Source organism: Desulfosporosinus meridiei DSM 13257 (assembly GCF_000231385.2).
Taxonomy (GTDB): Bacteria; Bacillota; Desulfitobacteriia; order Desulfitobacteriales; family Desulfitobacteriaceae; genus Desulfosporosinus; species Desulfosporosinus meridiei.
On sequence record NC_018515.1, the window covers coordinates 4,053,520 to 4,111,190 of the forward strand.

63 protein-coding genes and 1 other RNA gene (2 of these 64 only partly in view) are annotated in these 57,671 nt (G+C 43.0%); 5 read left to right on the forward strand and 59 right to left on the reverse strand.

Features of this window, described 5'->3' with window-relative positions; genetic code table 11:
- From DESMER_RS18715 to flgM, 47 genes are all read right to left on the reverse strand, one after another.
- A protein-coding gene (locus DESMER_RS18715) for a flagellar hook-basal body protein (RefSeq protein ID WP_014904633.1) crosses the window boundary here: on the reverse strand, positions 1-675 show its 5' portion. 63 nt of this gene lie to the left of the window's left edge; 675 of the gene's 738 nt are visible here — the first part of the coding sequence; its start codon is at positions 673-675; its stop codon lies off the left edge, out of view.
- A 12-nt stretch (positions 676-687) separates the two neighbouring features.
- Complete coding sequence (flgB, locus tag DESMER_RS18720) at positions 688-1,092, reverse strand: flagellar basal body rod protein FlgB (RefSeq protein ID WP_014904634.1); 405 nt, start codon at positions 1,090-1,092, stop codon at positions 688-690.
- A 4-nt stretch (positions 1,093-1,096) separates the two neighbouring features.
- The gene (locus tag DESMER_RS18725) at positions 1,097-1,894 is read right to left on the reverse strand and encodes a flagellar hook-basal body protein (protein ID WP_014904635.1); all 798 of its coding nucleotides are present in this window, start codon (positions 1,892-1,894) and stop codon (positions 1,097-1,099) included.
- Between the two features lie 37 nt (positions 1,895-1,931).
- Positions 1,932-3,320: a flagellar hook protein FlgE gene (locus DESMER_RS18730; RefSeq protein WP_014904636.1), complete on the reverse strand. Its 1,389-nt coding sequence runs from the start codon at positions 3,318-3,320 to the stop codon at positions 1,932-1,934.
- 57 nt (positions 3,321-3,377) lie between these two features.
- Entirely contained in the window at positions 3,378-4,031 is a 654-nt protein-coding gene (locus DESMER_RS18735) for a flagellar hook capping FlgD N-terminal domain-containing protein (RefSeq protein WP_014904637.1), read from the reverse strand.
- Positions 4,032-4,040: 9 nt separating this feature from the next.
- Entirely contained in the window at positions 4,041-5,708 is a 1,668-nt protein-coding gene (locus tag DESMER_RS22665; RefSeq protein WP_014904638.1) for a flagellar hook-length control protein FliK, read from the reverse strand.
- 75 nt (positions 5,709-5,783) lie between these two features.
- The gene (locus DESMER_RS18745; RefSeq protein ID WP_014904639.1) at positions 5,784-6,536 is read right to left on the reverse strand and encodes a FliA/WhiG family RNA polymerase sigma factor; all 753 of its coding nucleotides are present in this window, start codon (positions 6,534-6,536) and stop codon (positions 5,784-5,786) included.
- Between the two features lie 144 nt (positions 6,537-6,680).
- The gene (locus DESMER_RS18750; RefSeq protein ID WP_014904640.1) at positions 6,681-7,100 is read right to left on the reverse strand and encodes a hypothetical protein; all 420 of its coding nucleotides are present in this window, start codon (positions 7,098-7,100) and stop codon (positions 6,681-6,683) included.
- Complete coding sequence (locus DESMER_RS18755; protein ID WP_014904641.1) at positions 7,100-7,582, reverse strand: chemotaxis protein CheD; 483 nt, start codon at positions 7,580-7,582, stop codon at positions 7,100-7,102. Before DESMER_RS18755 ends, DESMER_RS18750 begins: the two co-directional genes overlap by 1 nt.
- Positions 7,579-8,175 (reverse strand): chemotaxis protein CheC, encoded by a 597-nt coding sequence (locus DESMER_RS18760; protein WP_014904642.1) that lies wholly within the window; start codon positions 8,173-8,175, stop codon positions 7,579-7,581. Before DESMER_RS18760 ends, DESMER_RS18755 begins: the two co-directional genes overlap by 4 nt.
- Positions 8,176-8,820, reverse strand: coding sequence for a flagellar brake protein (locus tag DESMER_RS18765; protein ID WP_014904643.1), 645 nt, complete (start codon positions 8,818-8,820; stop codon positions 8,176-8,178).
- Between the two features lie 88 nt (positions 8,821-8,908).
- Complete coding sequence (locus DESMER_RS18770; RefSeq protein ID WP_014904644.1) at positions 8,909-9,772, reverse strand: MinD/ParA family protein; 864 nt, start codon at positions 9,770-9,772, stop codon at positions 8,909-8,911.
- Positions 9,765-10,934 (reverse strand): flagellar biosynthesis GTPase FlhF, encoded by a 1,170-nt coding sequence (gene flhF, locus DESMER_RS18775; RefSeq protein WP_014904645.1) that lies wholly within the window; start codon positions 10,932-10,934, stop codon positions 9,765-9,767. The genes DESMER_RS18770 and flhF overlap by 8 nt, the downstream gene beginning before the upstream one ends.
- Positions 10,924-12,993 carry a flagellar biosynthesis protein FlhA gene (gene flhA, locus DESMER_RS18780; protein ID WP_014904646.1) on the reverse strand — a complete coding sequence of 690 codons (2,070 nt, stop codon included), beginning with the start codon at positions 12,991-12,993 and terminating at the stop codon, positions 10,924-10,926. The genes flhF and flhA overlap by 11 nt, the downstream gene beginning before the upstream one ends.
- A gap of 108 nt (positions 12,994-13,101) precedes the next feature.
- Entirely contained in the window at positions 13,102-14,160 is a 1,059-nt protein-coding gene (flhB, locus tag DESMER_RS18785) for a flagellar biosynthesis protein FlhB (RefSeq protein WP_014904647.1), read from the reverse strand.
- Positions 14,157-14,936: a flagellar biosynthetic protein FliR gene (gene fliR / locus DESMER_RS18790; protein WP_014904648.1), complete on the reverse strand. Its 780-nt coding sequence runs from the start codon at positions 14,934-14,936 to the stop codon at positions 14,157-14,159. The genes flhB and fliR overlap by 4 nt, the downstream gene beginning before the upstream one ends.
- A 157-nt stretch (positions 14,937-15,093) precedes the next feature.
- A complete protein-coding gene (fliQ, locus tag DESMER_RS18795) occupies positions 15,094-15,366 on the reverse strand; it encodes a flagellar biosynthesis protein FliQ (protein ID WP_014904649.1) in 273 nt (90 codons plus the stop codon).
- Positions 15,367-15,384: 18 nt separating this feature from the next.
- Positions 15,385-16,149: a flagellar type III secretion system pore protein FliP gene (gene fliP / locus DESMER_RS18800; protein WP_014904650.1), complete on the reverse strand. Its 765-nt coding sequence runs from the start codon at positions 16,147-16,149 to the stop codon at positions 15,385-15,387.
- Complete coding sequence (locus DESMER_RS18805) at positions 16,149-16,619, reverse strand: FliO/MopB family protein (RefSeq protein ID WP_014904651.1); 471 nt, start codon at positions 16,617-16,619, stop codon at positions 16,149-16,151. Before DESMER_RS18805 ends, fliP begins: the two co-directional genes overlap by 1 nt.
- A 1-nt stretch (position 16,620) precedes the next feature.
- The gene (locus tag DESMER_RS18810; protein WP_014904652.1) at positions 16,621-16,983 is read right to left on the reverse strand and encodes a response regulator; all 363 of its coding nucleotides are present in this window, start codon (positions 16,981-16,983) and stop codon (positions 16,621-16,623) included.
- A gap of 47 nt (positions 16,984-17,030) precedes the next feature.
- Positions 17,031-18,296, reverse strand: coding sequence for a flagellar motor switch phosphatase FliY (gene fliY / locus DESMER_RS18815; protein WP_014904653.1), 1,266 nt, complete (start codon positions 18,294-18,296; stop codon positions 17,031-17,033).
- The gene (gene fliM / locus DESMER_RS18820) at positions 18,289-19,284 is read right to left on the reverse strand and encodes a flagellar motor switch protein FliM (RefSeq protein WP_014904654.1); all 996 of its coding nucleotides are present in this window, start codon (positions 19,282-19,284) and stop codon (positions 18,289-18,291) included. The genes fliY and fliM overlap by 8 nt, the downstream gene beginning before the upstream one ends.
- A 154-nt stretch (positions 19,285-19,438) precedes the next feature.
- A complete protein-coding gene (locus DESMER_RS18825; RefSeq protein ID WP_014904655.1) occupies positions 19,439-19,873 on the reverse strand; it encodes a flagellar basal body-associated FliL family protein in 435 nt (144 codons plus the stop codon).
- Between the two features lie 4 nt (positions 19,874-19,877).
- A complete protein-coding gene (locus DESMER_RS18830; protein WP_034598437.1) occupies positions 19,878-20,081 on the reverse strand; it encodes a flagellar FlbD family protein in 204 nt (67 codons plus the stop codon).
- Between the two features lie 42 nt (positions 20,082-20,123).
- Positions 20,124-20,582, reverse strand: coding sequence for a flagellar export protein FliJ (locus tag DESMER_RS18835; protein ID WP_014904657.1), 459 nt, complete (start codon positions 20,580-20,582; stop codon positions 20,124-20,126).
- Between the two features lie 29 nt (positions 20,583-20,611).
- On the reverse strand, positions 20,612-21,913 hold the full coding sequence (gene fliI, locus DESMER_RS18840; protein WP_014904658.1) for a flagellar protein export ATPase FliI: 1,302 nt from the start codon (positions 21,911-21,913) through the stop codon (positions 20,612-20,614).
- Complete coding sequence (locus DESMER_RS18845; RefSeq protein WP_014904659.1) at positions 21,888-22,736, reverse strand: FliH/SctL family protein; 849 nt, start codon at positions 22,734-22,736, stop codon at positions 21,888-21,890. Before DESMER_RS18845 ends, fliI begins: the two co-directional genes overlap by 26 nt.
- The gene (fliG, locus tag DESMER_RS18850) at positions 22,720-23,724 is read right to left on the reverse strand and encodes a flagellar motor switch protein FliG (protein ID WP_014904660.1); all 1,005 of its coding nucleotides are present in this window, start codon (positions 23,722-23,724) and stop codon (positions 22,720-22,722) included. The genes DESMER_RS18845 and fliG overlap by 17 nt, the downstream gene beginning before the upstream one ends.
- A complete protein-coding gene (gene fliF, locus DESMER_RS18855) occupies positions 23,725-25,320 on the reverse strand; it encodes a flagellar basal-body MS-ring/collar protein FliF (RefSeq protein ID WP_014904661.1) in 1,596 nt (531 codons plus the stop codon).
- Between the two features lie 319 nt (positions 25,321-25,639).
- Positions 25,640-25,975, reverse strand: coding sequence for a flagellar hook-basal body complex protein FliE (gene fliE, locus DESMER_RS18860; RefSeq protein ID WP_014904663.1), 336 nt, complete (start codon positions 25,973-25,975; stop codon positions 25,640-25,642).
- Between the two features lie 5 nt (positions 25,976-25,980).
- Positions 25,981-26,475 (reverse strand): flagellar basal body rod protein FlgC, encoded by a 495-nt coding sequence (gene flgC / locus DESMER_RS18865; RefSeq protein WP_014904664.1) that lies wholly within the window; start codon positions 26,473-26,475, stop codon positions 25,981-25,983.
- A gap of 4 nt (positions 26,476-26,479) precedes the next feature.
- Entirely contained in the window at positions 26,480-27,679 is a 1,200-nt protein-coding gene (locus tag DESMER_RS18870) for a protein-glutamate methylesterase/protein-glutamine glutaminase (RefSeq protein ID WP_042334784.1), read from the reverse strand.
- Complete coding sequence (locus DESMER_RS18875; protein ID WP_014904666.1) at positions 27,666-28,112, reverse strand: chemotaxis protein CheW; 447 nt, start codon at positions 28,110-28,112, stop codon at positions 27,666-27,668. Before DESMER_RS18875 ends, DESMER_RS18870 begins: the two co-directional genes overlap by 14 nt.
- Positions 28,113-28,286: 174 nt before the next feature.
- Positions 28,287-30,476: a chemotaxis protein CheA gene (locus tag DESMER_RS18880; RefSeq protein ID WP_014904667.1), complete on the reverse strand. Its 2,190-nt coding sequence runs from the start codon at positions 30,474-30,476 to the stop codon at positions 28,287-28,289.
- A gap of 469 nt (positions 30,477-30,945) precedes the next feature.
- Positions 30,946-31,317, reverse strand: coding sequence for a flagellar protein FlaG (locus DESMER_RS18885; RefSeq protein WP_014904668.1), 372 nt, complete (start codon positions 31,315-31,317; stop codon positions 30,946-30,948).
- Positions 31,318-31,338: 21 nt separating this feature from the next.
- On the reverse strand, positions 31,339-31,671 hold the full coding sequence (locus DESMER_RS18890; protein ID WP_014904669.1) for a hypothetical protein: 333 nt from the start codon (positions 31,669-31,671) through the stop codon (positions 31,339-31,341).
- On the reverse strand, positions 31,671-32,063 hold the full coding sequence (gene fliS, locus DESMER_RS18895) for a flagellar export chaperone FliS (RefSeq protein WP_042333994.1): 393 nt from the start codon (positions 32,061-32,063) through the stop codon (positions 31,671-31,673). Before fliS ends, DESMER_RS18890 begins: the two co-directional genes overlap by 1 nt.
- Positions 32,064-32,107: 44 nt before the next feature.
- A complete protein-coding gene (gene fliD / locus DESMER_RS18900; protein WP_014904671.1) occupies positions 32,108-33,733 on the reverse strand; it encodes a flagellar filament capping protein FliD in 1,626 nt (541 codons plus the stop codon).
- A 31-nt stretch (positions 33,734-33,764) separates the two neighbouring features.
- A complete protein-coding gene (locus tag DESMER_RS18905; RefSeq protein ID WP_014904672.1) occupies positions 33,765-34,163 on the reverse strand; it encodes a flagellar protein FlaG in 399 nt (132 codons plus the stop codon).
- A gap of 289 nt (positions 34,164-34,452) precedes the next feature.
- Positions 34,453-36,924 (reverse strand): flagellin N-terminal helical domain-containing protein, encoded by a 2,472-nt coding sequence (locus tag DESMER_RS24970; protein ID WP_014904673.1) that lies wholly within the window; start codon positions 36,922-36,924, stop codon positions 34,453-34,455.
- A gap of 417 nt (positions 36,925-37,341) precedes the next feature.
- On the reverse strand, positions 37,342-37,575 hold the full coding sequence (csrA, locus tag DESMER_RS18920) for a carbon storage regulator CsrA (protein ID WP_014904674.1): 234 nt from the start codon (positions 37,573-37,575) through the stop codon (positions 37,342-37,344).
- 1 nt (position 37,576) lies between these two features.
- On the reverse strand, positions 37,577-38,035 hold the full coding sequence (fliW, locus tag DESMER_RS18925) for a flagellar assembly protein FliW (RefSeq protein WP_014904675.1): 459 nt from the start codon (positions 38,033-38,035) through the stop codon (positions 37,577-37,579).
- Positions 38,036-38,122: 87 nt separating this feature from the next.
- On the reverse strand, positions 38,123-38,671 hold the full coding sequence (locus tag DESMER_RS18930) for a DUF6470 family protein (protein WP_014904676.1): 549 nt from the start codon (positions 38,669-38,671) through the stop codon (positions 38,123-38,125).
- Positions 38,672-38,699: 28 nt separating this feature from the next.
- Positions 38,700-39,608 carry a flagellar hook-associated protein FlgL gene (gene flgL, locus DESMER_RS18935; protein WP_014904677.1) on the reverse strand — a complete coding sequence of 303 codons (909 nt, stop codon included), beginning with the start codon at positions 39,606-39,608 and terminating at the stop codon, positions 38,700-38,702.
- 14 nt (positions 39,609-39,622) lie between these two features.
- The gene (gene flgK / locus DESMER_RS18940; protein WP_014904678.1) at positions 39,623-41,407 is read right to left on the reverse strand and encodes a flagellar hook-associated protein FlgK; all 1,785 of its coding nucleotides are present in this window, start codon (positions 41,405-41,407) and stop codon (positions 39,623-39,625) included.
- A 4-nt stretch (positions 41,408-41,411) separates the two neighbouring features.
- Positions 41,412-41,894, reverse strand: coding sequence for a flagellar protein FlgN (locus tag DESMER_RS18945; protein ID WP_014904679.1), 483 nt, complete (start codon positions 41,892-41,894; stop codon positions 41,412-41,414).
- A gap of 28 nt (positions 41,895-41,922) precedes the next feature.
- Positions 41,923-42,201: a flagellar biosynthesis anti-sigma factor FlgM gene (flgM, locus tag DESMER_RS18950; RefSeq protein ID WP_014904680.1), complete on the reverse strand. Its 279-nt coding sequence runs from the start codon at positions 42,199-42,201 to the stop codon at positions 41,923-41,925.
- Between the two features lie 474 nt (positions 42,202-42,675).
- Here flgM and DESMER_RS18955 point away from each other — a divergent pair, with 474 nt between their 5' ends.
- On the forward strand, positions 42,676-43,491 hold the full coding sequence (locus tag DESMER_RS18955; RefSeq protein ID WP_014904681.1) for a flagellar motor protein: 816 nt from the start codon (positions 42,676-42,678) through the stop codon (positions 43,489-43,491).
- The gene (locus DESMER_RS18960; protein WP_014904682.1) at positions 43,488-44,345 is read left to right on the forward strand and encodes a flagellar motor protein MotB; all 858 of its coding nucleotides are present in this window, start codon (positions 43,488-43,490) and stop codon (positions 44,343-44,345) included. Before DESMER_RS18955 ends, DESMER_RS18960 begins: the two co-directional genes overlap by 4 nt.
- Positions 44,346-44,555: 210 nt before the next feature.
- On the opposite strand, the gene DESMER_RS18965 is transcribed toward DESMER_RS18960, so the two are convergent.
- Positions 44,556-45,590 (reverse strand): M28 family metallopeptidase, encoded by a 1,035-nt coding sequence (locus tag DESMER_RS18965; RefSeq protein WP_014904683.1) that lies wholly within the window; start codon positions 45,588-45,590, stop codon positions 44,556-44,558.
- A 31-nt stretch (positions 45,591-45,621) separates the two neighbouring features.
- On the opposite strand from DESMER_RS18965, the gene DESMER_RS18970 reads away from it, so the two are divergent.
- Positions 45,622-46,059 carry a YaaR family protein gene (locus DESMER_RS18970; RefSeq protein ID WP_014904684.1) on the forward strand — a complete coding sequence of 146 codons (438 nt, stop codon included), beginning with the start codon at positions 45,622-45,624 and terminating at the stop codon, positions 46,057-46,059.
- 82 nt (positions 46,060-46,141) lie between these two features.
- On the forward strand, positions 46,142-46,930 hold the full coding sequence (locus tag DESMER_RS18975; protein ID WP_014904685.1) for a CheR family methyltransferase: 789 nt from the start codon (positions 46,142-46,144) through the stop codon (positions 46,928-46,930).
- Between the two features lie 102 nt (positions 46,931-47,032).
- Here the strand turns inward: DESMER_RS18975 and DESMER_RS18980 are convergent, their stop codons facing one another.
- The 6 genes from DESMER_RS18980 to DESMER_RS19005 all read right to left on the reverse strand — a co-directional run bounded on the left by DESMER_RS18980 (position 47,033) and on the right by DESMER_RS19005 (position 52,353).
- On the reverse strand, positions 47,033-48,403 hold the full coding sequence (locus tag DESMER_RS18980) for a methyl-accepting chemotaxis protein (protein ID WP_014904686.1): 1,371 nt from the start codon (positions 48,401-48,403) through the stop codon (positions 47,033-47,035).
- A gap of 4 nt (positions 48,404-48,407) precedes the next feature.
- On the reverse strand, positions 48,408-48,962 hold the full coding sequence (locus DESMER_RS18985; RefSeq protein ID WP_014904687.1) for a CHASE4 domain-containing protein: 555 nt from the start codon (positions 48,960-48,962) through the stop codon (positions 48,408-48,410).
- 337 nt (positions 48,963-49,299) lie between these two features.
- A complete protein-coding gene (locus DESMER_RS18990; RefSeq protein WP_042333998.1) occupies positions 49,300-49,494 on the reverse strand; it encodes a hypothetical protein in 195 nt (64 codons plus the stop codon).
- Between the two features lie 204 nt (positions 49,495-49,698).
- On the reverse strand, positions 49,699-50,085 hold the full coding sequence (locus DESMER_RS18995) for an EamA family transporter (RefSeq protein ID WP_014904689.1): 387 nt from the start codon (positions 50,083-50,085) through the stop codon (positions 49,699-49,701).
- Positions 50,086-50,347: 262 nt separating this feature from the next.
- Positions 50,348-51,088, reverse strand: coding sequence for an acyl-CoA dehydratase activase (locus DESMER_RS19000; protein WP_014904690.1), 741 nt, complete (start codon positions 51,086-51,088; stop codon positions 50,348-50,350).
- The gene (locus tag DESMER_RS19005; protein WP_014904691.1) at positions 51,085-52,353 is read right to left on the reverse strand and encodes a double-cubane-cluster-containing anaerobic reductase; all 1,269 of its coding nucleotides are present in this window, start codon (positions 52,351-52,353) and stop codon (positions 51,085-51,087) included. Before DESMER_RS19005 ends, DESMER_RS19000 begins: the two co-directional genes overlap by 4 nt.
- Before the next feature lie 243 nt (positions 52,354-52,596).
- Here DESMER_RS19005 and DESMER_RS19010 point away from each other — a divergent pair, with 243 nt between their 5' ends.
- The gene (locus tag DESMER_RS19010; RefSeq protein ID WP_014904692.1) at positions 52,597-52,923 is read left to right on the forward strand and encodes an SCP2 sterol-binding domain-containing protein; all 327 of its coding nucleotides are present in this window, start codon (positions 52,597-52,599) and stop codon (positions 52,921-52,923) included.
- 261 nt (positions 52,924-53,184) lie between these two features.
- Here DESMER_RS19010 and rnpB read toward each other — a convergent pair.
- The 5 genes from rnpB to DESMER_RS19025 all read right to left on the reverse strand — a co-directional run.
- An RNA gene (rnpB, locus tag DESMER_RS22745) (RNase P RNA component class A) lies at positions 53,185-53,564 on the reverse strand.
- 55 nt (positions 53,565-53,619) lie between these two features.
- On the reverse strand, positions 53,620-53,775 hold the full coding sequence (locus DESMER_RS24070; RefSeq protein WP_014904693.1) for a hypothetical protein: 156 nt from the start codon (positions 53,773-53,775) through the stop codon (positions 53,620-53,622).
- A 242-nt stretch (positions 53,776-54,017) separates the two neighbouring features.
- Positions 54,018-54,860 (reverse strand): Nif3-like dinuclear metal center hexameric protein, encoded by an 843-nt coding sequence (locus DESMER_RS19015; protein ID WP_014904694.1) that lies wholly within the window; start codon positions 54,858-54,860, stop codon positions 54,018-54,020.
- Positions 54,851-55,648, reverse strand: a complete 798-nt coding sequence (locus tag DESMER_RS19020; protein ID WP_014904695.1) for a tRNA (adenine(22)-N(1))-methyltransferase — start codon at positions 55,646-55,648, stop codon at positions 54,851-54,853. The genes DESMER_RS19015 and DESMER_RS19020 overlap by 10 nt, the downstream gene beginning before the upstream one ends.
- 476 nt (positions 55,649-56,124) lie before the next feature.
- Positions 56,125-57,671 carry the 3' portion of a thiamine pyrophosphate-binding protein gene (locus DESMER_RS19025; RefSeq protein ID WP_014904696.1) on the reverse strand. Its footprint extends 130 nt past the window's final position, so only the last 1,547 of its 1,677 coding nucleotides appear in the window; the start codon falls outside the window, past its right edge; it ends in the stop codon at positions 56,125-56,127.

Below are 57,671 nucleotides of genomic sequence, written 5' to 3' on the forward strand. Positions count from 1 at the left end.
TTGATTGGCTTCATATGCTTTCATCACTGACATCATATTTACCAATTGTCCGGAAAGATTTACGTTAGATCTTTCAATTGCACCCTGTTGAACTTGAGCCCCAACTGCTGCTTGAACCCCTTCAGTTGCATTATATAGGGATTGGCCTTCCCGTTGTAAGGCGTCTTCAGGAATCTCAACAATACGCAAATGATTAACCTCTTGGCCTTGATCAAAAATGACACCCTCAGAGCTAACGCTGAAATCCAAGCTCAATGGCCCTATTGGACCTTCTTCTCCTTGAACAGTAAAGCCCTCTGCCGTTCTAAGCATACCTTCGCTATCCAACTGGAAATGCCCATTACGAGTATATCGATCTCCGTCCGGAGTCTGGACTACGAAGTATCCTAATGTCTTAAGGGCTAAGTCCGTCTTAGCATCCGTAACATCCAGCGATCCTTGAACATTGGATCTGGTTACTTGGTCGACTCCAAGACCTGTCCCCATTCCACCAAGGGCTACAGAAGTATTATCTCCCCCGATACGATAAATCTGTTTCGAGGGAAAAGAAATATTACTGGCAAGCTGTTCTTTAAAGCCGGCAGTCTTTATGTTGACAACATTATCTCCGATAACTTCGCTTTGCGTTTGCGCGGCTATCATTCCTGTAGCTGAAGTATATAATCCACGTATCATTTGTATCCCCCTTTATCCCTTAATAACCATTCTCATCAAGCCTAATTGTGATGAGATAGCTCGAGTAAGGGAGTTATAATACAAGCCATTTTCAGCAACATTAGCCATCTCTCGATCGATGTCCACATTATTTCCATCATTGCGCAAGGAAGTGGTTCGATCTGTGACAATCCCTAATGCATCAATTTCAGCCGATATACTGCTTAGGTGTTTAGGGGAGGTCTGCTTCATTTGTAAGACCGAACTCTCTTCACCCAAGGCAGCACCAAGAGCCATTTGAAAATTAACATCTGATCGTTTGAAGTTGGGAGTATCAATATTGGCAACATTATTAGACAGAACTTGTTGCCTCAATGATGAGGCATCAAGTCCAGTCTGCAAAACATTTAGTACGGGTCTGTCTAACCAACCTGCCATGACCTTACCTCCTCAAGGAATTAGCAATCCCCCACATTTTATCTCCGTCCTGAACTAGTCTGGCATTCGCTTGATAAGCCCTTTGAGCCTGAATGAGATCAGTCATAGAGGCTGCAATGTCTACATTTGATTGTTCCAGAGAATGACTTCGAACAACCCCTAAAACCTGATTACCGACCAAAGGGCTTCCCGGTTGTCCAGTCAGCGGTTCGCCAGAGTTTTCTGAGGGAATAAAAAGGTTGTTATCTGCTCTCAGTAAACCCCCGGGATTTTGGAAGCCAACGAGGGTAATTTGACCAAATGTCATAGCCTCCCCGTCAATAACTCCGGTTATCTCCCCGTTCTCAGCTACCACTAATTCAGATGCACCTTCAGGGATCATAATTGCCGGTTGAACCACATTTCCTTGCATATCAGCAAGCTGTCTGTCTGCATCTAGCTGAAATGCTCCTACTCGTGTATAGCTGGTTTCCCCATTCGGATTCTGAACCTGAAAGAAACCCGATCCGTCTATTCCTAAATCCCAGACACGATCGGTATTACTCAAATTTCCTTGTTGAAGGTTTATGCTGCTGGAGCCATAAAGCACTCCAGCACCTACATCGAAGGCAGCGACTGCATTGCCGTTTTGTTGTTCGGGTACAGCATTTCCTGATCGCACCTCGGTGGATAATGCCTCAACAAAAGCCATTTGACTTGCTTTATACCCCTGAGTATTAGCATTTGCTAAGTTGTTTCCGATAGTATCTATCGCAGTTTGCTGGGCCAGAAGTCCAGACATTGCAGTCCCTACTAGGCGCATTAGGCAAACCTCCGTCTCATTAATATCAGTCTAGCTCTTAACGTTTGAGATTTATAAGTTCTTCTAAGAGTGTGTCTGAAACAGTGATTACTCGGGAATTAGCTTGGAAGCCGCGTTGGGTTACAATCATATCTGTAAATTCGGTCGAAAGGTCGACATTAGACATTTCGACAGTATTAGAGACAATACTTGCTCGGCCATCTTCGCCAGCCGCACCAATGCTGGCAGCACCGGAGTTGTTAGAAGTGGAAAAGAAATTACCGCCAATATTCGCTAGGCCTGCTTCGTTGGCAAAAGAGGCTACAGCAATTTGAGCTATTTTATGGGTCACTGAGTCTACTCCATTGCTATATACCCCGGTAATTACTCCACTTTGGTCGATACTGTAATCTGTTAGTGTATGCGCTTTATTGGTAAAATCATAACTAATAAGGCCAGCACCATCAGCATCAGTTGGAGTAACCCCATCCTCTTGATTGACCCCAAGCGTAATTTGATATTTTCCGTTGAGGTATTTTACGACATACTCCCCATTGCCAGGGGTATCAGAAGTCGATAAGGTATACTTAAGATCATCTAAATAAACATTTGCTCCTGCTTGAGGCGGATAGTCTACAGTTATCTGCGTCGCACTATCCACAGTTATATTCGTATTGTTAGTGCCCGAACCCGCAGGATCAATATAGTGGATCGTTGCTAAAGAGGAAGCTGAATCAAAGTTCGAAGCAAATGTTAAAATTCCACTACTTGGATCATATGAAAATTGACCTTCCGCTGGGGTAGAACCTATCGGAACCCTTGTCATCCCATCAATAGTCAGATTTTCTGCATTAGTAATACCAAAATCATACTCTGGGTGGTTAGCAGCATCCAGGTCTGCCACAGGGACTGGCCCATCTTCTGACTCCCGTATCGGGAAAAATGAATCTGTTGCCAATTTATCTCCAAGTTTAAACCTAATATCTGATGCCGCCCCCCATACAACTGGGGTTGTATCATCCGCACCCCAGCTATACCCTTGAACCTTGGCTCCAGTTGCGGGATCAATAAGAGTTCCTGCACTATCTTGCCCGAATCCACCGGCCCGAGTATATACCTGCTGTCCGTTATTATTCAAGACAAAGAATCCGGACCCTTGCAACATCATATCTGTGGCGTTCCCTGTTGATTGCGAACTTCCTTGAGTCATAATTTGGTCGATAGAGCCCAGCATTACTCCTAATCCGACTTGCACAGTGTTTGTTCCGCCTTGGTTCGCAGTGGGGGCAGAAGCCCCTTTCAAGTTCTGGCTTAGCATTGTTGAAAAGGATACTCTACTCCGCTTATAGCCGGTTGTATTTACGTTAGAAATGTTATTTCCGATAACATCCATTTTGACCTGGTGGTTTTTTAACCCCGAAATGGCTGAATATAATGAACGCATCATAAGATGTTTTTCCTCCTCATTGGTGGTTTTTCTGCATCATGCAGGTTTCTTATAGACTTAAATTATTTCAGTATCGGTGTTATCATCTGTATTGATAACATCTTCATTATCATTACTTGTATCTGTTTCTGTTTCTGTGGCTGTGTCCGGATCAGTATTTGTATCCGATACCGTATCCAGCTCTAGGTCTGTTTCATCCTCTGTATTTTCTACTGGCTCCTCAACATTCGGAGCAACTACAGGAGTAGGCTCCTTAATAAGTGTCAGCAGCCCCAATTCGATATCCTTCAAAGATCCATCAGCCTTGCGAACCTGAAGCTTTGGATCTCCATCAAGCCACTTTACTGCTTCGACAGTACCCTCTATAACGGTGACTCCGTCAACATCTACTCCGCTTACCCATTTACCAATCATCGCCGCTCCTTGGGTAAGGGCTGACTGTTGGGAAAAAAAGCTCATACTCTTGGACAAGGTTTCCATTGAAGTGGCAATATTGTTCATCTGCTCTAAGGAACTGAAGGAGGCCAATTGGGCAATAGACTCTTTGTTATCTACAGGATTCAAAGGATCCTGATTTTGTAGCTGAGCAACCAATAACTTGAGAAAATCGTCCTTTCCCAGCGAATCATTTGTTACGATTCCTTGGCTTCCATTTGTATTTGTACCGCTGGGTGAAGAGGTTTTGTAAGTTGTCCCATTAACGTTACTCATAGCAGCCTCCTATGCTGTGACATTTATCCGATTATCTCCAACGCTATTATTGAAGACTGCATCTTGTTTCTCATCTTCAGAGAGTGGTTCATTCTGGTGAAATGTTCTTCTGGCCTCATCGCCCTGCTGTTGTTGTTGTCGTTCTCCGTTGTGACCCATTTCCAACGAGCCACAGTTCACACCTTGGTTTACTAAGTTGTGGCGCAGATCAGAAAGCTGATTCTGGAGAAGTTGCCCTGTAGCCGCTTCATTAGCGTGTACCTGTAAATGTACTTGCCCGCCTTCCCAGCGCAAAAGTATACGAACCTTTCCTAATTCCTCCGGATGGAGTTGAATATCTAATTCTTTCAGAGTGTGTTGGTTACTCATGACTTGCTCACGAACTACGCCTGAGATCTGTTCCCATAGTGGTAATCCGGCTGTTTTAACGTCAGAAGAAGTAAAAGAGACAATATTCGTAGGTGACCCAACTCCTAAGCTCGAAGATTGAGTTTGATCATCTTGTATGCCAGATACGTCGGTTTTAGAGCGATTTGCTTTATTAATCTCTTCACTTAGAGAGTTGAAATTCTGCAAAAGTCCTCGCTTCAAAAAACTGGTTCCTTCTGATCTTTGTTGAGTATTCGTTGAAAAAGTCCCATCTTTACGTGTAAGTAGAGTGCCTTCATGGTTTTCTGCCAAACCCATCAGATTACTTAGTTGTCCTTCGTTGGAATTCTTAGGGACTTTTTCTCCTCGAACCCTGTCCATTAACAATGGGAAAAGAGTTGCCAGAAGCGTAGCAGTCTTTGCGTTTAGTTCAGTGCCATTGTTATCACCACTGCTGTCAGCAAAGCTTTCAAGCAATTGGTTTATGTTATTTCGTCCTACGTTATTTTGGGAGTTCGAGGTATTGACATTATCTGACTCTTGAGTAATCTCATCAGACATGATCAATCCTTGAAGAAGCTTTGCTATTTCCAAGTTAAGGTTTTCTGCTTTAGCCGATTTAGGCACTGTCGAATTGACTAGACTATTAGTTAATTCTCCATCCTTCTCTAGTGCTGTCGTCCAACCTTGAATGAGCTTAGCCAATTCTTGAATTTCGTTGTTTCTAGTGGTTTGTACTTCTGAGGCACTCTCCTGTGGAGTGACGTCAGTTATCGTTCCAGATAGTGCTGCTAAGAGATCGTTTATTACCTGTCTATATTTATCCAATTCCGCATTTCCGAGGTTACCCCCCTGAGCGTATTGCGCCGACATCCGTTTCAACACAATACTCTCATCCGAGTTAAGTGATATTAGATTCATCAAATCAGCTTCAGCTAATGATGAATTGACAATTCCCTGACTCGTAATTTCTCCGGAATTGGCTTCCTTGCCTGCCGGAAGATCACTCTGAAACATGGGCAGTGATTGAAATAACCAGGCAAAGTTCCCATATCCGAGCATCCCCGTCCCATTTGATTCTTCTAAGCTCTGAATAGGGTCTCCTCCACCCTGCGCTTTTTCGCTATCCTGTCCTTCTTTAGAGTTCTGCCCTTTCGGATCTGAATTTGGTTGGATTAAATCGCCAAGAAATGATGCAAAGAGTGCTGCAGCATTTGCTGAGCTTTGTGAGCTAACTTTTCCTTCCGAGGGGTTTTCAACTTTAATTCTGCCCTTGAAGGAATCCGAAAGGACATTTATGTTTGACACCAGCCATCACCTCCCAATAAGACTCTAAGTCTTATATCGTCAAAATCTTGTTAAAACATTAGGATGATCCCTTATTTAAAACAAATTCTTCTTTTGTCGACTAAGTCTTCCTCTGAGCCTTAAGATCGCCTGAGAATGAAGCTGAGATATTCTGGATTCAGAAAGTTTCATAATTGCAGCAATTTCTTTCAGAGTTAATTCTTCCTGATAGTATAAGGCGACGACTAACTTTTCCTTTTCTGGCAATTTATCAATAGCAACAGCAAGAATCTGCTTTTGTTCGTCTTTCTCAACCGCTTGATAAGCATCTTGGGCCTCTGTATCTACAAGCAGATTCAGAGGTGTGCCACTGCTATCTCCATCATTATCCACGGTTGTTTCATCAAAGGAGGTCAAGGTTAAGATTTGTGCTTGAGCCAAGATGTTTTCAACTTCGACGACCTCTACTTGCAGCAAATCTGCGACTTCCTCCGCTGTAACCGCCCTGCCCAACCGATATTCTAACTCAGCAAAAGCGTCTTGAACTTTTTTTACCCTCTGTCTTGCCGAATGGGGAACCCAATCCATAGTTCGGAGTCCATCAATCATCGCACCCCGGATACGAATTGTGGCATAAGTTTCAAATTTAAACCCTCGCGCTGCTTCAAATCGTTCCAAGGCATCGAGTAAACCAAAAACACCATAACCAATGATATCATCCTCGTCGACATGAGGGGGCAGGGAAATTGCTAAACGCCCTGCAATTCGTTTAACTAACGGCAAATATCTCTCAATATGCTCTTGTTTCCAAGGCACTCGTGAAGCGGTTTCATAGGCATTCGGTATCAAATCTTACTCACCCCCAAAATCGTTGTTCAAGGTTCGTAGTTCGTGGTTCGAACCTCGTAATCCCCATTTACGGTTTTTTTCAAAAGTAGCCGCGGATATCTAGTCGTTGCCCTTCGAACACGAATATCAAATATCGAATTACGATTAATCCCAACCCATTCGTTTTACAATTTCAGCTTGACGCTCGCTATCCGGAAGCCCAGAACTTAGCTTACGGTCAACCTGCCCAGGAAATGCCGCCTCTTGTCCCGATGGAGCTTGAATCTCATCATCTCCAACTGGAGCTTGAATCTCATCATCTCCAACTGAGAAATCAATATTTGCCCCACGACCGTTATCAGGATCAATTTCGCCCTCTTCAGGTTTCTGAGGAGCAGTTCTTTCGAACAAAGTAAGTGTTCCTGTCATCAATAAGTACATAACCCCAAAGGAAATTGCTGCCCGAATCATTAAATCAAAGAGCTTAATCTCATTAAGCCAGCTTAGGACTAAGACAATAATCATAATACCTATAGAGAGGCGCATAGACCAAACTTGGTATAGTTCTCTGTTCTGGAGGTTCATTAAACCACCTTTTCTCCATGATTAATCGTTCTGATATGCAAGTCTCCTGTCCCCACATTAAAATGAATCGTGCGACCAAAACTTCCGCCCACATCCGCTACCAAAAGAGGAATTCCATGCCTCTTAAGTTCCTGCTCAACTGCCTCAGCATTGCGATCCCCAATCTTAAGAACCGGTGGCTTTCCCGGAAATGAAAACATCTGGGCACCACCAGCCATTTTAGCCCGCAGACGAGACTTACTGGCTCCCATACTCATAATATCTCTAACTAATAACTCCAGTGCTGTATCCGCATATTTTGCAGGGTTGCCCCCCAGGCTTCCATTAGCCGTTGGCAGCATAATATGAGCCATCCCACCAACTTTTAGTATCGGATCATGAACGCAGATTCCGATACAAGATCCTAATCCAGCGGTTAATAATAGAATCGGAGCAACAGCCGTTTTAAAATCAGCCATCCCAACAGTAATTACATCATTCATACTCCCATGGCCCCCAACAATTTCTTCAATGACCCTTCTTCAGGTAAAAAGATAAATTGCCCTTCGATTTTAGGAATTCCCGTAAGCTGTGTATCAATAAATAAGACCGTATCATCAAGTACCCCTTCTTCGAGGAAAATCGCATCTAAACTAGCACCGATCATGTCCACTGCCAAAGCAGGTACCGAAGGTTGAAGAGGGATTCCTGAAAATTGGGTTAAGGCCATAATAAAAGAACTCACTAAGATATTTCCCACTTCTTTTAAAGCCGATTGGGCCATTTCTCCCATATAAAGATCCATCGGTTCGTTGGTTCCAAATAATAACTGCACCACGATTTCTGCGCTTTCTACCGGAAAGAAAAATACTGCTTTTCCGGGAGCATCTCCCTCAACTTTAACGTAGATCACTGCCTGAGGATCATCCAACTGTCCAACAATCGCAGAAAGTTCCTCAAAACGAACCGCCCAAACTTCAGGTACGGACATGTCAATACGGCGTTGCAAAAGGGTTGATAATGCTGTCGCTGCATGGGCAGATCCTATGTTTCCGATTTCACGTAAAGCGTCCAATTGGAATTGTGTAATCTTCATTTACACCAAACCTTTCTTACGCATTGCCCTTTGAATATCAAAGACGCAGCGAATAATCTTATCTCGTTCACGTTCTGAGATTTCATGAAATTCTACTGAAATACTATATTTTTTAGTATCTTCGATCCTGACAACCCGACAGACACGAACCGGTGTCTGGATCTCCCCATTGGGTAAAGAAAATTGCGCATAGAGCAATGCTCTGTTTTCTACAAGTTCTTTTGTAGAAAACCGCATTCCTCCGCCACTTAAATCAAGCATTATGGCTTTGTAAAGATCACTTAACCCCTCTCGTGTCACCATTCTAAAGAAAACAGGGAAAGAGGCTGGGACTCTGACAAAATGTCGCCGCTGAACTTTTTCTACAGTGTCGGGCAATACCAAAACCAATATTGGAACCGGCACTGCAATCCTTTGCATAATATTTCCTTCAAAGGAATAGACAGCTGTTTCATCACAAAAGGTTATCTTTACTTTAGTACCCTCGCGTACAGGAACCAACTCGCCATGTTCAAAGGGAACTCCTACAGAAAGGAGTCTTTCACCTACTTCTTCAATTTTTGAGCGGTAATTCCCTTGATACTCCCCTTCTAATACGGCAAGTTCTACCGCCAGTCCGTGTAAAAGCTTCTTTTTATATGACAAGTCGTCACCCCCTTTTCGTAGTTCGAGGTTCGTAGTTCGAATATGACTTAATTAATGGTTCACATCTTTGTCTGTAGAGAGGACTAATTTAAAATGATCTTAACAACTTACTCAAAAACCCTCTTACCCCTCCGGCTTGACGAGGTGGATGGACATATATCCCGGCAACTTTACCGGCAATCCACTGAATGCACTTATAGGCTGCGCTGTCTGGATAACTAATTCCCAGAGGATCCTGCTGCATAACTGAACGACCTACAAAGGAATCATCGTAGACATATCCTAAATAGTTTAGAGAGCCATCTAAAAATTTCTGAACAGCAGTTTCCAGACGTTTGTACGTTGCCAAGGCATCTGCTTCTGAGCGCACTTTGTTAACGACTAAGTGAATTGGAACATCGCCGGCTTCCACTCGTAAAGATTTCAGCAAACCATAAGCATCTGTTAAGGCCGTCGGTTCCGGGGTTGTTACCAAAATCACATCATCAGCGGCCTGTAAAAAGTTAATAACGATGTGACCTAACCCCGCTCCTGTATCAATAATCAGCAGATCTGTCATCTTTTCTAAACGCCCTAGATTGGCAATGACATTTCTTAATTTATCCCTTTCTAAATCAGCTAACTTCTGCACCCCAGATCCTCCGGGTATTATCCCAATCCCGCGATGACCAATCAGCAATATCTCTTCTATAGTTTTTTCCCCAGATAACAAATGTTCGATTGTATAACGGGCTGATAGACCAAAGGCTATATCCACATTAGCAAGACCTAAATCTCCATCCAGGATAACAACACGTTGCCCATATTCAGCTAAGGCGAGGGCTAAATTAACAGTAAAACTAGTTTTACCGACCCCACCCTTGCCACTTGTTACAGCAATCACTCTCATTTTGCTTTTTTGGGTATTTTCACGAGATGCCAGATCTCGCAATGCACTAGCCTGATCATGCATGAGGCATTTCCTCCCCAATTATATAGCGCGCCAAACGCTGAGGGGTCGCTGCCTCTATGTCATCAGGGACATTCTGTCCATTGGTTAGATAGGCAGTTGGAAGTGTCGTCTGCCCTATCAAATTTAGGATTGATCCCGCACTGCCTGTCTCATCCAATTTGGTAAAAATCAAATGTGTGGTCAAATCTTCAAATCGCTTATAGATCCGATACTGATCCGCCGATTGAGTGCTGGCACTCATAACAAGCATAGTAAAGTCAGGCTGGGCTTCATCTAAGAAAGAACGCAGTTCTGACATATGCAATTCATGGTGTGGGCTCCGCCCAGCAGTATCGATAAATATTAGTTCTTTATCTGAATGAAGTTGTAAGGCCTCACTTAAGCCTGAGGGAGTCATGACAACTTCGACAGGTACACCAATAATTTCTCCAAAGGTTTTCAGTTGTTCCACAGCTGCAACCCGATAAGTATCAGCAGTAATTAAAGCCACCCTACGTTTGTCCACAATACTGAAACCTGCCGCAAGTTTACCGATGGTCGTTGTTTTTCCTACCCCAGTAGGCCCAATCAAGGCTACTATCCTTGGCTTCTCAATCCCAGGTTGAATAAGCCCAATCTGTCCGCACAGTTGACAGACATTGGTTTCCAGGCGGGCGTAAACCTTGGCATCATCAGCCCATTCTTCTGAGGACAAAGTATGTTGGACGTGACTAACCAAACGCTTCACAAGGCTCTCGCTTATCCCTCGCCCTCGTAAATGATCTACCCATCTCTGAAGAGCAGAGGGCCAATCACTTTTTTCCTCTTTTAAGTCCGTTCGTTCTTTCATTTGCTTATTCATTTGCTCCAGCAAAAGACGCATAGACTTAATTTCAGCTTGTAGATCTTGAGATTGTTCTTTTGTATCAAGAACTTGTCTGGGCAAAGGCGGTTTTACTGCTTCGGCTTCATGCCCAAAGTTTGAGGTTGGAGTTTTCTGGGCAATAACCGGTGCTTCTTCTATAGCAGCAGTAATCTCCACTTTCTTTTTGCCAAACAGGCCAAAGAACCCTCCATCGTTAAATTCACGGGTCTGAAGGATAACTGCATCAGATCCTAATTCCCTTTTTACTTTTCCCATGGTTTCCGACACATTATCTCCTACAAATCGTCTAACTCGCACGATCCATCCCCACCATTCCTACAGCTTGTACTTGTACTCCTTGGACCAATTCATTATATGAAAGCACCATGAGTTGCGGAAGCTGTCGCTCTGTGACCCTCTTTAAATTTATCCTTACCAGCGGAGCGCAGACAATCACAGGAGTTAAGCCTTTGAGAACGACCTTCTCTACCTCGCGAGTAAGATTTTGCATGAGTACATGCAAAATCTTGGGGTCAAGGGCTAAATAAGTCCCATAATCTGAAGGTTGAATGCTATCTAAAATTTGCTGCTCAATCTGTGGATCCAAGGTCATTACCGGTAAGCTTTTATCCTTCCCAAGTAGCGGTTGCAAAATTTGCCGAGCCAAGCCCTGCCTGACATGTTCTGTTAAGCGATCTATGTCCTTTGTACCTTGGGCATAATCTGAGAGGGTTTCAAGGATAGAAACCATATCCCGGATAGAGACTCTTTCTCGAAGCAAATTGGCAAGAACCTTTTGAACCTGGCCCAGACTGAGCAAGTCTGGAATCAATTCATCGACTACAGCCGGTGCTAATTCCTTAGCATGATCGATGAGAGTTTTAACATCCTGACGGCTGAGGATTTCCCAGGCTTGAGTTTTAATCACTTCCGTGATATGGGTTGCCAAGACAGTAGGTGCATCAACAACCATCCAGCCATTAAGCTCTGCTTGCTCACGGTACATGGAGTTAATCCATTTAGCATCAAGTCCAAAGGCTGGTTCTTTTGTCGGAGTACCCGGGATCCCTTCGTCATCAAAGCCTCCGCTCATAGCCATGTAATGATCTGCCAAAATCTCTCCCGAGGCGATTTCAGCCCCTCTAATTTTAATGACATATTGATTGGGCTGTAAATTCATATTATCTCGAACCCTGATTACGGGAACTATGAAACCCAATTCACTGGCAATCTGGCGGCGGATCAGAACAATTCGATCCAGCAGGTCACCGCCTTGTTGGACATCAACCAAAGCGATAAGGGCATAACCTAATTCCAGTTCCATATGATCAACCTGCAAAAGGTTTAAGACATTCTCCGGTTTCTTGCTCTCTTCAATTTCCGTCTCCCGGGCTGCCGCCGATTCCTCAACCACAGATACCTTAGAGTTTCTCTGCAGCATCACTCCCACACCAATCAACGCTGCAGACACCATAAATAATGGAGGTCTGGGCAAGCCTAGTAATGCCAGCATACTTAGCACTCCGGCTGTAATGAATAAGGCCTTTGGTTTTGTAAACAATTGTTTGAACAAATCGCTCCCTAGGTTACTTTCTGAGGCAGCCCTGGTAACTACTAAACCGGTAGCTGTAGAAATCAGGAGGGCTGGAATCTGTGAAACAAGTCCTTCACCAATCGTCAACAAAGTGTATTTATGAAGTGCTTCCAACATGGGCATATCTTGCACCAAAACTCCGGTAACGAAACCCCCGATAATATTAATAAATAAAATAATGATTGCAGCAATAGCGTCCCCTTTAACAAACTTGGTGGAACCATCCATTGCACCATAAAAGTCCGCTTCCTGTTGAATCCCTTTACGCCGGTCACGAGCCTGCAGTTCATTGATCATCCCAGCATTCAGGTCTGCATCAATAGACATTTGTTTTCCGGGCATAGCATCTAAGGTAAAGCGGGCTGCCACTTCCGAGACACGTTCGGCACCTTTGGTAATAACTATAAATTGGACAAGAACCAAAATAATGAAGATGATAAAACCAACAACAGCATCCCCACGGATGACGAATTCACCAAACTGCTGAATAATTTCACCGGCATGGCCGTCCAAGAGAATGAGACGAGTCGCCGAGATATTCAAAGATAATCGAAACAAAGTCAACGTCAGCAATAGGGAAGGTAGTGAAGAAAACTCTAAGGGATCCTGAGCGAAAATCGCCAGCATTAGGGTCAGAACTGAGGCAGTAATATTTAAGGTAATCAGTATGTCTAACAGCACCGACGGCAAAGGAACAACCATCATGACCACGATACTTACCAGGCCCAAAGCCGCAATAACATCTGTATTATCTAAAATCCGCTTCTTAACACTCGTAGCCATGATCCTTCCTCCTTTCTCCCAAATGAACCATCAAGCCAAACCCTCATACCCACTTCTGGAAGCTTTAGTGAAGGTACAATTTCATTCCATTCATGTCCCCAAATTGATTCATGCCCCGGACGCCCTCTTTTTCTTCTTCAAGCGATACACAAATGCCAAAACCTCAGCAACGGCCTTATAAAGATCCGCCGGTATGCCCTGTCCGATCTCAACCTGTGCATACAGAGCACGGGCCAGCGGCTTGTTTTCCATAATCACAATCCCATATTCCTTGGCCAATTCCCTCATTTTCAGGGCAACCTGGTCTTGACCTTTGGCCACCACAAAAGGGGCACTCTGTACTTTAGCATCGTAACGAAGGGCAACAGCAAAGTGAGTTGGGTTAGTAACCACCACATCTGCTTGTTTCATATCCTGCATCATCCGGCTCATGGCCATTGCTCGTTGACGTTTCTTTAGCTCACTTTTCAACTCTGGGTTTCCTTCAGTCTGTTTATACTCCTGCTTCAAGTCTTCGTGAGACATGCGTAAGTTTTTTTCATATTCCCAGCGTTGATAGATGTAATCAAAGGCTGCAATCCCTAAAAAAGATAAGGATATTTTCCAGGCAAGTTCCATTAAGGCTTCGCCCAAAAATACAGCCCCTTGTCCTACACTGAGTTGCTGCAGAGCAGGATAGATATGAAGTCGATCACGAACACTGGCATATAGGAAATAACCAATCAGAAGCACCTTCATCAGCGATTTCACCAGTTCAACCCAGGCTTTGATACCGAACATCCTTTTTGCACCACTAATCAGACTTAGACGAGAGATTTGAGGCTTCATCGACTCAAAGGTAAAAAGCACCCCAACTTGGATATAGTTTGAGAACAAAGCAATCACAAGTCCTGTGCCAAAAATCGGTGCCATGATCTGAATACCTAACCAAAGAATGTTTAGCATTAAGCTTGCCACAGAACCTTCGGTCCATTCTGATGATAGACCCAGTACATAGGGAAATAAATGCTCCATGCGAAGAAGCATGGATGGAATCCAAAACTTAAGAAGAGCTACGAGACCGACAAGCATTAAGGCAGAAATAACTTCCTGGCTCTTAAAAACCTGTCCCTTTTTCCTCGCTTCCTCTTTGCGCCTTGGCGTGGCGGGATGTTTCTTTTCACTCACTGCTTCCACCCCTGGTAAAGTTTTAGAACCCAAGACATATTTATATTAAACAAATTAGCAACTGCTTCTCCAAAAAAGGGCAGTGAAAGAAATAAAATTAAAAGTCCGAATACAATTTTTACTGGGAAAATGACTGAAAAAATGTTTAATTGCGGTACAGTCCTCGATAAAAGTCCCACCCCAACATCTGAGACCAAGAGTGCTCCAAAAATTGGCATTCCAAGTTGAACCGCTAAGGAAAAAACTTGACCGATAATCTGAGCATAAAAGAGATAATTACTTGGCAGATTTGTAGGGTTAATAGGAATATAGGCATAGCTCTTGACCATAGCGGCAATTAAATAGTGGTGTGAATTAGTTGAAAGTAAAAGCATGGTCGCCAAAATCATTTGAAAGTTACCCATCATAGGGCTTTGTACTCCATAGACCGGATCAATCGCTGCCCCCATGGTAAAGCCCATTTGAAAATCAATTAACTGCCCTGCCCCTTGTAAAATTGCTGTTAGTAAATAAATTAAAAAACCAATGACTAATCCAACCAAAACTTCTTTAATAACCACCGCAACATAAGGAAACAACTCATTAGGAATTGATGGATTAGCAGCGTGTATGAGCGGATAAAGAATCAGAGTGATGCTTGCAGCCAGCCCCAATCTCACCAACCCAGGGACACCTCTGGCCCCAAAGACGGGAGCTAACATGATCATGCCAGCCCAGCGAGATAAGATCAGTATGAATAAGGACAAATTCCATTGGAGCAACTGGGCCAGACTCAAATTTTTCACCCCCAACTCGATATTCGTGGTTCGATGTTCGCAGTTCGAAGTCAGAGGTAAGTTAGAGATCGGTGATTGTGATTGAAGATCAGAGGTTCGAAGGTTCTTAGTATCGTTGGTTATTAACTAAGAACTAATTTAATCATGAACCACGAGTTCACATACCTCCGAAGGCTGCCAGTTGAGTGAGTAAATTCGTAGTGTAGACAGTTAAAACAGAAAGCATCCAGGGGCCCAATAAGAGCATTACTGCTGCTACTGCGATCACTTTAGGTATGAAGGAAAGTGTTTGCTCCTGAATTTGGGTCATAGATTGAAAGATGCTGACCAGAAGACCCACTAATAAGGCAACTCCCAGAATTGGGCCTCCCACAAGAAGTACCGCTCCCACCGCTTCTCTTGCCATATACAGCACCTGGTTTTGGCTCACTGTTTTTCCCCCTTTCTACTATTTAAAGCTGTTTACTAAAGACTCAACCACCAAATGCCAGCCATCTACTAAGACAAAGAGAAGTAGTTTAAACGGCAGAGAAATCATCATCGGAGGAAGCATCATCATACCGATTGACATTAAGGTACTGGACACAATCATATCGATAACAATAAAGGGAATAAATATGGCAAAACCCATTTGAAAAGCTGTTTTCAGTTCGCTGATCACAAAGGCAGGTATGAGAACATAAGTGGGAACTTCCCTATAGGTTTTTGGTCGCTCCATCTTAGAGAGACCTACAAAAAGTTCTAAATCCTTTTCCCGTGTCTGCTTAAACATAAACATCCTCAAAGGCTCTTCCGCCCTATCGATAGCTTCACTCTGAGTGATCTGATTCTGCATATAGGGCTGTACAGCATTGGTATTAATCTGGTTCCAAGTGGGGGCCATGATAAAGAAAGAGAGAAAAAGCGACAAACCCACCAGTACTTGGTTCGGAGGCAATTGCTGAGTTCCTAAGGCGTTTCTCACAAATGACAACACAATAATAATCCGGGTAAAAGAAGTCATCATCATAAGAATGGCCGGAGCTAAGGAAAGGACGGTTAGAAGCATCAGAATCTGTAAAGAGGTACCTGTTTGTTCCGGTGCTGAAGTTCCCAAATCTAAGGATAAGCCTGCAGCCCAGGCGATTTTGGGATTAGACAACACTCCCAGACCTATCAGGCCAAGAGATAGACCTAATGTGAATAGCTTAATTTTCCGGCCTGAAGAAGACACTATTTTTCGACCTCCTCAAGCAAGCGTTCCAATTCATCAGAGAATGGATCTTTTGATCGTGACCTTCTTTTCCAAAGGCTGTGAACCGTTTGAAACCACCCTTCCACTCTTTCAGTAGGACGTGTGGCAATCTCTTCGAGAATCTCAGCAGCAACCTGTGGATCATTGATTTCACTGATTTTGACCAAGTGGTGATCTGAGCCTCCGAGAACTTGGAGCTGACCGGCAATTTCTACGAGATACAAGCTTTGTTGTCCACTTAACATCTGTCGATCCAGAACCCTGGCCCAGGGAGCACTCATGGTTCGCAGGTTAGCCTTATTAAGACGCCTAAGAATCCATAGAGATACAAACAAAATAACTAGAAAAACCATTAACGTTCCCAGAAGCCCCCACCACGAGAAAACAGACGGTGTAACCGCCGGAGCGGTTCCACTCGAAGGAAGCAGTTGGTCTTCGTTAAAGGGCATATTATTTCAACGCCTTCGTAACAGCCTCGACAACCCGTTCCCCTTGAAAAGGCTTAACAACGAAGTCTTTAGCTCCTGATTGAATCGCTTCAATAACCATGGATTGCTGCCCCATTGCACTGCACATAATAATCCGTGCCCTGGCATCAAATTTACGAATTTCTTTAACTGCTTGAAGCCCATCCATTTCCGGCATTGTGATATCCATAATCGTGAGGTTCGGTTGCAGTTCCTTATACTTTTCTACTGCGACAGCCCCATTTTCAGCCTCACCAACTACGTTAAACCCATTCTTCAGTAAAATGTCCTTAAGCATCATTCTCATAAATGCAGCATCGTCAACGATCATAATTGTAGAACTCATTAACATTTCCTCCTTTATCTTTTCAATGCTCACTTTTATAAGTGGCACTATCTTAGAGAATTCATCCGTTCTAACGGATGTACAATGTCCGTAATTCTTATCCCAAAGGTCTCATTAATCACAACTACCTCGCATTTGGCTATTAACTTACCATTAACAATCATATCCACAGGCTCACCTGCTAAGCGATCCAGCTCTATGACTGATCCAGGTCCCATATCAAGGATTTCCTTAATGGTTTTTTTCGCTTTCCCCAATTCAACACTTATCTGCAAGGGCACATCTAAAATTAAACTTAGATTATCAGGGTGGGGCATGGGCGAACCTGGCTGAAGCGGTGCAAATTGAGCGGGTTGAACAGGCGTCTGAACTCTCGGTTGGTTACTATACTGACCATTAGGCTGACCACCCATCCCATAGGCGGGATAATCATTAGGTGCCGGATATGGTGACGTATCATAGACGGGAGTTTGATAGACTGGCGGTGGAGATGCCTGAAGATTATCATAAGCAGTCGGTGCAGGAGTTGGTGCCGGTTGAGAAGTGGCAGCAGACTCTGCGGTTGAAGCCGTGGAACTGCCCCCCCCCATTGCCCCCATCAACTTATCGACCATACCTTTGGCTACACTGACAGGAATCACTTGAACAAGAGTACTGTCAATAACATCTTCCACAACCATTCGGAAAGAAATCCGAACTAGAGGTTCTTCAAGAGGCAGGAAGTCATGAATGACATCTTTGCCATCCAGCATATCGTTAAGGACTAAATTCGGCGGAGTAATATCTACCATGGCATTAAACATAGTTGACATTGAAGTTGCCGCAGAACCCATCATTTGGTTCATTGCCTCGGAAATACCGCTTATTTGAAGTTCTGAAAGCTCGGGGGAAGGATTTTTCCCGTCCCCTCCCATCATCAGGTCAACAATTACTGCCCCATCCCGTTGAGAAAGAATCAAGAGATTCGAACCCTCAATTCCAACTTTATATTTGACATCACATATTACGGAAGGGATCGGATAATCCTGACGAATCTGTTCTGAGGTCGTCAAATCTACTTTCGGAGTTGTAATATCAACCTTTTTGCCTAAGAGCTGGGATAATGTGGTGGCTGCGGTACCCATGGAAATATTGGCGATTTCGCCCAGAGTATCTTGTTCCATCTCATTAAGAAAGTCAAATGCTGCCGAAGCAGGTGCTGATGTCGTTATAGGTATTACCGGTTCTGATTCAGCCGGTGTATCTAGGTCTGGTTCTAAGGTTCCCCGTAACAGCGCGTCAATCTCTTCTTGGGTGAGAGATCCACTACCCATCTTGTTCCCCTCCTTCCTCAATAATTTCTGTAATCTGAACAGCCAGATGTTCTCCGTTTAAACCGGGAAGAGACTTAAATTTCATGAAATCTCCCACATAGATTGGCAACGGATCCTTTACGGATTGATTCAATGGTATGACATCCCCCTTAGCCAGCTCCAACAGATCTCTGACTAAAATCTCTGAATGACCCAGGAAAGCGACCATATCCACCTTCGCCCATTCAATTTTTTTGCGGATCGCTTGTACTTGTTCGGGAGACGTAACTTTAGCCTCTGTAGAAAAGAGGAAAAAAGTGCTTAATTTATCTAAGATAGGTTCCAGAACGAGATAGGGCATACAGATATTAATCATCCCTATTGCCTCACCAATCTTAACCTCTAGAGTAATCAGTACAACCATTTCATTGGGAGCAACAATTTGAGTGAACTGAGGATTTGACTCCATGGACAAAAACTGTGGTTTTAGCTCGTATACTTCTGCCCATGCCTCTTCAGTGATATTAATCATCTGAACTAATCGATTTTCAATAATTGTCTTTTCTATCTCCGTTAGGTCTCGATTCTTCTCAGTTCCTTCCCCTTGTCCCCCTAAAAGGCGATCCACCACCGCAAAGGTGAGGGATGGGCTAAGCTCTAATAATAGCGTACCTTCTAAAGGACTTAAAGAATACAAAGCTAAACAAGTGGGATTAGGCAAGGATCGAATAAACTCATCATAAGTGATTTGCTCAATTGATATAACTGAACTCTCAACAACCGAATGTAAGTTCCCAGAAAAGAAAGTTGTAAGCCCTCTGCAAAAATTCTCATGAATATTGTGCAGGGAGTGAATCTGATCTTTGGAAAACTTATTCGGACGCTTAAAATCATACACTCGAATCCTTTTTTGGGTCTTAGTTGTCTTCATTTCCTCAACGTCGACTTGTCCATCGGACAGCGCATTGAGCAAAGCATCAATTTCAGCTTGGGACAAGACGTCTCCCATCAAATCCCCCCCTTCAATTTGATTTTCAATATTCGCTAGTCATGGTTTGAATTATATTCTCAGAAATGTGGTAAAACCACATACTCTTTTGATAATTAGCCACAATAATTCCGGTATTCGCGTTTTTTCCACCGACGAACATCGTCGAACCACGTTATTGGTAGACCAAGGATAAAAACAGCACATCCGTTACATGATTTTCAGCAACCTCATTCAGCTTTTCCACTAAATCTTCACGTAACTTTTCTCGACCTGTGGAATTTTGTACATCAGCAAGAGTTTTATTCGCTAAAACAGTATTGACCCGGTCTTTTAAGAATGCGTCTTCCTCTTTTAACGTCTCTGCTACCTTATCATCAGTCACTTGGACGGTTATTGAAGCTTTTAGAAAGCCTCCGCCTTGCAAGTTCACTGTAAACTCCCCAATGGGAAGCAACGGTCCGGTCTTTTTAATTTCCTTAACATGGGCCTTAGAACTTTCTTCCGAAGTCCCCAAGAAAAACTTTTGAACTCCGAGAGTTCCTCCGGTTCCAAGACCCACTCCTATGAACAAGGAAATGATCACAAAAATTAAGGATTTTCGGTTCATAATCTTATTGCTCCTCCACTTTATAAGTCTGATAACAACGTCTGCGGAATTCGGCAATACGTTCGATGAGAACTTCGATTGCCTCTGATACCACGTATTTATTTCCTCCCGTTAAGGTTATGACCGTATCCGGGGTTTCTTCCATTAGTTCAATTAGGTCGGGATTCAAAGCAAATTGTTTTCCATTTAAACGAGTAACATAAATCATAACTTCATCCCTTCCGATCATCATAAATCATAACTTCTTTAACTAGACAAGTTCACTGATAGCTTTTCTGCCAAGCCAGTGAAGGACTTGTCCAGTCTCATCTAGTATCTTTTGTTCCTTTTGCAACTCAGCTTCTCGAAAGGCGGTTGCTTGTTTCTCTTTGAGACGCTCGTACTTTTCCACTTCACGATGTGCTTCTAATAAATAATTCCGGGATTTCTCTAGGATAATTTCTTGTTCTCGCTGCCTTGCTTCACATTGACGAAGCTTCCGTTTTTGTTCCAATGCATAGACCTGGCAAATTCCCAGTTCTTCCGGGCGGTGCCGCCCGGCCTCCCGCTGGCCTTCTTGGGCTTCGTGATAACATGTTTGTTGATTCTTAAAGGCTTGAACATAGTTCTGCCAACGCTGGAGCTCCGAAGCGTACTCTTGTTGGGCTGATTCAAAGACCTGTTGAGCTATTTGAAGGCTTGCATCTAAGCGAAACCGAAATCGCGCCATTGCTTTCACTCCTTGATCCGGTACTCACCCTAACTAAAAATCCCTTGCAATTGTTTAAGCATCTCTGGATAGGTAACATATTCGTCGACCATTTGCCGTGAAAAACCTTGAATACGATCCATATGAGCAATGGCTGCATCAATCTTAGGATTACTTCCCGGAGTATATGCCCCAATGTCAATTAAATCCTTAGCATCACGATAGATAGCGATATATTCACGAACCTGTCCGGCTAAAGTTTTTTGGTCAGGGCTGACAACATCATTCATAACCCGACTAACGGATTGCAAAATGTCAATTGCCGGAAACATGTTCTGCATAGCTAATTCTCTCGTTAGAACAATATGTCCATCCAGAATACCTCGCACCGAGTCGGCGATAGGCTCATTATGGTCATCTCCATCCACTAGCACCGTGTAAATCCCGGTGATACTTCCTACCTCCGCCATGCCCGCCCTTTCCAGCAGCTTTGGCAAAAGTGCAAAGACAGAAGGTGGGTATCCGCGAGTCGCCGGGGGTTCTCCCACCGTCAGGCCTACTTCCCGTTGAGCCATAGCAAATCGAGTCACCGAGTCCATCATCAGGAGAACGTTTTTTCCTTGATCCCTGAAATACTCTGCAACAGCAGTAGCAGTTAGGGCTGCCTTTAAACGCACTAAGGCTGGCTGATCTGATGTAGCTACAATAATTACAGATCGGGCTAAGCCTTCCGGACCTAAATCCTTCTCAATAAAATCTCGTAATTCTCGACCTCGCTCGCCGATCAGGGCAATAACATTGATATCCGCAACAGTATTTCTAGCCATCATCCCCAGCAGAGTACTTTTCCCTACACCTGACCCGGCGAAAATACCCATCCTCTGCCCTCGGCCGATTGTCAGGATTCCGTCAATCGTTCTAACCCCAACACTTAATGGGTCTTGAATTCGAGGACGCAGGATAGCACTTGGTGGTTTATTCTGCAGCGGGTATGCTGTTATCGTCTGAAGCGGGCGACCATCCAGAGGATGTCCCAAGCCATCAAAAATCCGACCGAGAAGGCCGGGACCCACAGACACGGTCAACTTTTGCCGTTGAGAAAGAACACGGTCTCCGGGAGCAATTCCTTCAAGCTCTCCCAGGGGCATCAACAGTGTTGTCGAATCTCGAAAACCTACTACTTCAGCCGGAAGTTCCAGGCCGCCTCGGGTAATAATATGGCAATATTCTCCCACACTAGCCCGAGGACCCGCTGATTCTACCATCAAACCGACAATTTTGGAGACCCTGCCTTGAGCAGAGAACGGCTCTAAGCGATCCACAGTCTCAGCTAACAGATTCCACGCCCCCATGTTCGAGCTCCTCTCGTAAGGTATGTTCTAATTTATCTAATTGAGCCTCAAGCCGCCCATCAAAGATTCCCTCTTGACATTCCAGGAAACAATCGCCTGAGTTTAACGACTCATCGACAACCCAAGGGCAAGGAAGGTTTCCTTCCAGCCAACGGACATCGTCTGGAGATACATGAAGTCGCCAGCCTTCTCGTTCTAAAGGCAACAAAGTTAAAGATTGAATAATAGCTACCAATCTTTGAGGTTCAACGGCTAAGGTGGAACGTACAATTCGCTCAGCAATTTTAACGGCCAAATGAAGCAGCTCTCTATCAACTTTTGCGTATTCTTCCTGAACCGCCCTCTGGGCTAGCAAGAATAACTGATTGGCACTTTCGGTGAGCCGCTTTCCCTCAGCTTCTCCCGCCTTCCTGCCCTCTTGATATCCCTCTTCCTTCGCCAGTGGATAGATCTCCGCTCTGGTAGTCTCTCTAACCTCCTGCTGCATGTGCTCCAGACCTGCTTGGGCTTGATCTAGAAGTTCCTGTACACGGGCCTCAGCTTGTGCGAGCATTTTCTGAGCCTCAGCTTCAGCATCACTTATGATTTGGGCCGCTTTCACTTTAGCATCTTCCAGAATCTGATTAGCTTGTTCTTTCGTCTCTGATGATTCTCTCCAATTAGGCTGGTCACGCTTTTCAGTAGATTCAATCTCCTCGCCAACAGTAAGAACCGCTAAGCAGCTGCCTAACTGTTGGAACCCTTCATGATTCTCCACCATTCTCGGTGTTGATACCTCTACATCCCAGCTTTTGACGACACGACCATTAATAGATAATCTCATCACTGCCTCCTCTAGAGATAACGATGGCGCCGCTTTCTTCAAGCTTACGAATAACCTTAACGATACGCTGCTGTGCCTCTTCAACATCACGCAATCGTACTGGACCCATAAACTCCATATCGTCTTTGAGCATTTGACTGGCCCGAGAAGACATGTTGGCCATAATCTTCTGCGCCACCTCGGGATTTGATCCTTTCAGAGCCAAGCCGAGATCTTTAGTTTCAACATCACGCAGGACAAGTTGAATGCCCCGGTCATCCAGCATAACGATGTCTTCGAAGACAAACATCTGCCGTTTAATCTGTTCGGCCAAATCAGGATCTTCAACTTCCAGAGAATCCATGACGACTTTAACCGTTCCCGGATCAGTCCTATTAAGAACGTCAACAATACTTTGAATTCCGCCGGAGGCTGTATAATCCGTGGGAGCCAAGCTGGAAATTTTACGTTCTAAGACTTTTTCAATTTCTTTGAGTACTTCCGGACTGGTTCGGCCCATTGTGGCTATACGCTTAGCCACATCTGCTTGTCGATCAGCATTCAAGCTAGCCAGTAGAGTGGCAGCTTTTTCAACGGGGAGGTGAGTCATGATCAAGGCAATTGTCTGAGGATGTTCCCCTTGAATAAAGGAAAAAAGCTGTTTAGGATCAGTCCGGCGCACAAGATCGAATGGCCTCATTTTCAGTGAAGTCGATAAACGGCTAATGATTTCAAAGGCCCGAGTTTCTCCAAGGGCTCGTTCTAACACATCCCGAGCATAATCGATCCCTCCTTGGGAAATGTAATCATTAGCCATACACATTTGATAAAATTCATCAATCACATGATCTCGTTGTTCGGGAGATATTTTACCAACATTGGCCATTTCCAGGGTTAATTGCTCTATTTCCTGGTCGCCCAAGTGCTTAACCACATTTGCTGAGTTTTCGGAACCCAGAGCAATCATGAGAATCGCTGCTTTTTGGATTCCGTTCAAAGCTTGCGCCATCTACTTCTCCTCCGATAGCCATGTTTTAACAAGACGGGCTGCTTCATCCGGGTTATTGCGGGAATAGAGTTCAACAGCCTCTTTAGTCTTCTGTCTCTGAAGCTCATCCGCCGACTTAGCATGTTTCTGAGATAATTGTAATTCCGCCTCTTCCTCCGCCTTCTGTTGAGCCATTAATAGTTCGGCGGTAGCAAGGGAAACCGGTTCTGAACTATTCAGCTCCAACATTTTCTCAGCACGTTTCTTGCGAGCTCGCTTACGCAGAAAGGCGATCAAAATAATTAAGCCAAGCAAGGCTGCAGCACCAATTTCTGCATAGGTGAGAAGCTGCTGGCGCTTTTTAGCGTCTTCCATTGCTGACAGCTCATTTTGCAAATCAGACTTATTGAAGGGTATAGCCGCTACTTGGATATCATCCCCACGGTTGGCGTCCACCCCCGCTGCCGAAGCTAAAATCGTCTTGATTTGCTCCAGCTGCTCCTGAGTAACACTGTCTTCATCAGCCATTACCGAGACGGAAAGGCGTTTTACACTCCCCGGGCTTACCACTTGTTCCTCTTGGGTAGTGTCAACTTGGTAATTCTTAGTACTGGTAGCTTTGGTCGATGTGGAATTCTGTTCTGGGGTAGCCGGATAGGTTGGAGCACCGTTAGCATCCAAGCCCGGTGTTCCTCCTGCTGCCCCCGCAGCCCCATTTGTCGAACTTTCATTAGAGTTCTGCTCACTTACCACAGCACCCGGACCGTTAATCTGCTTAACGATCTTTTTCTGGTCAAAGTCTAATACCGCATTGATTCGGACAATTGTTTTACCCGAACCCAGGACACGATCCAGCATACTCTGTAATGATTTTCGAGTATCTTCTTCAACGGTTTGTTTAAGCTGATATTGAGTTCCCGTTAATTTCTGAGGATCAGTGCTTTCTTTCAAAACATCGGATAAAACATTTCCGCCAGTGTCCACAATCGTCACATTCTCGGGTTGCAGTCCTTCGATCGAGCCGGCTAATAAATTAGCGATAGCACGCACCTGATCTTCGCCAAGTTTGGTGCTCGGGACAAGTTTCAAGGTCACTGCCGCAGTGGCTGCTTTTTGACTATCAACAAATAATGAAGGTTCAGGCATTACAATGTGTACACGGGCGTCCTCCACACCGTTTAATGTCTTGAGGGTATTCTCCAATTCGTTCTGTAAGCCGAGAACATAACGCAACTTCCTATCAGCATCTGTTTCTCCAAGGCGCATGGTATCCAAACTGTCAAAACTAAATTTACTTTGTTGCGGAAGTCCGGCACTGGCAAGTTGTAATCGTAAATCCGCCGCTGTCTGCTGAGGAACCATAATCGTTGATCCATTATCCTCAAGCTTATAGTCGGCTTTGAGATCTTTTAACTTAGTAGTAATTGCTCCGGCTTCTGTATCACTCAGCTTAGTGAAAAGAGCAACATATTGTGGTCGTCCAGCCCATGTGATCAGATAGATTAATGCCCCGGCGACTATAAGAGGAGCAAGCACAGTGATTATTTTCTGTGGGCTAGAAAGTCTATTCCAAAATGTCAGTACTGATTCTTTTATTCTTGCCCAAGAAAAATTCACCCTTGGCTCCTCCTTTCTTTTGATAAGTTATGTTCGAAAAGCGAGGTTTCAATTATGACCTTCGCTTTTGAAGGTATGGCAGCTCGAATACCTCTTGATCGATACTCAAAGCTTATTATGAAAGCCTTCATGATGCTCCTCGCTCTGTCCTATTAATTATTGTTCATCTAAATTATTGAACGAAATAACCCCGGAAAAATCATTTTTAAAAACGTATCTATATATATAAGAACACAACCTAAATTCTTTTCTAAAAGTTTTAAAAAATTAATTTCATAAAAAAACCGCACATTGATTGAATTTGCTTTTTAACACTTAATCAAATTTGCATACGCATTACTTGATTATAGGCATCTAATACCTTATCACGAGCTGCGACGGTCAAAGACAAAGACAAGCTGGCTTTTTCTAAAGCTACCATTACTTCAGACAAATCCTGAACCTGCCCGGTCGCTAAGGCCATAGAGGCCTTATCTCCTTCAGTTTGCAAGGAATCGACTTGATTAAGGGCATCACTTAAGAATTTCGAGAAGTCCGCCCCAGCTTTTTGGGCACCGTCCCCGGAACCAACCTTAGGTGTCGCCTCAAGGCCAGATGGGTTAACGGCAGTTACTGGCCCAAGCGGCATAATAGGTGCTATGGGAAGAACACTCATCTAAATTAACCCCTTCCAATTTCAAGTGCTTTGCTAGCCATTGACTTACTGACATTAAGAGCCGTAACGTTAGCTTCATAGGCCCTGGCTGCGGTCATCATATCCACCATTTCTGTCACAATGTTCACATTAGGCTGACGTACATATCCTACCGGCAATCCTGCCTCAGCCACTTGAGCCGCATCCGGTGAGTCAGGGTTATATTCTAAGCGATAGGGTTCAGTTGCATCGTTTTGAATTCGGGATACTTGAACTCCATTGCCAACGTTTCTAACATCATTGCCCACTGCTTCGCCAAGAACTTTTGAAAAATCAGTTTGCGGAGGACGAGGAACAAACACAGCAACTTGACGGGTATAGGGGATCTGATTACCTGCGGCGGTCAGACCTCCGGTACGGGTAGTATTAATATTGGCGATATTATTGGCGGTCAGATCCATCCTTAAGCGCTGGGCAGTCAGCCCGGAAGCACTAATCTCCATCGCTCCAAAGAGCCCCATAGACTTATCCCCTCCTCATAACACATTCCACAATGGCTTTTCCAATCTCGCTAAGGGGCACAACCCGGTCGGCAAGCCCGGCTTCCACTACAGACCTGGGCATCCCATAGACTACACAGGTTTCTTCAGCCTCGGCAATGGCAAACCCCTCGAGTTTCTTAAGCTCTTTCATCCCCTTAGTACCATCACTTCCCATACCGGTCATAACCACTCCCAGAGTCCCTTTCCCAACTTCCTTTCCTAAGGAAAGGAACATCACATCAATGGAAGGATGATAAAGAGTGGGGATTGGGGCATCATCCCCAATATTAAGGGTCAACTGACCGGATCGGCGCTGAACTTGAAGTTGTTTCCCTGCCGGAGCCACATACACTGTTCCCGCTTTTAATACCTCACCATTGACTCCTTCTCGTACATTTAGCTCACACAACCCATTTAAGCGTTGAGCCAGAGGGCCTGTAAAACCGGGAGGCATATGTTGGGCTACTAATACAGGAACCGGAAAATTTTTCGGAAGCACGGGCAATACCGCTTGTAGAGCCGAGGGGCCACCTGTTGAAGTGCCAATGGCTACAATTTCCACAGGATGTTTAGGCAGCACTCCACTCTTACCCCCAGAAAATGTCCGAGAAGCATTTCCTGAGCTTACACCCGAAGGCGATGAGGGTGACTTGGATGGTGTAATCTTCGTAATGCCAGGCTGAACAGTTGCTGAAGTACTTGCAGAGAGTGCTGCTGTAGAGGGGTTCTGTTGAGAAGAAGCTATACCCTTATTAGGTCTTAGGCGCGCAAGATTGACCAAAGCCGCAGCCTTAACCTTTTCTACTAAATCACGAGATAAAACCTGCAAATCCGCGCCCGGTTTTCCCGATGGTTTAGCTACAACATCTACTGCACCTAGATCAAAAGCCTTCAAGGTAGACTCTGCCCCTTCCGTTGTCACAGCACTCAAGATGATTACTGAAGTCGGTTGCCAGCGCATAATTTCGTCTAAGGCCTGAAGCCCATTCATGACAGGCATCTCCACATCCATAGTTATTACATCCGGACGAAGAGATTGAAGCTTAAGTATCCCCTCACGCCCATCCTTTGCAGTATCCAAAACTTTAATGGAGGGATCTTGACTGAGAATTTTTTGCAGAGTTAATCTCATAAAAGGTGAATCATCGACGATCAGAACCCCGATTTGCCTAGGCGCTGACATCATGGCTTAACTCTCCACCCATGATATGATCAAGATCCAGGAGGATTAATAAACGTTCCCCGATTTTACCAACTCCGCGAATAAACTGAGAATCCATACCTAAGGCAATCGGCGGAGGTGGCTCTATGGCTTCACTATCCAAGCGCAGCACTTCAGTTACGGCATCCACCCGAACTCCGAACACCTTTGATTGCACTTGCAGAACAACAATCCGGCTCAAGTCAGTCTCTTCCACCCGACTCATTCCAAAACGAGTACGCAAACTGATCACCGGAATTACATTTCCTCTTAGATTAATAACCCCTTCAATATAGTCCTCTGCTTTGGGTACTCGAGTAATGGGCGGAATCCGAATAATCTCTTGAACACGCATTATGTCCACACCAAACTCTTCTGACCCTAAGCTAAACGTTACTAACTGTTCTTCAGCCATTGCCAAACACTCCCCTTTTCGATGTTCGTAGTTCGATATTCGTGGTTCGAACTCGGTTCATAATATCTTAATAGCAATAATTAAAGTTTTCATTAATTTAGTTCGATGTATAAGATGTTAAAGGAGTTAGGGAACTCGTCCAGCTAAAGCTGAACATTGAGTCTTGCTACGCTCCTAGCTTCTTCTTGTAACCAAGACATCCTGAATTAAGGAACCAATATCCAGGATCAGGGTTACTTTTCCGTCTCCCAGAATCGTAGCGCCGGCAATTCCAGGGAGATTCGTTAAGAAATCACCTAATGATTTAATAACAACTTCCTGTTGACCACGCAGTTCATCCACGATAAGCCCTAAGGCTTTATCTCCAAAGCCTACCACTACAACAAAGACTTCACTGCTTTCCTCTTCCGGTGTGGGCAGATCAAACTTTTCTTGTAAAGAAATCAATGGTAAAGTGTTTCCCCGAAGTTGAACCATTGGCAGCCCGCCTACAGTCTTTATCTCCTCTCGACTAACTAAAAGAGTCTCTAACACCGAGGAAAGGGGTACAGCATAGATTTCTTGCCCAACTTCAACAAGGAGGGCTTGAATAATTGCCAGGGTCAAGGGCAAGCGGATAGTAAAGGTGCTTCCTTTCCCTTTGCGGGTGGTAATATCCACCATACCCCCCAGATTATTTAAAGCCTTCTTAACAACGTCCATTCCAACCCCTCGGCCGGAAATGTCTGTTACCACATCTGCAGTACTAAATCCCGGCAAGAAGATTAGATTAGCAATATCCCGTTCAGATAGTTCCTCCCGCTCTCCAATCAGTCCCTTGGCCACAGCCTTGTTGCGGATTTTTTCCAGATCCAAGCCTGCCCCATCATCCGAAATAAGAATCGCTATGTGATTCCCTTCATGATAAGCATTGAGGGTAATAGTCCCAACTTCGGGTTTACCGGCGGCCTTACGATCTTCAGGAGACTCGATACCATGATCCACTGAATTTCGAATGAGGTGCATCAGTGGATCCCCAATGACTTCAACGACGGTCTTATCCAGTTCCGTATCTTCCCCTTTTAAGACCAGATCAATTTCCTTACCTGTTTTTTTGGCCAGATCACGAACTAATCGGGGGAAACGATTAAAGACTGTGCCAATAGCCACCATTCTCAAGCGCATAACACTTTCTTGCAGGTCATTCATTAAACGCCCCAGATAAACATTTGCCTCGTTCAAATTATTGACCATAACATCTGTGTTGTATTGAGCCTTTAAATCCAGGCCAATTTGCACTAAACGAGTCCTGGTAATAACCATTTCACCGACAAGATTAATCAAGTTGTCCATACGAACCGTGTCAACACGTATCGTATGCACTTGAGTGTTGCCTTCTCCAGAAATAACTTCAGGTGCTGCCCCAGAAGTTTTTTTTGCCGCCATTTTTGGTTCTACTTTAGGCTTCTGAACAACAGCAGGTTTAACAATTTTTTCTTCAGATATGGTATCTGAGGCCGTTTCAGGAGCTGCTTCTAAATCTATACCAGGATTTTTTTCAACCTTTTTATCTTCTTCAGTTGAATTTAGATTTGGATATAGGTGCACAACCACATCTGCCAGTTCGGAAATCTCCAGCAGTTCTCTGCGGATCTCCTCACGGGGCTCATCGCAATTCACGAGCATGTAGAACTCTTCCCCATTGCCAACTTCCAAATCTTCAATACTTGGTACAAGCTTGATTACCGAACCTATCCCTTCAAGACGCTGAGTCGCCATGACTGCACGAACAGCCTTCATAAGAGTATTCGGGCCTAGTTTAACATCTATTTGATAAACCCCATGTCCTAAACTTTGAGCATCGCTAACTTTTTCACGTTCGTCTGGTGTTAACTGAAAGTTCTGGGGAACAAACTTCACGACCTCGTCAGCATCAACTTGTTCGATCTGAAGACCTTTAACTTCAGCCGCATTATCCCCATCTAATAATTCCCGCATGGTAGAGGCTAAATCTTGAAACTCAATGCTGATTTCCTCGCGCTGCTCAACCTGAGCTAACATTGCTTTCACGCGATCAGTCACCGCTAATAACACATCAATCATTTCCAGGGAAACATCCATTTTTCCCTGGCGCAAATGATCTAATAAATCTTCGGCAGCATGGGTTAGGGCAACAATTGGCGTGAACCCCATTGTTCCTGAAGCTCCCTTTAGGCTGTGAGCTGAGCGGAACAGATCGTTGATGAGTCCAATATTCCCCCCTTCTTTCTCAAGTTGTAAGAGACCAGCACCTAGCTTTTCAATCTGTTCTTGAGAATCCAACAGATAAAACTCTACAAACTCTCCCAGATCGACCCCTTGATTCTTGTTGTCGTTTTGACTCACGCCTCGCCACCCCTATCTTTTTTGATACAATACTACTAATTACTTCGTAAGTCATCATATAATGATATGAATCCTAATAATCGCGCCTTAATTATCTATGTACTTAGATTGTTTGAAGGGATAAATTTCCTCAATTACTTTTTATTCGCCATTTTTTTTAGAATTCCTCCAAAAAAACATATAAAGATATTTCCCTTACACTATTCTTATAGTAGCATCAAGTCATAAAAACGTATATACTTTTTTCGACAAATTACTCATGTATTTTTTGTAAAATTCTTGGAAACCACAAATTTACAGAAAAAAATGTATGCTTGCTAACAATAGCACTAAGGGTAAAACCACAATATAGTAAGATTGTCACAATTTGATAGGACCTTTGGGCAAAAAGAACCAGGAAGCGAAAATCACTTCCTGGTTCTTTCAAGGGTAGCCTGGCTATAAAGAGATTACTTTGTATAATAAAGCTTCAGACGAATTCGTCGAACAATAGACCCGCGTCTTGAGTAAATGATCTTAAGATATCCAACGCCCTTTTAGGTTCAATTTGATTTAAAAGCTCTCCACTTGGTTGATCAATTATTTTCACTGAAAAGCTTTCAGATTCTTCATGAACACTAAACTCTAATCCTTTGTCGATTATCCCCATTAGCCGATTAAGCTTTTCCACCGCTTTTTCAACTTCTTCGCGAGGTATCTCTTCACGAGCCGAAGGAATATCGCCTTTTCTATCAATAACTTTTCTGGCAGTTTCAAGAGATCGATCTAATTTTTGTCCCGGAAATGCATCCAGCGGAATCATTGTGGAATGAGTATTGGGCTGAATAGGATTAATCATCATAAATCCCTCCTATATCACCAATTATCTTTTCCAATTCATATTGTTGACGGCCGTGGTGCTTGCAGCGCTATAGGCTTCAGATACTTGATGTTGTTTCTTAGACCTGCCCATTCGAATCTGTAAATTATCTGTAATAGTCTGACTATCTTTTTGGATGCTCTTTATCAAACTTCGCCCTTCAGGTGAGAGCTTGAAGCCGTCATCAGGAGTCTGATCAATCAGCCTTTGCAACAGGTCTCGCTGTTTCAGCAGGTCATAGAAAAGTTCCATATCCTGCTTAGCCAAGAATTTAATCATTTCTTTGGTTAAAAACCAATAATCTTGCCACAAAGCTTGAACTGCTTCTTTCTCCATTACTTGCCAACTGCTCGAGCAACATGAGTCTGTTTCATGGCCTCAACCCAGGTATCCCGAAGTTCAAGCAACATACCTTTTGCCTGCTGCAATTGTGCCACATCTTTTTTCATGTTGCCTTGAATCAGGCAGTGTTCAATGTATTCATACAGCTGAGCCCAAGTTTTTGAAAGTTCATAGCTCATATCCAAGGTGTGCATAAACTCACGTACGATGTCCTGTACTCGCATATTCGCGTTATGAGATTTTTGAGTATCTCCTTGCTCCATTGCTAAGATGCTTTCAGTCATAAACCTCAACGCTCCATTATAGAGTAATAAGGTTAATTGTTCAGGCGTAGAAGTAAGAATCTGTTGGTTCTTATAAGCATTTGCCATTTGTTGATTCATTATTAACCCTCCTTACAATACCCTGTAGTGTATATCCCTAAAAATATTTATTCACTACTTCCCAACATAGATGATAACCAAGTGCTTTGACTATTCAACTGCTGTAAGGCCACTTCCATAGCATTATACTGTTTATAGTAAGCTGTTTGCATTGAGTCGAATCTGTCTTCAGCAAGAGTAATCTGTTTTTCATATTCAGCAATCTTCTTAGCATAATTGCTCTCCGTATCGTATTGGGCATTAGCGGTGGTACTGGCAATTTGATTTAATTGGTCCATGGCCACTTTAATTCCGTCATATAATCGTCCGGCAATTCCCTGAGTCTTAATATCTGTTGTACCGTCGGCATTCGTTGTCCCGCTGGCACCAAACAATTCATACAGAACATTTGGATTAGCATTTAACGCCTTTCGTAAATCGTCAGTATCTAGATAGAGTTTACCGCCTTCGGTATAATCTCTCCCAGTGGTAATACCGATTGAAGCCCCGTTATTATAGGTGGTTTTCTTTCCCGTTTCCGGATCATATGTACTGGTAATGCCAGAAACAAAGCTGGAAAATGAGTTTCGCATGGTGTTAACAAGGCTGGTCAATGTCGAATCGTTATGAAGCATTCCACTCTTCGCTTTAGCTTCCCAAGAGGTAATCTCTGAATCCTTCATCTCCGCTTTTTGAGCGTCAGTAAGAGGTGGATAATCACTGTAACGCGTCTCTTCAATCAGACCATTGAGCTCATCAAGAATTTTGTTATAGGAATCAACTAAGTTTTGAATATTAGTTACTGCTGTATCTGTATCATTAGTCACACTAATGCTAATTGGAGTACCTGAAGCCAACTTAGCTTCAATATCTGCTCCACTCAAATCAGAAGATAAGCCTGTCAAATTATAAGTTACTCCTGAGATGGTGAAAGTATTTTTTGCCTGGGTCAAGTGAATCCCATCAAGCATGAATTCCGCATCTTGACCTTTAACTCCTAAAGAACTCACTTGACTAGGTAGTTTTAATTTGTCAACAAAAAAATCAGCACCCCAGCTGCTATCGTTGTCATCATCAGCAGTAATAGTAATCCCCGCAGAAGAGCCAGTTGTTGTCGTAGACATGAAAAAGCGATCTAAAGTGCTATCATAACTAGCCTTTACATTAATACCCGCTTTATTTATTTGGCTAACAAGGTCATTAATGCTTCCAGCCGGGTCGATGGCAATCTCAGCACTAGCGTCTCCATTGGATATCGTAAACTTGTAGGTTCCCGTAGGAGCAGTGCCCCCATAAAACTGACTGCTAATCGTGTCCTTGCTTGCCCCCGATGTTGTGATGCTACTGGCACTGGTCAAGTTCACCCCACTAGCTAATTGTGCAACCACCAACGAATGCGTCACGTCGGCTGCATCAGCAATAGCCGTTACTGTGGCAACAGAAGTATTGCTAGACGTAACTTTATTGGGAGTTAGAGTCCCCTGGAGTTTATAGTTGAATACCGTGTCGCGAAATTTACTGATATCATCATACACCGTATTATAGGTGGATTTTTGCCATTCTGCGATTGTTTTCTTCTGTATTAAAGCATCCTCTTTTGCTTGCTGGCCTGACATTAAACTTTTAACCATTGAATCAATATCCATGCCTGAACCGGATAAGCCATAGACTCCTCCAACCGATCCAACTGCCATATAACGCACCTCCTACCTGCCGTCATACTAACTATATTTTCTTATCTAATAATATACCGACATAATCTCTAATAGCCGCCATAGTATCAAGAAATTCACTGGAGGGAAATTCCTTCAATACTTTATTATTAGCTCGGTCGACGACTTGTACCATTAGTTGATTTGTTTTTTCGTGAACTTCAAATTGAATATCGGCATCCATTGCTTGTATAAACTTATTCACTGCCTCTGTCATCTGAGTAACATTCTGTAAATCAACTGGCTTCTTCTTCATTATGTCGTCTGTTAGGGCAGTCAGAGATTTATCCTCACCGTCACTCGTCTTGGAAGTTAATTCTTTGGAAACAGCCTGTGTGCGGGGAACAGTCGCCTGACCCACCTGAGTAGAGCTACCTAGATCAACAGGAATTCTTATTGTGCTAATATCCAAATCGAACACCTCTAAACTTAATCTCTGATAATTGTATCGTAATAATAATTCCAAAGCTTTAGGGTTAAAGGAAAATATATAAACATTAAGATCTTCACAGGAGTATCATTATGTTTAGCTTTAAAATAACTGCACACAAGTCACCTTCAAATAACTAGGAGTACAGGTTCTGTTCTGATGGTGTAATCTGATGAGATACTATCCTGCCTCCATAGCGCAGGATAGTATCTCATCAGATTACAAATGGCCCCCGAGAAAAACTCAGAGGCCATCTTCTAAATCTGTAGAATTAACGGAGTAGTTGGAGAACTCCTTGAGGTTGTTGGTTCGCTTGAGCCATCATGGCTTGAGCAGCTTGGGAAAGAATATTGTTCTTTTGGAAGTTCATCATTTCTTTAGCCATATCAACATCGCGAATACGGGACTCAGCAGCAGTTAAGTTCTCGCTGGAAGTTCCGAGGTTTGTGATAGTGTGCTCTAAACGATTGCTGTAAGCACCGAGTTTAGAACGTTCTGCAGATACGGATTGAATTGCATCGTCCAGAACGCTAATAGCTGCGGTTGCTTTGTCGTGAGTTGATACATCAAGAGCGTATTCAACACTTGTGTTGTTAGTGCCATCGGTTACTTCTTGAGTTGCAGTAAGTGATGCTACTGTACCATTTGAAGCAGTGATTGTACCGCTAGCAGTGGTACCTGAAATTTTGAGCGCTTCAGCCCGCATATCATTCACTTCAATGGTCATGCTTTGAGCAGTGTTTGCACCAACTTGGAATTTAGCTTCGAAGCCATCCTTTGCACTAGTGCCGGTTTTAGCTTCGGCCACTACCATAGATTCTTGACCAGCCTTTTGGGTAAGAGTGATTGTATTGCCTGAAGCCGAGGAATCATATTTTGCATTCAAGGTCGAGTTAGCTGCAATAGCTTGCTGTAAGTTTTGGGTTTGGGTAGCTTTGTCGGCATTGTACAATACTGCGGTTCCTTGTGCAATTCTCGCATCTGACGCATCATCAGTTACAGCGATTTTCACACCGTCAACCTCGTATTTCCCGCCAACAGCAACGAGATTATCAACCTTAAAATCAGCTATTCCTGCAGTAGCTTTGTTACCAACCACAGTACCATCGGTTAAGTTAGATCCAGTAGCTTTGGTTGCTTTTTCAGTCAAAGTAATCTTACCGGCATCATCTACTGTAGCATCAAAACGGGCACTTAAAGCCGCATTGGCATTAATAGCTTTGGCTAATTCAAGAGCTTGAGCATGCTCATCTGTTCCTACATTGATTTGACCTGCGGAAGCTTTAGCACCTGAAGCAACCGTTGTAAAGGTCTGCCCAGCAATATTAATATTCATTCCTACAGCTTCGAACGCATTTTTGATGTCAACTGTATATTGGCCTCTTACTTCGGTTACACCTTTAACACTTCCATTTGTTATGGCAGTAGCATCTGTCGCAGCTAATCCATCATTAGCAAGATCAAAGGTAGTTCCGGTAATCTGGGTTACATCCATTTTTAGAGCATTATTAGTAGCCCCGTCTACTTTTGTGTCGGTAATTTCAAATTTAGCCGCGGCACCAGTACCACTGACACTAAAGGTCAAGCCAGCTAATTCACTTCCGCCATATCCTTGCGCTTTTTCAAACGCTGCCTTTAGAGCATTAGCTGTAGCTTCTGCATCAGAAGCATTTGTAATTGTAACGCTCGCCGTCCTTGAATCTGTAGCAGCTGCAGCGACTTCATTACCTGCGGCAGCCGTACTTATTGTTACAGTTACACCATTAAACTTCACTTGAGCTGACTCATCATTACCTAGAGCCGTGATAGCTCCAGAACTAAATTTGGCCGCAACTGCAGCGGTACTTCCTGTCAATTGGCTTACTGGCACGCTGTAGGTGTCTGCCAGAATCTCATCTGCTCCACCTGATAGCGTCGCAGTTTCATTAACTGTAGCACTTGTGGCATCAATATTCGCACCGCCAGTTACTGTGAATTGGTTCATATCCAAACCTGCTGGTACATTTGTAACCGCAGCTCTAATTAATGTTTGAATATCTCCAGCTACGATCGTAGTATCCGCAGTATCCAACGTTACAGTTAAGGTAGTCCCCGCGGCATCAAATGCAGCGCCTGCAGACGCTCCTTCAGTAAATTGAATCGAAATATTCCCAGCTACTCCATTATTCGCTCCAGCTGAAATATTAAATCCAGCGACTCCCCCAATTGTAACTGCTGCATTACCAGCGGCAGTAGCTGCGGCAGCAGGTACCAATGCGCCACCTTCAAACTCACCTTTAGCAGCTCCAGCTTTGACAGTAGTGACATTAACTTTAGTATCTACAGTACCACCGTTCAACAGTTTCTGAGTATTGAATTCAGTAGTATTACCGATACGGTTGATTTCCGAAGTCAACTGGTTCATTTCTTTTTGAATTTCTGAACGGTCAGATGTAGTATTCGTATCATTCGCTGATTGAGTAGCAAGCTCTTTCATTCTTTGGAGAATGCTATGAGTTTCGCTCAGTGCGCCTTCAGCTGTTTGAATCATAGAGATACCATCTTGGGAGTTACGAGTTGCTTGGTCTAGACCACGGATTTGGCCACGCATTTTTTCAGAGATTGCAAGACCAGCAGCGTCGTCACCAGCTTTGTTGATGCGAAGACCTGAAGACAGTTTTTCCAAAGACTTGCTGGTGTTAGCTGTGTTAGTACTCATCTGGCGATATGTGTTGAGAGAAGCCATGTTGTGATTAATAATCATTATATATTCCTCCTTGATTTTAATGCCAGGCATCCTTGCCCGTGCATTTTTTGGGCTGACTATAGGATCCTCTTCGCTCTCCGGCCGGTTTAGCTGAAGGAACCTTATTAGCCCGCTTAATTTAAGTATCGGTAATTTTCACAACTCGCCTTAAGGCCAAAAATAGCTAAAATCAACTATATTCTTCGTCTTTAATCGCTTTTCATCTGAATTCCTCTTGTTTTGACCCCATCAACTGAATCGGAACAATTGTCGAATTATAAGGATTATTGAATTCTAAATAAAAATCACTGGAATACTCCGTATCAATAGTTGATTTGAAATAATCCAGTGATTTGAAAAATCTCGCTTGATATAAAAAAAGATGCTTTCCACAATATATAATGGCAAATTAAGAAGTAAAAAGCTGAATGCTTCTTACTTCTTAATTTGCCATGCTTTTAACCTGTCTAACTCTGAGATAATATTAGGAACGACAGCTTGTTTGTTTTCTGCTGCAATAGCATCATAAATCTCACCCCGAAAAATCTTGATCTCTTTAGGTGCTTCAATAGTAATTCGAATGTTGTCACCTTTGATACTCGCGACCGTCACTACAATGTTGTCGCCGATGACGATTCGCTCACCAACCTTGCGGGTAAGAGCCAACATATTACGTTCCCCCTTCGACTGCTTCTTTTGGAAAGCCGTCAGGAAATAGTTTATGTTTTATAGAGTATTCTGGTTTATCTAGTATTATTTGTTTACCAGTATTATTGAGTCTATTTATTACTAAAGGTGCCAGTAGGTTTACTGTCGTATCTTCAAGTTTTTCTTTTATACTTGCAATCAAAAATACTTGCGGTGGATTTGATTGGGAAATATCTAACTCTTTGGCAACCTCATCTTCAAGAGTAAATTCATAATCCTGAAAAAAAGCAAAAGGATTAACCAATAAAAAAGTCAAATTGGCTTCTGTTGTTGACTGCAAATACGAAAAGGGACTTTCCTCTTCAAGCGGTATTAATGCAAATTTTTTTTCCTCAGGAAAACCCGGTATTCCATGAGAGAATTTAAATAGTTGTTCTCCCATTACTTCCATTTCACCGAATCTAGTTGACATAATTTTCATAGTATCTCCTCCTTGAGGGAGCTTAATCTAAATCTTAAATCCGATGTTGTTAGTTAAGATTATTAATACCCATTATAAAATATCTCTTTAGACCTTGACATCCACAAAGGATATTTCAACACTCGGATATTGTGTGACCTGTACATTCACACTACCGGGTTGGTAATTCCCCTCTATAGTTCCCCGCTTTAAGTTTAATTCCACTTTTCCATACTTTGGGTTAAATTGAACCGGATTAGCTTGATAATGAATTTCCGGAGATTCAATATAGGCATAAGTTATCTCTGGGGCTTCGGAAAGGGCAGAATTGGCGGCTATGTCGACTATCGCATCGGTCTTACTTTCAATCCGTGCCAGTTGGTTTCCTTCTTGAGCAATCCTGGCAATGGCATCCATTGCGGTTTGCCTGCCCAGGGCCGCGTTATCCCTGGCAAAGTCGGCGATATTTTTCAGTCCGATTGAATAACGACAGGGATATTGATCAATCGTCAGCTCACCGCGAGGTTGGTAAATCTCAACTGTTGGCGGCGTTGTCTCAATTTCCACCTTTGGTTGAGTGGTTTGCCGGCTTAGCTTAGCACTATTATTAGTGTAATCCAGACGGATGGGTTGGGTAGAAATATTGATTTGGAGCATGAAAATACCTCCCTTCCGTTACACACTATTATCTAAGGAAGTCCGCTAAAGACATGGGCATTATCGATGCCCCAATTTGAAGAGCCATCTTGTAGACGTTCTCCGCGTTTTTATAATCAATAATCCCTTTTGCGACATCAATATAGTCATTATTTGCTTGATCCTCGGCAATAATTGTATTGCTGCCATCCAACATATTCTTAGCCATCTCGTACATTGACATCCGAGCCCCTAATTCCGTATGAGACTGCAACATACTGGAATGATCATCCTCTAACAGTGCCAAGCCAGTTTCGGAAAGCCATTCTTGATCTTCTAAAGAACCCGACTTTAGATGATTTTTGATGTCTATTAGGTCATTTAAAATTTTTAAATTCGGGCCAAATACATCCTCCCCCGTCAGATTCACACTATCCTGACTGGGAGTGGAAATCCCCGGATGAATAGGCATAGATATCTTCTGATTGTCCCCATTATAGGTGATTGTATCTCCATCACGAATAAAGGGAGTAGTCTTATCATTCTGTCCCGCGAAAATATAGCGCCCCCCCAGCTGAGAGTTGCCAATATTAATCATCTGATTGATTAGATTATCCACTGCATCCCCAATGGCTTGGACAGCGGATTGAGGGTTAGTACCATTACTAGCCTTAATAACCTGTTCCTTAATGCTAATCATAATCGAACTCAAATCCTGCATATCATCATCAGTAGTATTCATCCAGCTAAGTGCATCCTCAGCATTTTGAGTATACTGATTATTTAACTCCATACTAGTACTGTATCGCAAACTCCGCACAGCTTTAATCGGGTCATCCGAGGGAGCATGGAGAGCTTTGCCATCTGCTAGTTGTGTCTGAATCTTGAGTGACTTTTCCAAAGACCTGTTGAGGCTGCCCAGAAAGTTAGAACTGATCGTATTATTAGTGATTCTCATAGCAGATTACCTCCTTATCGACCTACAACGCCTGTGCCGTTAATCAATTTATCCAGCATTTCATCCATGGCTGTCAAAACCCTTGCAGCCGCATTATAGCCTTTTTGAAATCTAATCATATCGGTCATTTCTTCGTCCATATTTACTCCTGATGTGGAGGCTCTGAGATTGGTTAGATGATTAATTACCGTCTGTTGATTAGTATATAGACGCTGGGCATCTTGGGATTGAATTCCCAAGCCACCAATCATCGATGTGTAAAAGGCATCTAAGGAAATGTTACCCAGAGTAGCAGAAACATCAGTTTTTAAAGAATTGCCTAACAAAATAGCATTATCTCCACTTGCATTATTACTGGTGGACAAGGAAAAATTGTACGTATTATTTATAGCAGGAGCACTAAGTGAAGAAGTGTCGATATTAATAGTCATTCCTTTAAGAGTAAGTTGATATGGACTTGACCCAGTTACATCTGAGCTCCAATTAGTTCCACCATCAGTAGAGTAGCTAATTCCGCTAACCTTGCCAAGTCCATCAAGGGAAGCAACCTTAACCATGACTGCAGTCGGGGTTGATCCACCAGTATAAGTACCTGTAACCGTTACCGAAGGTATTTCACTATCAGTGTTTGTAGAACTAGCCGTGACTACCATTCCATTAGCCGCGGTTTTAGCTGCTAAAATAGCTAATCCAGCTGCTGAATCTGTGATTTCATGATTGACCGTTATCGCATTGAGCCAAGCACCATCCGCAAGAGCACCTGCCCCATTGTAGTCTGTATTGCTGTCTGCTCCAAAGAAATTGCGCCCGGAGACGTTATCAGTACCGTAACCTGAACGATGCACTGAATTGAAATCCTGCAATAAGAACTTGCTAACTTTATCCAAACTGGTCATGTATGCAAAAATCCCGGTTGAAGATGAATCCCGAGAATCGAGCAATGCCTTTACTTCCCCATTCGTAAAGTCTACCGGCGAACCATTGGATGCAATGGTAACTTTGGTAACTTCATAACCAAACGTCGGATCGATAGTTGTTGCTGTACTCAGCTCAGTATGACCGGAATCATTCACTAAGTTCAAACTACCGGACTTTATCGTGTATTTCCCCGAACTATCTTCTTGTACAGAAATATTAACGAGCTTCGATAGTTGATCCACGAGTAAATCCCTTGAGTCGCGCAAATCATTAGCATGGTCGTTGCCCCCTACCTCAGTGAAGGCAATTTGCTGATTAAGTGTATGAATATTTGAGGTAATTTGATTAATACTCTTCACATCTAATTCAATTGCTGAGTTAATGTTTTCGACCGTATCTTTAAGTTGCTGAGCTGCATGCTGGATGGTATTCACAACCGCAACTCCCTGCTGAGCTACAGTTGTACGCGCCCCGGAATCGGAAGCATTGGTCGAAAGGGTTTGCCAAGCCGTCCAAAATTTATTAAGCACCGTCTGTACCCCTGTATCCGAAGGCTCACTAAAGACATCTTCCATTTTGCTTAGGGCTTCACTGCTTGTTTGACTATAGCCAAGAGTTGAGGATTCTTTCCACAATTGTCGATCTGTAAAAGCATCTCTGGCTCTCATGATAGACCCGACTGCAACTCCGGCACCCGCTTGATTCTGTCCACGACTACCATAGACCTCGCCTGTCGGGAAGACAGTAACCATATTGACCCTCTGCCTGGAATAGCCATCTGTACTGGCATTGGCAATGTTATGACCCACCGTATCCAGCCCGGCCTGCTGAGCATATAAACTTCTGGATAATATATTTATACCGCCAAAGGTGGAACCCATGCTTTCAAATCCTCCAATCCATAAGATGTCGTTTCTTCGTCATGTCATTCGTTTTCTGGCCTGGATATGTATAAGTGTTACTCTCTTGATGTGTCATAAGTTCCACTGTATAGTCGACAATCTTCATTGCCTGTCGGAGAAGTAGGGAGTTAATCTCATGAATTTCTTGTAGTTGAGCAACTACATGGTCAAGATCATGTCTAATTCTATCTAAAGGTGGATAGTAATCCGCAAGTTCGGCTAAAGTCAGATCTTCAGGTTTTTTATCTAGTTCCTGCCCTATTTGTTCAGCCCACAAGAGACGTTCTTTCTCCAGTAGATTAACCTTGCTGATGAAGGCCTCTTCCTGTGCTGTTACCGATTCAATTTCAAGCAGATTATTTTCTACTAATGCTTTTCGTTTAAGTTCTTCAAGTGTCATAAGTTCCTTGTAGAGTTCAACTTGTCGCTCTAAATTTTTATTTAAATTTCGAAGTGCTTCAGACACGGAAATCTCCCCCTCTGAATTGATAACTTTAGTCTTTTTGATAGGCCCTTAATAATATTTCAGCTATCCGTTGCCCGTCTGCTTGAAACTCTCCTCGATCGATCTGTTCTGATAAGGCGCTTACTTTCTCCTCCCGAACAGAGGGTATCTCTTTAGCCTTTTGCAGTAAGGACTGAAAAACTTGTGCTTTATCTGAAACGGCAATCTTATCCGCCTCAGAAGCAGTCGTTTTGTTTTGAACTTGTTTCAATCGATTAGCAGCTTGAATCCCGCCTACAGGGGCCATAGATGTCCGGTCTATTTTCATTTTGCTCACTCCAAATACATACTCTTATTCTTATATCGTAGATCCCCTTAAAAAACTAAAGAGGAACTTTTGTTTTTCTATGTAATATTTTCGGTGGAGGGAAAGAGTGCTAGCTGCGCTACAGTATTTCTTGTATAATTAAGTAAGTTCGTGTCGAGAATTTATCATTCCCAAACAAAGGCAATAAGTAAGCTCCATGCATAATTGAAAGTTACTTCCGAGATTAAAGACTTGCAATTTTAGCTGAGTAGCGGATACTCCCTACTTACAAACAAACTAGTAAAATTAGGGACTAAAGTTCCCCCCCCAAATTGACGATATAATTTAGAGTAGGTTTTCTAAATTCTAATTTTAACCTTCCCAAAATCCAATTTTGCCAAACACCTACTTAAATAATCAGCAAGGGAGGTCAGCCACAATTCCTTATCTTCCTACTAAGCTCTCTATAATTAAGGCTTTTGTGGCAACAGCAACATGGATTTATCGACTATATTAGGTATCATCGTAGGTTTCGGGTGTCTGATCATCGGCTATATACTGGAAGGCGGAAGCGTAAGTTCCCTAGGGGGCTTTTCCGCTGCCATGATCGTCTTTGGGGGAACAGCCGGGGCTGTTATCATTAGCTTTCCTCTCTCCAACCTTAAGAACCTCCCTAAATGGATAAAGCTTGCCTTTACTTCTCAAACCTTCGGAACCGAAGAAGCCTATGAGACTTTGTTAAGGTTTTCAGAAAAGGCTCGCCGGGAAGGCTTACTCAGTCTGGAGCATGAACTGGAAATTGTAACAGATCGCTTTACTCACCAAGGCATGCAGCTGGTCATAGATGGGACAGACCCGGAAATAACTCGCGAGATCTTAGAATCTAATATCAATATATTAGAGAAAAGGCATAAGGTCGGAATCTCAGTATTCGAAGCTGCCGGAGGATATAGTCCCACAATGGGAATCATCGGGACAGTTATGGGTCTCGTCATGGTATTAGGAAATCTTTCAGACCCGGAAGCACTCTCCCACTCTATCGCTGCAGCTTTTATTGCTACTCTTTATGGGGTTGCCTCAGCGAACCTTTTATGGCTTCCTATAGCAACAAAGCTAAAAATGAAGGACAAAGCAGAGGTAGCGGCAATGGAGATGGTTCTGGACGGTATTCTCTCAATTCAAGCTGGACAAAATCCTGCTATTCTCAAAGAAAAACTAAGAACCCATATGGGTTCTACTCCGGCCTCTATGGAAAAAGTTAAAGAAGGTTCAGCCGAGCGCAGACGTGCAGCTGTAAGCGAAAGCCGATGAGGAGAAACCGCGAACCCGAAGCAGAGAAGGAGAATAGCGAACGGTGGCTGCTTACCTATTCCGACTTAATTACTCTTTTAATGATTTTCTTTGTGGTACTTTATTCAATGAGCAAAGTAGACGCCGATCGATTCCAAGCTATTGCAGAATCACTAAACAAAGCCCTGGGTGGAGGGATTCCGGCAAAAATGGAAATGGCTGACAGTCCCGTCGGCCCATCAATCTTTACTACCGGAAGCCCTTCCTCAAACTCCACAGTTCCGGGAAAGGATACAGATCCGGACAACACCACGAATGCAGATTCTGACAACACTAACGGTGAAAATATCAGTACCGGCCAGGGAAATAACGAAGCAGAAACCATGAGCATTGAAGGGATTAAAGCAAAGCTGGACAAGTTTGCCGCAGATAACGGAATTCAGACGAAGCTTGTTTCTTCCATGGAAGAACGTGGTCTTGTGGTAAGTATCCAGGAAACCTTACTTTTCGAAAGTGGTTCCGCGGATATTAATGCTAAGGCCCGTGATATTTTGAGGAATATTTCTACAGTTCTGGCCTCAGCTCCTAACCAAATTCGTGTAGAAGGACATACGGATAATGTTCCGATCCACACCGCCCAATTTCCCAGCAATTGGGAACTTTCCGTCATTCGGGCGACCAACGTTGTCCAGATTTTGCAGAATGAAGGAATCCGCCCCAGCAGACTCTCCGCAGCAGGTTATGGAGAATATCGGCCTATTGCTTTAAATGATAATGCCGAAGGCCATGGCAAAAACCGCCGTATTGACTTGATTATTCTGCGCTCTAAATATGACATTACCGAACCAACCAAAACTGCAGCTCCTACACCATAACTTCATTATGGCTTTAGGATCTTCTACCCCTTTGGAAGGTTAATTTTATTAACACTCTACAAAAAGTAAACTTGTTCAGCTAAAGCTGAACATAGGGTCTTCCGTAGGGGATTCAACCAGATTCCACCCTCGCGTAGATGGAAAACAGAACACCCACTTACAAGAGTGGGTGTCTCGAATTTGATGTCATACATTTAGCTCCTTGCGTTCCTAAAAGGCCAGCAAATGAACCGCCCTATACATCAACTCTGAAGCTAAACTAATTTGCTCATGCTTTAACAAAGCTATGGTGTCTTCAGGGGTATGATTTTTATACAGCCAGTCCTTAGCCATCAGAGTTACAGCCGGAATATTCGCTGATGCAAAGCTTATTGAATCACTATTATGGCCTGCCGGTGGAGTTAATATTGCGCTAGCCCCACACTCGGAGGCGGCTTGGCGAATCGCTTTGACAGCTATATTCTCACCGTCCCCCCAGAGGGCAAAATTTCCAACCATTCCATTTCCAACTGAGTCTGCGTTTAAGACAGCTTGGATCTGAGTTAGAGGAAACGTCGGAGATTGAACAAAGGCCTGAGAACCAATAAACCCCATTTCCTCCGCGCTCCAAAAGGCGATGACAATCGTACGTTTCGGGATAATTTCTTCACGCAGGATTCGCCTCATGACATCCAGTACGCACCCGACGCCGGAAGCGTTATCATTGGCTCCCGGATAAAGTTTTCCTTCAAAAACTCCCAGATGATCATAATGAGCTGAAATCAGGATTATCTCCTCAGTTTTTTCGCCCATTAACCCTCCGATCAGGTTGACACTTGGGCTTCTGAGTGTTTTATTATTTCCGGGTCTAAAGGTTAATCTGCCATTAACTCGAGTTTCCAATACCGGAGGAATCGTGTAGGTATAAACAAAGCCTGTATTCGAGTCCCCCATGGGGCGCAGACCCAGCATACTTAACTGCGAGGCTAAATACTCCGCAGCTTTTGCCTCGCCCACGGAGCCTGCCTTACGGCCTTCCATATCCGGTGCCGTTAAAACATGGATATCATCCATGGCCGTTCGATTCAGGATTTCTAAATCAACCTTGCTTTCCGGTTTACTCGCGGCAGGACGCCATAATTCAACAGGCGGACGCCCAAGTCTCTTCTTGATAGTTCCTCCAACTGACGTCGGTAAAAAACTCCACGGCAACATTACAGCACCAAGACCAAATAATACTTTTAAAAAAGCTCTACGCGTCTGCATATTAATCCTTTCATTAAAGAGGAGAATGACCATGTCTTTACGCATCAATTCCCCACATCAAACTCAGACTACCAATCTTGACTCTGCAAGCTCCTCAGAACGAAGTAATGACTTTAGCAACGTTCTGTCTCAAACTCAAAAAATTAACCGCCTTGAACTCCAATCCTTTCTGGGTCGACTTGAAACCCAAGGAAAAAAACTAGCTCATTCTCTTTCTATCCGAGATCTTAAAGATTTTCAGGATATGGTTAAGTCCTTTCTTCGCTCGACCTTTGGACAAAGCCGCAAAATGCAGGAAGAGACTTCTTGGGATTATCAGGGGCGGCCTAAGGTTATGGCGAGAATCGGAAAAATTGATCAAGTATTAGATGAACTGGGAAAACAGCTTCTTGATGAACAATCAGAACCCCTGGAAATCCTTACTAAAATTGACGAAATTCGTGGTATGATCATTGACCTTTTCGCCTGACAATCCTTTATATTAATTCGCTGTAAAACCCAAAAATCATTTTTTATTAAGCTTCAATAATATGGAAAGAGGTGTAACCCCTATGTCGCAACCAGCAATAGCCAATACCTACGAAGATTTTATTAAAGGGTTTCACCCTAAGAGTGGCTTAGACCTTAAGTTTTATAAGCAAAATCAGATGCAACGTCGAATTCTAAGCTTTATGAATTCTCATGGTCACCCTACCTATCCCGAGTTTTTAAAAGCTCTCAATGCTGATCCGGTTTTATATGACGCCTTTTTTAAACACTTAACCATTAACGTCTCTCAATTTTTCAGAGATGCAACTCAATGGAAAACCTTACGGGAAACCATAATCCCTTTGTTAGTCAAAAGCAGACCTTCCTTAAAACTCTGGAGCGCAGGATGTTCAAGCGGACAGGAGCCCTACTCTTTAGCCATAACCATGATGGAATACTTCTCGGCAAGTAAGTTTAGCATACTGGGTACGGATATCGATGTCAATGTGCTGAAACAGGCTAAAGATGGAGTCTATAAACAAAACGATTTTGCAAGCACCCCGCCGGAATTCTTGCAGAAATATTTCACTCCATCTGACAAAGGGCAGCAAATTAAAGAATCTGTCAAACGCCAAGTCACTTTCCAACATCAAAACTTACTAACAGATCGTTTCCAAACTGACTTCGACTTCATCGCTTGCCGCAATGTGGTTATCTACTTCACGGAAGAAGCCAAAGAAATGCTTTATAAAAAGTTTACCGACTCCTTGCGCCCCGGAGGAATCCTCTTTACCGGCAGTACGGAACATCTCTTCGGACTAAATCATCTGGGCCTCAAACCGGTCTCCTCCTTCTTCTATCAAAAACAATAGCGGCTCATGTTAAGTAAACCAAATGGAGAGAGTGCTGACAAGTAAGCACTCTCTCCTTTGCTATTTGAAATATTTTATCAAATAATTCTGTTCTGTTTTGCATCATACTTGAAATCTCTCGCCAAGTTCTTTAAGTCTCTCGGCCATTTCATGGAGACCACTAATTGATCCGGCAACTTCTTGAACCGATGCCGACTGTTGTTCAGTGGCGGCTGCAATAGTCTGAGCATTATAAGATACCTGCTCCACATTCTTTTCAGATAATGCGATTGTCTCGACAACCTCTTCGCTTTCCGTGGCCAATTGTTTGGTTTCAGTCGTAATATTCTTAGCTTTATCTGTCACTAATAAGGCCGCTTCTTGAATCTCCACAAAGGATCGTCCAGCATTTTTTACCAGCTTAGCGCCTTCTGCAATTGCACCAGCTTCGGTTAAGATGGATTTGGTAACATTTTCCATCTCATTCTGGATCTCACTGACGATTGTTTTAATTTCCTTCGCAGCCTCAGTGGCTCCTTCAGCAAGTTGCCGCACTTCCTCTGCCACTACAGAAAACCCTCGCCCATTCTCACCGGCTCTCGCTGCCTCTATAGCAGCATTTAAGGCAAGAAGATTCGTCTGTGCAGCTATCCCGGCAATTACTTCAGTGATTTGACCAACTTTCTGAGAATTGTTTTCGAGGAGAATAACTTCATTCTCCATGGCTTTGGATTGGCTTAAAATTGTGTTCATTTGACTAACCGCAGATTCTATCTTTTGAACACCGGAATCAGCTTTTTGAGCCGTCTGATTGGATAATTCATAAACCCCTTGTGAATTACCGGAAATCCCTCTGATTCCTTCGGTCATCCTCTTCACTGAATCTGCCATAAGTTTAGTGTTAGCTTGAACATGTTGAACCATGGAAGCTACCCCTTGAACACCATTGGTAATTTCTTCGCTTGCCTTCGCCAAATAATCGATGTTTGTCGAAAACTGTCCCGTCGACAGAGCTAACTCTTCTGAACTCGCATTTGTCCCCTGAATGTGAGCCCTTAATCCAACAATCATTTCATTATAGGCCTTTAACATTTCTCCAATTTCGCCTTTTGCATCCACTTTGTGTTCATGTCGGAAATCTCCAGCGGCTACTTCTTTCAAAAGTTGAGATGTTATAACAATAGGTTTAATCATTGACCCTGCTGCAATATGCCCGATTATGGCTGCCAATAGAGTGCTGGCAATTAAGATACCGATTGATATTCTCAATAAATCATTCCGTGCTGCCATGCTCTCATTGGCTTTAATTGTGATTGCATACTGCCCGATTTCCTCATCATTAATATCCTTCAACGGGGCATAACTTGTCAGATAGGACTCACCATTCTGGCTGTAATGCGAGACTGAGCCATTAGTCCCCCCTTCGGAAAATGCTTCATTGGTAGATAATTTTCCCCCATTATTTACGGTCACGGATATTTCTGCACCGGTCAATTGCTTAACTGTTTCTATTTGTTCCTCGGTAAGGTAGTGACCGAATACGATATAGCCCGCTTTTTCTCCAGTCCCCTTGTTTTTGAAGAACCTGAGCTACACCGACAAAAGCTAATCCTTTTTGAGCTTGATAGATTCCGGATAATATCTTTTCACCAGATTCTGCCCTTCTGAGGAGGGGATGATTAGTTATATCACCGGAATAACTCTCCTCCCCAAAAGAATTCAGGATTGTACCCCTTGCATCTGCAGTAAATCCAAAATCAACCTCAAAATCATCCGCTGCAATGTTTACATTTTCGACAATCCAAGAGACATCTTTTGTTTGAAAAGCTGCAAAGGATTCATCCCAAAAACCATAAGTCTTTACAGCTTGCTCCATGTTTCGGCCGATAACCGACATGGTTTTGGATGAGGCCTGGGCAGCAAAGGTGGCTTGTTCATGCTCAGTTTTAGATAAATCATTATTGACTGCCCAATATGTAATTCCGCCCCCGATTATGACAGGAATTAAGGCAAAGGCTATTAAAACAAGAAATATTCTAACTCTAATAGACATACTATTAACCTCACTTTGGTCGATATTTAATTATATATTTCATGGTAGACGCAAAATCCGTACCCATAGTGAAACCTCAAAATTGGTAACTTATCTTTTATGAAAACAAAAGCATTTAGGTTCTATTGTAATATATCTGTTTAGCAGGAAAAACAACTAAATTATACTCCTTTCGACTAATATCGATTATAATCACATGTTTCTTCACGAAGTGTTGTTATTCCTTCTTAAACCTAAAAATTATTAAAAGAAAACCCCGTGTGGTAATTCATCGATAAATCAATCAAGGGCTCTGACTCATAATTATGAGTCAGAGCCCTTTAAGCCCTTAAATTACTTAGGTCAGTGATGTAGTACACTCTCTTTCATACTGTCGAACAAACTCCTCAAGTTGATAAGTAACCCCTTTACCTTTAAACTCCAATGATACCTGCTGGGCATTCGGATTAAAACCGATAAACTTCATTCCGAGTAATTTGGCCATTTTGGATAATTCAATCCTCGCACCACGCCCGAAATCTTGTAAATGCATCCAACAACACGCCCCTTTTTCTAGTCTGGTCATGACTTCAAAAAGATAATGGTATCCCATTTTGGAACGCAGAAGTTATTAAGGTGGAACTTTAAATGATTTGGTTGATTTGATTTAACATTAGCTTAACATATCCTATTCAGGATATCCAGAGAACTAACCTTATCTAATATTCGATTTTTTAATTGATTTACCCATTTAGTTTCATGTTTGCCCCCATAGTCCCAATACGCTCATACCTGCTAAAATCAGCAAACAACCTAGGATCTTAGGCAGTGTCAGATCTTCTTGAAGGAATAGGGTTCCATACATAATAGCAATTACATAGCCTAATGAGACTAAGGGATAAGCATAACTAAGTTCCCAGCGCGAGATCACCACAAGCCAAAGAATGGAACTCACACCAAAACATGCAAAACCGCTAAAGATTGCCGGAGTAAGAATTATTGATCCCAGTTGTCTCCATATTCCTGTAACAGAAACTTTACCATACTCAACCATACCTAAACGAAATAAAAACTGCCCTGTAGCCCCTAAAACAATGGAAAATAAAGCAATGACTAAAGGGCGAACCTCTAAAATTGAAGACATGAAATCGTAACTCCTTGAAATTTTCTACTTTATCTAAAGTTGATATCAATTAAGTTTTCTCAAACTGCCCTTGATTTATACTTATGTTTCTCTATATTTAATTCAATTATAAATATGCTTGTCTGACTATTAAATATTTGTTAATTCGGTTCCGGCTAAAAAACACATCGCGTCATAACTCCAATAGCAATGGGCCGATAACCCTGCAAAGGAGTCATCGACCCATTAAATATGCTGAACTATAGACTAGTTTAGTTTAGCTCTAGGCTAGTAAAGCTGCCCCAAAAGCAGCGGTAAGCTCAGGTTCGGAAGGAATAACAATACTCCCCTTCAACTCTTGCTCAAGGAACTTAACAAGCAGCACATAATGGGCACCACCGCCGGTGAAAATTAAGGTTTCCGGCTGACCCATGGACTGGACAAAATTCGAAAGGCGTTTGGCAGTGCTTTTAAAAAGCCCGGCAACTACTTCCGGTTTGGGAACCCCTTTGGCAAGCATGGTAATAACCTCAGATTCGGCAAATACAGTACACATAGAATTAATCGCCATTGGCTTGGCCTCTGCTGCCAAATCCATCTCTGCGGGGGTTAGATCAAGCCCTTTAAGAATAACATCCAGAAAGCGACCTGTGCCCGCGGCACATTTATCGTTCATAATGAACTGGACTATTTTTCCCGCTGAATTCTTCTTAATAACCTTGGCATCCTGCCCGCCCAAATCAAGAATAAACGGGTATTCCGGAAAATCCTCGTGACAGCCTCGACCTTGACAGGTGATCTCAGTAATTACCCTTCCCTCAGGGAAGTTAACTCTGCCATAGCCAGTGACTACAAGCTTATCGATTTTCTCCTCTACCCTTTCATTATACTCTTTCAGTAAGGCAATACCGGCTTGTACCGAATCAAAGCGAGAAGGTACAACTTGACAGTACGCTCTTTCCTCTTGGTTCAATACCACCAATTTAGTGTTAACTGAACCCAGATCTAAGCCGGCACGTCTCATCCCCGGATCATCTCTATCAGGGCTTCAATCCTAGTCAGTAGTTGGCCTTGATCTTCTTCAGAAAAGTCACTTTCTAAACGCAAGAAAGGTATTTCTTGCTTCTCCATTTCTTTCCCAACGAAATAACCTTCCACGCCATAAGGCTGGCAGAACTGCAGGTTGAAATCTATCACTGCATCTGCCTTTAAGTTCTTAGCCATCGTTACGATATCCTCCAAGCGACCTTGATTAGGAGTGAAGCAAGCACAATTCACCTTCAATGGGCGCTTGGAGATGTTTGCTAGCATATCTGTAAGGGTATCTGCGGGTTCTGTCAGATCTTTAAAATAACGTTCCCCAGTACAAGTCTCTTCCCCAACGACCACTCCCCCAGCCTTTTCAATTAAAGCATGCAGCTTCCAGGCCGGGAGAGGTTGGGGAGTACCCGTCACTAAAATTCGTGGTGCATCAGCCGGGGCTGCTCCAACTTTGGCCTTAACCCGCTCATCAAGCTCATCACATAAAGCATTAACTTGAGCCGCAAAACGTACCGGATCATCAAAGAACGAAAGTTGATTTATTAGTAGAACATCTAAGCCATGTATAGGAGCAGGATTGTGTTTTCTTAGATCTGCCAACCTTTGCAGAGCTTTCCGCTTATTGTTAATCTTCTCTATTCCTTGAGCAAGATTTTCTTTAGTTAATTCAACTTGGGTCTCACCTTCGATAAAGGAGGCAAATTCTCGTACTTCTTCTTCCCAAAGACGTGCATCCTTCTCATTTTTCTTTTGAGGAAGTTCCATTACGTAGGTTGGGATATGTTCATTTAAGAGTTCCCAGGCCTTCTTCTTGCCATCACAGGTAGTCTCACCAATGACCCAATCGGAAACCTGAAAATACGGGCAAATTCGATCTAATTTGAAGCCCATTGTTGACTTAATAAGCGGACATAGGTTGCGTGGCAGAACCTTTTCCCCTGAGGGAACCGTAAACTGGGCACCGGCACATAAACCGATACTGGCACTGCCGGTTGCTACGACAATTTCTTCAGGGACGTAGACACAAAAGGTAGAGAATACCTTAGCGCCGGCTTCTTTCATGGCATAAAGCTCATGGACACGAATGCCATGGACATCTCCCACGACAGCATCAAAATATCCCATTCCGGTGGGACGATTTTCTCTGTTCAAAAAAAGTTCAGTAAATATCTGGGGCACCGGAGCTAAAAATTCATCATGCTTATCTAGGTCCATGTTCAAACGTTCCCATAACTCTCTGTTCTCCATTAATTGTTTTCCCCCTTAATAAAATCTATAGATACAAGTTAATTAATTATATCACGTTATTGTTATGCTATTATATAACCCAGTAGTAATTTTACATACAAATTAGGCCATCAATTACCCTTCATTGCTGGCACAGATACATAAATGAATTTGAAATGTTCAGTAATTTATGATATATTTTTCTAGAATGTGAAAACTTTCATAACATTATGACTATGTGGGAATAAGGGAGGAAAATGAAGAATGAGCGCCAGAGATGAATTACAGGAACTTGTCGAAAAGATGAATGCCAACCCCCAACATATTGCTTCTGAAAAAGACCGCATCTATCAGATTAATCTTGAGGAAAGTGGCCCGCTGCAAATTGTGTTTAAAGCAGGTCAGGTGCAAGTTGTCGAAGGAGCTGCTCCGGATGCAGAAGTAACTTTGATAATGAACGAAAAAAACTTCTCAAAAATGTTAAAAGATAAGTTAAATACTACAATGGCCTTTATGACAGGGGGATTAAAGGTTGAAGGAAAAATGGGCCTGGCTTTAAAGCTACAGGAGATCGTGAAATTATATCAGTAGTTATTTTGTTACGATTCTAAATGAACGAATGTTCATTCATTAAATAATCTTATTACAACCTCCTCTCCATGTACATTCCATTCCTCAAAATTTTGAGATGCACACGTTTAAACTCACACAAAAACCCTGGGAGATCATCTTTCCCAGGGTTAACTTTTTAAATTGGATAAAGGTTATGGCTCTTCCTGTATTTAAATTCTTTCAGGAAAAACTGAAGGGAAACGGTTAAGCATATTAATGCCCTAACCAGTTTCCCACGGATTGCGAAGTCACCCATAAGCCGAGTTCTGTACCTCTTAAAAGAGGTGATGATCATCTATCTCGAACCGCCGTTACCGACGGCCTCTAGCGACCTTACCCGGGAACAAAAACGGGCCGTTCATCGTTCCCCTATTCGGTCTTGCTCCAGGTGGGGTTTACATGGCCAGCCAGTCACCTGACTGCCGGTGAGCTCTTACCTCGCCTTTCCACCCTTACCTACTCGGAAGTCAGTAGACCTCCGCTATCGGCGGTATATCTCTGTTGCACTTTCCTTGGGGTTTCCCCCACTGGGCGTTACCCAGCACCTTGCCCTATGGAGCTCGGACTTTCCTCAGAGACGATCTTTCGATCCCTGTCTCCGCGATCATCTGGTTGACTTCGCTTTGTTATATTACTAAAAAAAATTGATTTGGTCAAATGGAGAGTTTTGGGTAATCAATTGACTTTTGACTTTTGCTCGTTCATTTCTTCAATTTGATCATCAATATCCATTAGTTCTGTCAGCCATTTTGCTCTATTAGCGTTATCCTGAAGAATATTAGCCAAAACCTTTTCCCGTTGGAGTCTCAAAATTTCAGTGCGATTCATCATTGTTGCATTTCTCCTTTCAAAATCGATTGTATCGAAGGACCTGTTAATTTCTAAATAGCACCTAGAACGCATATTATTTAGAAAGAACTTTATTATCAGATAATTCCTTACAACAGTATAGTAATATATTTCACAATTACTGTCAAGTGGTAATAATTTCTTTCACAAACTAAATCTCTGTTTCTATCCCTTTATAATTAAAATATCCTATGAAGCCATACCCTGACTCCATAGGATATTTATTATTTCCACGGCGAGCGATTTCTTGAACTGACTAAGATCTCAATTCCTTGAAGGGCTTTCTCTGCTGATAGAAAATCTTTCAATAGTTTTAACATCGGGGCCTCAGTCAAAAAATGTCCTAGATCTCCGATAGCCATTCCTCCTTCAAGAGCATCAAGAGCCGCATGATGGTCTACATCACCTGTAATCAGTAAGTCAGCTCCTTTAAACAATGCTTTCGGAACGAAACGGCCTCCACTTCCATTAACAATGGCTACTTTTCTAATTTCTTGATCTAAAGAGCCTGCCAAGCGAACTCCGGTAAGATCATAGGCTTGAGCATAGATTTGCGCTTGCTTCAATTTGTCAAGAAACTTCGACCATAAATCACTTAACTTTTGAGGATGCCTTAAATACCCTGAAACTCCATAGCCATGTTCCTGAGTATCATTACGGTTAGGATTAAAGTCATATACTCGCTCCAAATATTCCATCTTATCCAGCTCCAGCAATTCTCCTAAAATGGAACTGGAGGATAGTCTGGACTGATCCAAATTCGTGTGGGCAGCATAATAGGCTATATCATTTTTAAATAAGCTTAATGGAACTTGTGCTGCAGCATTATCTGATCTTAGGTTTTTGAGGGGACGGAAAATTAGCGGGTGATGAGCTACAATAAGCTGAGCTCCATATTCTTTAGCTTCTTCGATAACATCTAAAGTACAGTCCAGCGTCAGCATTATTCGTTCAACAGGCTTCGATCCGCTTCCAACCAGCAAGCCAACATTGTCCCACTCTTCAGCCCAAGATTTTGGCGCAATCTTTTCAATCACCTGGGCGACTAAGCCAACTGTTACTGCCATGAACTCAATCCCTCCACTAATGTCAATTTATATGAAACTTCTCTGATCTTCTCGATAATCTCCGGACTGTTGGATTTTTTCATCTGTTTCATTTGGATCAACAATCTGTCACGATATTCGTTGAATTGCTTAGTTAAAAGCTCTTTATGTCCTTCCAAAATCAGTGGGCCAAACTGCCAAACCAATATATGTACTATACTTTGAAACTCCTTCTCCGTCATCTGCTCTTTCTCTGCCAGAGGGTATAGACGCTGTGCCCAAACCGTTTCTCTCTCTTGAAGTTCATCTAAGCCCCATCCCGATTCCTTAGAAAAAGCCATTACAACATAAATTCTCTCATCTTCTTCTACTAACCTCTCAAACCCTAACTTCCATCCTTGCTCTAATAAAGTTAAGCGAACAGCCCCTTCGGCACCCTGAGGTTGAAGGATAAGGTTAGAAATCCCCTTCATAACATCCGGTCGAGCAGAAAAAATCTCTAACATAGTTCTGCCGCCCATTCCGGCAAGGGTCAAGGTATTCACTTCCCCAACCTCCAGGGGCATTAACCCATCACCAAATCTAACGTCGAGAGAGTCTCCAAGTTTACGACTTTTCACTGCAGTTAAAGCAGATTTATAAGGCCCTTCATGTACGTCTATAGCCACTGCTTTAGCAATCTTTTCGGTCTCATAAAGGAAGATCGGCAAATAGGCATGATCTGTCCCTATATCTCCTAGGATTGAACCCTCGGGTACTAAGGAGGCTACCGCCTGAAGACGGGGACCTAAACTAACTGATACTGTCATATTTTCACCTCATCAAGGAAACTAGCTCAAAATTTATCTCTTAATCACAAGATGATATCATAATTTATAGAATTTATCCACGTGCTGTGAGAAGAGTCCCACGTCTAACGATAGTATAAGTGGGGGAGATTCGTTCACCATCCTAAATCTATTATATCCAAAAAGAAGGCCCCTAGGGACATAGATATCTGACTTTAAAGACAATTAGCATGTCCAACAAATCGACAGCGCTGTCGAATTGTTGGACATGCTCTGAATGGTTTATTTTAGCCAAATTAAACAAGCTTCCATCATTGTAAAATTACTACTGGGTTAGAAACATTAAAGGTGCAGCTCTAATAAATATCTGAGGATACTTATTAGAACTGCACCTACTTTTTTTATTGATTGATTTATTTATTTATTCTTTATTCATTACACCCATTCGAGAATAAGCGGATGTTCCTACCGTCAAGTAATGACTGCCACCGACTACTTCAAGCAACTCCACCACTGGAGGCTAACCTTTGCTCCTCCGAATTAACCATAACCTCAATTAAGTAAGGACGATAAGCACTAAATCCCCTCGTTAATGCACCTGGTATCTGATTAATTCTTTCAACGGATTCAGCCTCGACTCCTAAGCCTTTGGCTGCTGAAACAAAGTCTAATCCATTTTGACGGCTTTGATCATGATTAAAGACTAGGATGACAATCGGAATTAAATTTTTTGCTGCCGTGGCCAGCTCTTGAAGAGAAATACTTAGACTTGCATCCTCCATAATGTTTATGACCTGACGTTGGGGATAAGCCAGCTGAGCCCCCATTGATGCACCAAGTCCCCATCCTTTACTGCCTGCACAACCAGTGATTAAAAAAGTTCTTGACTCATACATTTCATTTAATTGTGAAGCCCAAAGTTGACTTAATTCAGAATCCAGCGCCACAATTGCATCCGGTCGGAGTCCTTTCCTAACCTCTAAAATCGCTTGCAGAGATTTCGAAGGATTCTCTGTAAAATTGGTTTGGCGAGCGATTCTTGCTTTTTCTTTTTGCAGGGCTACGATTCTATCCATCGCCTCAGTCTTAGGCTTATATTTGCAGCCTAAGATATAGCTGCTGAAGCTTTGTATAAAGCCTTTAATATCTGAAACTATTGTCAAATCTACCGGAGCAGATTCTGAAAGGTTATCATCTTCCTTATTAACGTTAATAACCTTACGCTCTTCAGTAAGTAAAGTTATTTCTCCCATACTTCGATAGTCGAATCTTCCACCTAAATTTATAATAAGGTCTGCCTCTGAAATTGTTTTATTGCCCAGGGGGGTTTGACAGATAGTTCCTACCATTCCTGCATAAAGAGGGTGGTAATTAGGGAATCCTTCCTTACCAAGGATTGAGGAAACTACCGGGATCTGCAAAAGTTGAGCCAGCCTTACCAGATCTTCCGCCGCCCTTCCTGCAATTCCCCCGCCAACCATAATAACAGGTCTTTTCGCTTCCTCTAACATTTTATAGACTATTTCCAGTTGACTATCTGTTGCTTGACCTAAATTATTTGGCACTTGCTTCTCTTCTTTGAAATATTCCTTCAGGTTTAACTTTAGCTGCCCTAGCTGAATATTAACAGGAATATCTATTAAGACAGGTCCCTTCCTGCCCATGTTTGCCAGCTTCCATGCCTCATTCATTACCCTTGGCAGATCATCTGTCTCTGTGACAAGATAAGCAGCTTTCGTAACCGGTTTGGCCATTTCAACAATTGGAGCTTCCTGAAAAGCTTCTTTTCCTATTAAATCTGTCTCAACTTGACCAGTAAAGGCAATTAAGGGAACAGAATCCCCATAGGCACTATATAGACCTGTCAGGAAGTTAGTTGCACCAGGGCCTGAAGCAGCAGCACAGATCCCTACTTTTCCCGTTGATCTAGCGTATCCATCCGCCATGAAAATTGCAGTTTGTTCATGCCTTACACTAATCGAGCGCATAAGATCCTGCCCCAGCACCGCGTCATAAAAGGGTAAAATTGCCGCTCCAGGAATCC

Excerpts from the sequence above, each read along its gene's own strand:
- DESMER_RS18750 (WP_014904640.1), bottom strand. The coding sequence starts at position 7,100 with ATGAACCTCCAGAACAGAGAACTATACCAAGTTTGGTCTATGCGCCTC.
- DESMER_RS18870 (WP_042334784.1), bottom strand. The coding sequence starts at position 27,679 with ATGTCAGCGCCTAGGCAAATCGGGGTTCTGATCGTCGATGATTCACCT.
- DESMER_RS18885 (WP_014904668.1), bottom strand. The coding sequence starts at position 31,317 with ATGATGATTAATCCTATTCAGCCCAATACTCATTCCACAATGATTCCG.
- DESMER_RS18875 (WP_014904666.1), bottom strand. The coding sequence starts at position 28,112 with ATGGCTGAAGAACAGTTAGTAACGTTTAGCTTAGGGTCAGAAGAGTTT.
- DESMER_RS18730 (WP_014904636.1), bottom strand. The coding sequence starts at position 3,320 with ATGATGCGTTCATTATATTCAGCCATTTCGGGGTTAAAAAACCACCAG.
- DESMER_RS18930 (WP_014904676.1), bottom strand. The coding sequence starts at position 38,671 with ATGCTCCAAATCAATATTTCTACCCAACCCATCCGTCTGGATTACACT.
- fliW (WP_014904675.1), bottom strand. The coding sequence starts at position 38,035 with ATGAAAATTATGTCAACTAGATTCGGTGAAATGGAAGTAATGGGAGAA.
- DESMER_RS19010 (WP_014904692.1), top strand. The coding sequence starts at position 52,597 with ATGAGCGCCAGAGATGAATTACAGGAACTTGTCGAAAAGATGAATGCC.
- DESMER_RS18725 (WP_014904635.1), bottom strand. The coding sequence starts at position 1,894 with ATGCGCCTAGTAGGGACTGCAATGTCTGGACTTCTGGCCCAGCAAACT.
- DESMER_RS18760 (WP_014904642.1), bottom strand. The coding sequence starts at position 8,175 with ATGAAGATTACACAATTCCAATTGGACGCTTTACGTGAAATCGGAAAC.
- DESMER_RS18890 (WP_014904669.1), bottom strand. The coding sequence starts at position 31,671 with ATGGAGAAAGAAGCAGTTCAAGCTTTGTGGCAAGATTATTGGTTTTTA.
- DESMER_RS18965 (WP_014904683.1), bottom strand. The coding sequence starts at position 45,590 with ATGCAGACGCGTAGAGCTTTTTTAAAAGTATTATTTGGTCTTGGTGCT.
- DESMER_RS18825 (WP_014904655.1), bottom strand. The coding sequence starts at position 19,873 with ATGAACCGAAAATCCTTAATTTTTGTGATCATTTCCTTGTTCATAGGA.
- DESMER_RS18970 (WP_014904684.1), top strand. The coding sequence starts at position 45,622 with ATGTCTTTACGCATCAATTCCCCACATCAAACTCAGACTACCAATCTT.
- fliE (WP_014904663.1), bottom strand. The coding sequence starts at position 25,975 with ATGAGTGTTCTTCCCATAGCACCTATTATGCCGCTTGGGCCAGTAACT.
- flgC (WP_014904664.1), bottom strand. The coding sequence starts at position 26,475 with ATGGGGCTCTTTGGAGCGATGGAGATTAGTGCTTCCGGGCTGACTGCC.
- DESMER_RS18755 (WP_014904641.1), bottom strand. The coding sequence starts at position 7,582 with ATGAATGATGTAATTACTGTTGGGATGGCTGATTTTAAAACGGCTGTT.
- DESMER_RS18835 (WP_014904657.1), bottom strand. The coding sequence starts at position 20,582 with ATGGCGCGATTTCGGTTTCGCTTAGATGCAAGCCTTCAAATAGCTCAA.
- DESMER_RS18990 (WP_042333998.1), bottom strand. The coding sequence starts at position 49,494 with ATGCATTTACAAGATTTCGGGCGTGGTGCGAGGATTGAATTATCCAAA.
- flhA (WP_014904646.1), bottom strand. The coding sequence starts at position 12,993 with ATGGCTACGAGTGTTAAGAAGCGGATTTTAGATAATACAGATGTTATT.
- DESMER_RS18810 (WP_014904652.1), bottom strand. The coding sequence starts at position 16,983 with ATGAGTTCTACAATTATGATCGTTGACGATGCTGCATTTATGAGAATG.
- DESMER_RS18960 (WP_014904682.1), top strand. The coding sequence starts at position 43,488 with ATGAGGAGAAACCGCGAACCCGAAGCAGAGAAGGAGAATAGCGAACGG.
- DESMER_RS18995 (WP_014904689.1), bottom strand. The coding sequence starts at position 50,085 with ATGTCTTCAATTTTAGAGGTTCGCCCTTTAGTCATTGCTTTATTTTCC.
- DESMER_RS19020 (WP_014904695.1), bottom strand. The coding sequence starts at position 55,648 with ATGACAGTATCAGTTAGTTTAGGTCCCCGTCTTCAGGCGGTAGCCTCC.
- DESMER_RS18975 (WP_014904685.1), top strand. The coding sequence starts at position 46,142 with ATGTCGCAACCAGCAATAGCCAATACCTACGAAGATTTTATTAAAGGG.
- fliI (WP_014904658.1), bottom strand. The coding sequence starts at position 21,913 with ATGGGGGCGTGGAATCTGTTAGCTGAGACTGTGGATCGCTTAGAGCCG.
- DESMER_RS19015 (WP_014904694.1), bottom strand. The coding sequence starts at position 54,860 with ATGGCAGTAACAGTTGGCTTAGTCGCCCAGGTGATTGAAAAGATTGCG.
- fliM (WP_014904654.1), bottom strand. The coding sequence starts at position 19,284 with ATGGGAGACGTCTTGTCCCAAGCTGAAATTGATGCTTTGCTCAATGCG.
- flgK (WP_014904678.1), bottom strand. The coding sequence starts at position 41,407 with ATGGGTTCCACCTTTGGCGGTATAAATATATTATCCAGAAGTTTATAT.
- DESMER_RS18985 (WP_014904687.1), bottom strand. The coding sequence starts at position 48,962 with ATGTCTATTAGAGTTAGAATATTTCTTGTTTTAATAGCCTTTGCCTTA.
- fliY (WP_014904653.1), bottom strand. The coding sequence starts at position 18,296 with ATGGGTAGTGGATCTCTCACCCAAGAAGAGATTGACGCGCTGTTACGG.
- DESMER_RS18735 (WP_014904637.1), bottom strand. The coding sequence starts at position 4,031 with ATGAGTAACGTTAATGGGACAACTTACAAAACCTCTTCACCCAGCGGT.
- fliD (WP_014904671.1), bottom strand. The coding sequence starts at position 33,733 with ATGGCAGTTGGATCGGTTGGAGGAGTCTATGGCTTATCCGGTTCAGGC.
- DESMER_RS19000 (WP_014904690.1), bottom strand. The coding sequence starts at position 51,088 with ATGAGACGTGCCGGCTTAGATCTGGGTTCAGTTAACACTAAATTGGTG.
- DESMER_RS24970 (WP_014904673.1), bottom strand. The coding sequence starts at position 36,924 with ATGATTATTAATCACAACATGGCTTCTCTCAACACATATCGCCAGATG.
- DESMER_RS18845 (WP_014904659.1), bottom strand. The coding sequence starts at position 22,736 with ATGAGATTATCTATTAATGGTCGTGTCGTCAAAAGCTGGGATGTAGAG.
- DESMER_RS18955 (WP_014904681.1), top strand. The coding sequence starts at position 42,676 with ATGGATTTATCGACTATATTAGGTATCATCGTAGGTTTCGGGTGTCTG.
- csrA (WP_014904674.1), bottom strand. The coding sequence starts at position 37,575 with ATGTTGGCTCTTACCCGCAAGGTTGGTGAGCGAATCGTCATCGGCGAC.
- flgB (WP_014904634.1), bottom strand. The coding sequence starts at position 1,092 with ATGGCAGGTTGGTTAGACAGACCCGTACTAAATGTTTTGCAGACTGGA.
- DESMER_RS19005 (WP_014904691.1), bottom strand. The coding sequence starts at position 52,353 with ATGGAGAACAGAGAGTTATGGGAACGTTTGAACATGGACCTAGATAAG.
- DESMER_RS24070 (WP_014904693.1), bottom strand. The coding sequence starts at position 53,775 with ATGATGAATCGCACTGAAATTTTGAGACTCCAACGGGAAAAGGTTTTG.
- DESMER_RS18830 (WP_034598437.1), bottom strand. The coding sequence starts at position 20,081 with ATGATTTATGTTACTCGTTTAAATGGAAAACAATTTGCTTTGAATCCC.
- DESMER_RS18770 (WP_014904644.1), bottom strand. The coding sequence starts at position 9,772 with ATGCATGATCAGGCTAGTGCATTGCGAGATCTGGCATCTCGTGAAAAT.
- flgL (WP_014904677.1), bottom strand. The coding sequence starts at position 39,608 with ATGAGAATCACTAATAATACGATCAGTTCTAACTTTCTGGGCAGCCTC.
- DESMER_RS18805 (WP_014904651.1), bottom strand. The coding sequence starts at position 16,619 with ATGCCCTTTAACGAAGACCAACTGCTTCCTTCGAGTGGAACCGCTCCG.
- flgM (WP_014904680.1), bottom strand. The coding sequence starts at position 42,201 with ATGAAAATAGACCGGACATCTATGGCCCCTGTAGGCGGGATTCAAGCT.
- fliG (WP_014904660.1), bottom strand. The coding sequence starts at position 23,724 with ATGGCGCAAGCTTTGAACGGAATCCAAAAAGCAGCGATTCTCATGATT.